This is a genomic window from Agriterribacter sp., from assembly GCF_035445465.1.
In the GTDB taxonomy this organism is placed as follows: Bacteria; Bacteroidota; Bacteroidia; order Chitinophagales; family Chitinophagaceae; genus Agriterribacter.
The window spans coordinates 1-57,671 of sequence record NZ_DAOMQT010000015.1; the positions used below are offsets into that span (position 1 = coordinate 1).

Sequence of the window (57,671 nt, forward strand, 5' to 3'; positions counted from 1 at the left end):
ACCAGGAAATGATGTCGCAGCAGTTAACGGGTATTCAACAGCCTTCTTATATTGCTGCTTCCGCCAAATTGGGAACAGATGTTTTTGTTGGCGCTTTTGCCTATATAGGCGAAAATGCGGAAATTGGGAACGGTGTTAAGCTTTATCCCCACAGCTTTGTTGGTGATAAGGTTAGCATTGGCGATCATTCCGTTATTCATTCTTCGGTGAGCATATATCATCACTGCCGGGTAGGAAAGCATGTTACCGTTCATGCCGGTGCGGTTATAGGGGGCGATGGCTTTGGCTTTGCCCCCCAGGCAGACGGGAGCTTTACCAAAGTACCGCAAATTGGAAACGTGGTAATAGAAGACAACGTTGAAATTGGCGCCAATGCCACTATAGACCGCGCAACCATAGGTTCAACCATAGTAAGGTCGGGCGCCAAGTTAGACAATCTCATACAGGTTGCGCATAACGTAGAAGTAGGACACAATACGGTAATCGCGGCACAGGCGGGCGTAAGCGGCAGCACCAAGATAGGTAACAATGTTATGATAGGCGGGCAGGCAGGTATCGTAGGCCATATTACTATTGCGGATGGCGCCCGCATAAACGCTCAAAGCGGGGTAAGCAAATCTATAAAGCAACCTAAAGCGGCGGTAACCGGGTCGCCGGCATATGATTATACCAGCACATTGCGCAGCCAGGCCATATCCCGTAAACTACCGGATTTTGAGAAAAGGATCCAGGAACTGGAGTCGCTCGTAAAACAACTAATTGCGGAAAAAGTATAATATCTTCCCATATACACATGACAGATAACTTACTATACGCCGTTCATCCCTATCTTTGCCCGGTAACAAAAAGCGAATAATGAACGCGAACTTTAATCCAGATAAACAGCATACACTTAAATCGGCAGTCAGTATTTCGGGAACAGGTTTACACACAGGCATTAAAGTTGATATGATATTAAACCCCGCCAATGCGGGCTTTGGAATCCAGTTTCAACGTATTGACCTGGCCGGACAGCCCATTATTAAAGCGGATTGCGACCTGGTTACTGATACTTCACGCGGAACAACGCTGGAAGACAAAGGTATTAAAGTAAGCACGGTAGAGCATATACTGGCAGCCCTGGTAGGCATGGGCATAGATAATTGTCTTGTGGAACTCAACGGACCGGAAATACCGATCATAGACGGAAGCTCGGCCCCCTTTGTTGAAATTATTGAAGAAGCAGGAATACTGGAGCAGGAAGCTACCAAATTGTGGTATACCATTGACAGCAATATTACCTATTATGATGAGGAGAAACGGGTAGAAATGGTAGCGATGCCGGCTATCGGATATCAAATTACAACCCTTATTGATTTTAACAGTTCCGTTTTGGGAACGCAGCATGCCGGTCTGAAGCACCTTAAAGACTTTAAAACAGAAATTGCTCCCTGCCGCACTTTCAGCTTCCTGCATGAACTGGAAATGTTGCTGGATAATAACCTCATAAAAGGCGGCGATATTAACAACGCGATCGTGATCGTAGACAGGCCGGTAAGTGAAGCAGAAATGGAACGCCTGGGCAAGGCTTTTGGCAGAAAGAAAATGGAGGTAAAAAGCGGCGGATACCTCAATAACCTTGAGCTCCGTTTTCCCAATGAACCCGCACGCCATAAACTGCTGGATATCATTGGCGACCTGGCGCTTATAGGCACACCTATAAAAGCGCATATTATTGCCAACCGTCCGGGACATTCGTCTAACGTAAATTTTGCCAAAAAAATAAAGCAGCACATCAAAATAAACAAGCAAATGCTGGATGTGCCTATATATGATCCCAACCAAACCCCCGTATATACCACTCAGCAAATTGAAAAAACACTCCCGCACCGTTACCCTTTCTTATTAGTAGACAAGATCATTGAACTGACCGATACCAGAATCGTGGGAATAAAAAATGTGACATTCAACGAGCCCTTTTTTGTAGGGCATTTTCCGGGTAACCCCATAATGCCCGGTGTGCTGCAGATAGAAGCTCTGGCGCAAACCGGCGGTATCCTGGCTATTAATGCATTGCCTCCCGGAGAATATGATACTTATTTTGTTAAAATGGATAATGCCCGCTTTCGTCTCAAAGTAGTTCCGGGGGATACGATGATCCTCAAAATGGAGCTTAACGCCCCTATCCGCAGGGGAATGTGCGAAATGCAGGGAACCGTTTACATCGGAAATAAAATTGCTACCGAGGCCACCTTAATGGCACAATTAGTGAAGCGTTAATGATGAATATTATCTTTTCCTTACTTTTGCTTTCGTCAGGAAAACTACCTGACGTTTTTTGTATATATATGAAATGCTGCCTCAGAGAACACCAAATAAGAAATAATCATCAATGATTCATCCCCACACATATATTCATCCCAACGCCAAACTGGCCACGAATGTAAAAGTTGACCCCTTTACGGTAATTCACCATAATGTAGAAGTTGGAGAAGGTACCTGGATTGGCAGCAATGTAACCATTATGGAAGGTGCAAGAATTGGCAAAAACTGCCGCATCTTTCCCGGAGCGGTTATTTCCGCTATCCCTCAGGATCTGAAATTTGAAGGAGAATATTCTATTGTTGAAGTGGGCGACAATACTACCATCCGCGAATTTGTTACCATTAACCGCGGTACCAAGGAAAGAGGTAAAACTACAGTGGGCGATAACTGCCTGATACAGGCTTACAGCCATATAGCCCACGACTGTTCTGTGGGCAATAACTGTATTATAACCAATAATACGCAAATGGCGGGGCATGTGGTAATGGGCGACTGGTCTATACTCGGCGGCATGTGCGCCGTGCACCAGTTCGTAAAAATCGGCGCTCATTCCTATATAGGCGGCGGATCACTGGTAGGCAAGGATGTGCCGCCCTATATTAAAGCGGGTCGTCAGCCCCTTAGCTATGCCGGCGTAAATTCTATCGGGCTTAAACGCAGAGGCTTTACTATAGATAAGATCAATCATATATTAGATATTTACAGAACGATTTATAATAAAGGCTTAAATACCTCTCAGGCAGTAGAAATCCTGGAAGAAGAGTTTCAGGCCACGGATGAAAGAGATGAGATCGTAACTTTTATCCGCGAAAGCGGAAGGGGCATCATTAAACGCTACACTAAAAACAGCGTGGATGACGATATCGTTGACTAATACAGGCAAAAGATTTAACAGGGACTGGATATTCCGGCATCTTAATTTTCAATTCTTCGCGGGCATGGCTTACGCTGTTACCGGACCAAACGGGTCGGGCAAATCCACGCTCCTGCAGGTAATAGCAGGTGCGCTCTCTCCCAGCGAAGGGAAGATGGAATACCATGCAAAAAGTAATGAACAGCATAGTGGCAACCCCATTGATGCCGATAATATTTACCTGCACTTCTCTTTCGCTGCGCCTTACATAGAGCTTATAGAGGAGATGACCCTGCTGGAGTTCCTGCATTTCCATCAGCAGTTCAAGCGGCTGCTGGCATCGCCGGCCATCCCGGATATCATTAGTTTAATTGGTTTGGAAAAAGCCACCCATAAGCAAATCCGGTATTTTAGCAGTGGTATGAAGCAAAGGGTAAAGCTGGCTCAAGCTGTTTTTTCGGATGCGCCTGTTTTACTGTTAGATGAGCCCTGCACCAACTTAGATGCAGAAGGCGTTGCGCTTTACCAGCAGCTGATAACAACATATTGTAAAAACCGGCTCATTATTGTAAGCAGCAATGATGAAATGGAGTATACTTTCTGCAGTGAACAATTGAATATTAATAATTACAAATAAAGGTTTTACGCAACGAACGCAAAGAAAACAATAAGGGATACATCGCCGCGCCGCTGCTTCACCGCTATCGCCGCGAGAAAAGTTTTGTCTGATTTGAAATATCTCCCCTGTACATTCCGGCAGTATTGAAATGTGATTTTTTTTAAATTTGCCTAACTTTTAAATCAATACCGGTTGGAACTTTACTACTCGTTTTCTATTTTAATTGTATTAGCTTCATTTTTTGCTTACCTGAACCTGAGGATATTAAAACTGCCTTCCACCATTGGCATTATGCTCATCGCCATTTTCGTTTCCCTCCTGATCAGGATAGTAGGCGCCAATGTTTTTCCTAATACCACACTTAGTTTTTTTAATCTTATATCTGAGTTTGATTTTACAGAAGTGCTTATGGGCGCCATGCTTAATTTCCTGCTTTTTGCCGGGGCTATTCACGTAAACTTTGCCGATCTCCGGGAGCAGCGATGGCCCATATTCATTTTTTCCACGGTAAGTGTTATCATTTCCACTTTTGTGGTAGCCTTCCTCTTATATAATATAGCACCGCTTTTTCATGAAAATGTTCCTTTCATTTATTGCTTATTGTTTGGGGCTTTAATATCGCCTACCGATCCTATCGCGGTGCTGGGTATTCTTAAGCAGGCAAAGGTTCCTAAAACCCTGGAAACGAAGATTGCGGGTGAATCGCTTTTTAATGACGGGGTAGCCGTTGTATTGTTTGCTGTTATTTTGCAGCTTACCAAAACCGATGCTATAGATATTTCTATTGGTTCCATTTCCTGGCTGCTGGCAAAAGAGGCGCTGGGTGGATTGCTATTAGGCGCACTGCTTGGCTTTGGAACCTCGGGCGCCATGAAAAGGATAGACGACTATAAAGTGTCGGTACTAATGACGCTTTCGGTAGTAATGGGTGGATACCTTATTGCACATGCCCTCCATATTTCAGGACCGCTTACCATGGTTGCCGCAGGACTTATTATCGGGAATTACGGAAAGAAAGCAGCCATGTCGTCAGAAACGAAAGATTACCTGAATAAGTTCTGGGAGCTGATAGATGAGATACTGAACGCTATATTATTCCTCTTTATCGGGTTTGAATTATTATTGATTCCCGATCTGGTTAGCCACCTCGCACTTGGCGTTATTGCTATCATTATTGTTCTGCTGGCCCGGCTGCTTTCCATTTGGATCCCTTACACTATAGTACCATTTAAGAACAAGTTTCTTAAGGGCGCCCTCACTGTAATGGTATGGGGCGGGCTGCGTGGCGGCGTATCCATAGCGCTTGTTCTGTCGGTGGATAACGGGGAACACAAAAACTTATTACTGGAGATCACTTATTTCGTGGTCGTATTCTCCATTGTTGTACAGGGACTTACAGTGGGCAAAGTGGCTAAAAAAGCGCTGGCGGGTAACTGAAACTAAAGGGGTTAAAACCCCGCACTTACCACTTACTACTTATCACTTACCACTTCTTCTCTTTATCTCCTGCTGGCTATCAGTAAATTCAGATCGGTGTATTTTAAATTGAAGCGCTGGCTGAGGTAGATATTGGTTAGCGCGCCTTTAAACAGGTAGATGCCGCTGCGGATATTGAACTTATGCCATACTAATTTCTCCAGTCCGCCCTCATCGCCTATTTCAAGCAATAATGGCATCAGCACATTGCTGATGGCCTGCGATGCGGTACGGGCAAAACCCGAAGGGATATTGGGTACACAATAATGAATAACACCGTGCTTAATAAATACCGGACTTTCATGTGAAGTGATCTCGGAAGTTTCAAAGCAGCCGCCGCGGTCAATACATACATCCATGATCACGCTGCCCGGCCGCATAATAGATACCATTTCTTCCGTAGCTACAATAGGGGTACGCCCGCCAAAAGAAGATAAGGCGCCTACCGCCACATCGCATGTTTTTAGCTGCTTGGCTAAAATTTTGGGCTCTATAACGGAGGTCCACATTCTTACCCCTATATTGCCCTGCATGCGCTTGAGCTTATAAATATTATTATCAAACACTTTTACGCTGCTACCCATAGCCAGGGCAGTTCTTGCAGCATACTCTCCCACAATACCGGCGCCTATAATAACCACCTTGGTAGGAGGAATGCCCGAAATGCCACCCAGCAGCATTCCTTTGCCATTGTTGGCATTGCTTAAATAATTACCCGCCAGCAGCATTACAGCGCTGCCGGCAATTTCACTCATGCTTCGTACAATAGGATTATGCCCGGAATCGTCTTTAAAATTCTCAAACGATAAGGCGGTGATCCGCTTTTCCATCATACGCTGTAATATTTCCGTTTTCATTACAGGCAGGTGGATAGGGGATATGATCGTTTGATTATGCTTCAGCAGATCTACTTCTTCTTCATTCACCGGCGCCGACTTCATGATCAGGTCGCATTGAAACACCTCCCGCTTGTCGTATGCAATTTTAGCACCCGCATCGCTGTAATCCTTTTCAGAAAAATGTGCGCCTTCACCCGCACGATGCTCTACCACCACCCGGTGACCGTTGTTCGTAAGTACGCTGATAGCATCAGGCGTTAATGCGATCCTGTTCTCCTGGAAAGAATTTTCCTTTGGAATCCCGATCAGCAACTGCGCTTCACGCGGCTTAATATCTAATGTTTCTTCTAAAGTTTCGTAATTAAACGAGGTACCTACAAATGGCTTTTCTGCCGGCATAAGCTGGATAGGTTTGAGCGACAATTTACTAAATATTTACCTGTGAAAATCAACTTTCAGCAAACGGGTAGTGGTATTTACAGGATGCAGGTAAACATCAACCCTGTTTTCGGGTAAAAGAGAAGGTATTTTCTCCGGCCACTCCACAAAACAGATATCACCCGAAAACAAACAATCTTCTATGCCGGCATTTATCGCTTCTTCTTCATCTTTTAGCCGGTACAGATCAATATGGAAGATGCGTTTGGGCATGCCGTCTTCCTTATAGGTATATTCATTGATCAGCGAAAAAGTAGGGCTGCTTACATGCCCTTCTACGCCTTTAGCGGCACATAATGCGGCAATAAAAGTAGTTTTCCCCGCTCCCATTTCACCATGAAAGGCAAATACCCTGTCATGCTCCTGCACCCGCTCCCAGAAGCAGTGGGCGCATGGCTGTATATTTTCTAATGTAACTGTTATCTCCATAAACGATATCTGAAACAGGGTTGCAGGTCGCAGGTTGCAGGAGCGAAGGCTCAACCTGAAACTTGTAACCTGAAACCTCCCCTTGCCTCATTGTTGCAAAGATAATGGCCGTTTTGAGGCTTTACTGATACGGCGTTGCAAAGATATTTGCAATTGTAGTTATTCATCATTATACTGGTTGGTAATTTTGCAGCATGGAAAAGATAAGATGGAAAGTTGAAGGCATGGACTGCTCCAATTGCGCGCTCACTATTCGCAGGTATCTGGAAAAAGAAGGCGTTCAGAACATCAGGGTAAATTTTGTTGATGGTGATGTGGCATTTGATGTAAACGGCAACAGTTCGGCGCAACAGATACAGAAAGGCATTGACGCCCTGGGTTATAAGGTAACCGGCACATTAGAAGCAGATAAAGCAGGTCTTCCTGTACAAAAAATGAATATTCATTTAAAGTATACCCTCATTTGTTTGCCTTTTACAATAGTGTTGCTGTTGCACATGATACACGATTGGATAGGCTGGCACTGGCTGATGAATCCCTGGCTGCAGTTTGCGCTTTGCCTTCCCGTATATATTATCGGGATGTCTTATTTTGGTAAAAGCGCTGTTAAAAGCCTGCGCAATGGCATCCCTAATATGAACGTATTAATTGCCCTGGGCGCCACGGCGGCTTTTGCTTACAGCCTTACAGGAACATTCATGAATCTGGGAGAAGATTATCTTTTTTATGAAACTGCCGCCACTATCATTACACTTGTATTTTTTGGCAATTATTTAGAAAGCGCATCCATTCAATCTACGCAAAAAGCATTGCAGAGTTTGGCAAAATCGCAAAAAACGGTGGCTAACATGATCGCGTTTGATGAGCATCACCAGGAAGTGATTATGCCTGTTGACAATAAAGATCTTCGCTCCGGCGACCTGATACTGATCAAAAGCGGCGAACTGGTGCCGGCCGACTGCAAAATCCTGTGGGGCAATGCCAGCGTAAATGAATCCATTATCACCGGCGAAAGCCTGCCACTTGAGAAACATGCAAAGGATTTGCTTATCGGAGGCAGCATACTGGCAGACGGCACAGTGAAAGCCCAGGTTACCGCAGCGGCCGATGATTCAGCACTCGCTAACATTGTAAACCTGGTAAAACAGGCACAGGGTGAAAAACCTCCGGTACAACAAATGGCAGACAGGATCAGCGCCATATTTGTACCTGCAGTAATTGGGATTGCACTGCTTACTTTTATTATCAACTATTTTGTGCTGCAGGATTTCACAGCTTCCTTAATGCGCAGCATTGCTGTGCTGGTTATCTCATGTCCCTGCGCATTAGGGCTGGCAACCCCCGCCGCTATTGCCGTAGGATTGGGTCGCGCCGCACGTAATGGGGTACTTTTCCGGAATGCTAAAAGTCTTGAACTTTTTAAAGATATCCGGCAGGTGGTATTTGATAAAACCGGAACGCTCACTACAGGTGAATTAACAATTGATCGGTTCCAAACAACAAATAATACCATCTCTGAAGAAGAACTAAAAAGAATTACATACTCACTCGAAAAATATTCCAATCACCCTATTGCAAAAAGCATTGCCACCGCCTGGAAAATCAAAAATGAGATACGATGGGCTAAAATAGAAGAAATAAAAGGTATGGGAATAAAAGCAACCAGCAAAGAGGGCGATGAATATTGGGCCGGTTCTTACAAAATGGCCGCAGCACTTACTACTAACAATACACATAACGTATACATCATAAAAAATAATGCGTTGATCGGATGGATAGATGTAAAAGATGATATACGTCCGGAAGCCAGAAGTGTTGTAACCTACCTGCACAAAAAAGGAATCACCACTTATCTTTTAAGCGGCGACAGTAAAGTTAAATGCGAGCAACTGGCCCGGGAGCTTGGTATTGATAAAGTAATGGCAGAACAAACACCCGAACAAAAATTAGCGATAGTGGAATCACTTTCCCGGCGGGCGCCTACCGCCATGGTGGGCGATGGTATTAATGATGCGCCGGCACTTGCAAAAGCAACCATCGGCATTTCGTTAAGCGATGCATCGCAAATTGCCATTCAAACAGCCGATGTGGTACTCATGAATCAGGGATTGAAGAACCTGCCCTTATCATTGGGCTTAGGTAAGCATACTTTCATTACTATAAGGCAAAATTTGTTCTGGGCATTTTGCTATAACGTGGTGGCCATACCGGTAGCAGCAGTAGGTTTGCTTAATCCTATGTTCGGCGCGCTGGCAATGGGGCTCAGCGATGTGGTGCTCGGTATTAATTCGGGAAGATTGTTTGTGAAGAAAGTGACATGAGCGTGTGGCGATCAGGTGTTAGGTGTCAGCGATGAAGCGATAACTACTAATGATAGGATGAATACTTCTTCTTTGTACTGCCCATAGTTCATAGCTCATTGTCTCCACTGGTAATACAAACCCACCCGTTTACACCGTGTTTTTGCTTTACACGTGATACCTCTTTCCCCCGGAAATCTATTCTTTTAGTACATTTATCTCCGGTTAGTAAACATATATACGTTCGTTTTATGGAATTCATAGACTATTATAAGATACTGGGACTGGATAAAACCGCCAGCACAGAACAAATAAAAAAAGCATACCGGAAATTAGCGCGTCAATATCACCCTGATCTTAATCCTAACGATAAGGATGCGAATAAAAAATTTCAACAGATCAATGAAGCCAATGAAGTGCTGAGCGATCCTGAAAAAAGAAAAAAATACGATCAGTACGGTCAAAACTGGCAGCACGCAGAAGCTTATGAAAAAGCCAAACAGTCGCAACAAACCGCAGGAGGTACCGCCTACAGTACCTATGGAGGGAGTGAAGCATTTGGCGATGATTTTTCATCAGGTGATTTTTCCGATTTTTTTACTTCCATGTTTGGAGGAAGTTCCCGCGGCGGCCAGAGCCAGGTAAAATTCAGAGGACAGGATTATAACGCTGAGCTGCAAATCAGTTTAAGAGAAGCCTATACAACGCACCAGCGCATTTTTACGATCAACGAAAAAAATATCCGCATTACCATCCCTGCCGGCATTGCCAACGGACAAACCATTAAGCTGAAGGGGCATGGAGGTGCCGGCGTAAACGGGGGACCGGCCGGCGATCTGTACATAACACTCACTATAGCGGAAGACCCTGTTTTTAAAAGGCTTGGCGATGACCTGTACACCACCGTGGAGCTTGATCTGTATACCGCTGTGCTGGGTGGCGAAAAAACAATAGATACCCTTGATGGCAAAGTAAAAGTGAAAGTGCCCCCTGAAACACAAAATGGCGCCAAAACAAGGTTAAAAGGAAAAGGCTTCCCGGTATACAAGAAAGAAGGCATATACGGCGATCTCATAATAACATGGCTTATCAAACTGCCCGTTAACCTTACGGAAAAACAAAAAGCCCTGTTCAGGGAACTGTCTCAATCTTAATTAATTAAATTCATCAACGATGCCCAATACGGAAGAACTGATCACTCCTGAAGCATGTTGCGCACATTACCATATAGAGCTCACCTTTATACAATCGCTGAGTGAGTATGGTCTCATAGAAATCATCTCTGTTGAGGAAAAACAGTTCATACACAACGAGCAGTTGCGCGGGCTGGAAAAATTCATACGGCTGCATTATGAGCTGGGTATAAATATGGAAGGTATTGACGCGATTGCGCACCTGCTGCGTAAAATGGAAAACATGCAGGAAGAGATCACCCTGCTGAAAAATAAACTCCAGCTATGAAAAAAACGGTTTCTCTTTTCGTCCTGACCCTTTTTGTCCGTTTTGTTTTTTCGCAGTCGCCGGTAATGGAAGCGGCGCTCATCTTTCCTCTGCAGGAAAAACATGTTCATGGCAGCACACTGGTAGCATTGTCCAATGGCGATTTTCTTACCGCATGGTTTTACGGAAGCGGCGAAAGAAGCGCGGATGATGTAAAGATCATGGGCGCACGGCTGAAGAAAGGACAAAAGAAATGGAGCGATCCTTTTTTACTCGCCGATACGCCCGGGCTTCCGGATTGCAATCCCGTATTGTTTTTAAACAAAAAAGGTACATTGTTTTTAGTATGGATTGCCGTGCAGGCCAACCGCTGGGAGTATTCGATACTGCGGTATAAAACATCTGCCGATTACCTTAAGCCCGGGGCGCCGGTATGGAGCTGGCAGGATAATATTTTACTTAAACCCGGCGATGCTTTTGCCAAAGAAACGGAAGCTAAATTCAAACAAATGCCTCGTTTACGGCATGGCTGGGCCGAATATGCGCCCAAATATGATGACATGATCATTGAGGCGAGCAAAGATCCCCGCAAACGCAGCATAGGATGGATGACCCGCATTAAACCATTGATTACCGGCAATGGAAGGATATTGCTTCCATTGTATTCAGACGGATTTAATATGTCGCTGGCAGCCATTTCCGATGATGATGGTGAAACCTGGCGCCCCGGTCTGCCCATCGTAGGCAGGGGACCTATTCAACCCGCGCTGGCACAAAAAAAAGACGGTACTATTGTAGCGTTTATGCGTGACAGTGGTGATTCACCCACGCGCGTACATACCAGCCGGTCGGCTGATGAAGGCGAAAGCTGGACGCCAAGTATAAAAACGGAAATACCCAATACCGCCAGCGTGGAAATTTGTGTGCTGGCAGATGGTAAATGGGCCTTTTTGGGAAATGATGTTGATGATGGCAGATATATACTCAGTCTTTATATATCAAGCGATGAAGGCGAAACCTGGAAATGGAAAACGAAAATCGAGGATCATCCAAAAGAAAATGGCAGGTATTCTTATCCGTCACTTATACAGGCAGAGGACGGGTTATTGCATATGACCTATTCTTTTCACAAAAACAATAAGGAAAAGTCTATTAAGTATGTTGTGGTTGATCCTCAAAAAATAACGAAATAAGATACGCATATGGGTATGTTAGAAAAATTAAAAAACGGGCAAAATGTTTACGGCACCTGTTTCACTTCAACAGCGCCGGGCTGGCCGCTGGTTTTTAAAAAGGCGGGGCTTGATTTCGCCTTTATAGATACGGAGCATACCGCGCTGAACCGCGCCGACATGGCAAAGATGTGCCAGATCATACAGGCATACGGCATAACGCCCATCGTACGCATTCCCTCTCCCGATCCCTACTTAGCCTGCCAGTGTATTGATGGCGGCGCCAAAGGCGTTATTGCTCCTTACTTGGAATCGGTAGAACAGATCAGGGAATTAGCGGGAGCCACAAAGCTTCGCCCGCTGAAGGGAGAAGTATTACAAAAGGTATTAAAAGGAGAGCAGGTATTATCTGCTGAAATGAAAGCTTATTTAGACAATTACAATAAGGGAAATATATGCATCGCTAATATTGAAAGCGTGCCGGCAATGAATAAGCTGGATGATTTATTAAGCGTGCCCGGATTAGATGGCGTATTTATCGGGCCGCACGACCTGTCTATCAGCCTCGGCATACCCGAGCAATACGATCATCCTGAATTTGAAAAAGCAGTTAAACATATCATTCATACCACAAGAAGCAAAGGACTGTCTATCGCTATTCATTTTTCCCTTGAGCCCGAACGCCAGGCAAAATGGGTAAAGGAAGGCGTAAACATTGTGGTGCACAGTACCGACATTGCGTTGTTCAGTCAAAAGCTCAATGCCGATATAAGCGCGATAAAAAAAGCGGTTGGCGACGTAACAGAGGGTAATACCCCGGCACAGGAAGAAGTACCTGTAGTGTAAGATGGAAGAAAAACAGGTTACAGGTTGCAGGTTACAGGGAGGAAACGGTATGGTTCTTTCCCTTTTCACTTTATTTTATATCTCTAACACATACATATGCAGGAAATACAATGGGGGATGATAGGTTGCGGAAATGTAACCGAAAAAAAGAGCGGCGCGCCGGCCATCAATAAAGTACCACATTCAAAATTAGTAGCCGTAATGGCGCGGAAAATAGAAAAGGCTGAGGATTACGCACAACGGCATGGTGTAGCCAAATGGTACGATAACGTAGATGACCTGATTAACGACCCTGATGTGAATGCCGTATATATTGCCACTCCGCCCGATGTGCATCCTGAATATGCTGCAAAAGCTATGCGGGCGGGTAAGCCGGTATATGTTGAAAAGCCTATGGCGCGGAACTTCGCCGAATGTGAAGCCATGAACCAGGTGAGCCGCGAAACAGGCGTACCGCTTTATGTTGCTTACTACCGGCGTACCCTACCCTATTTTGTGCAGTTAAAAGAGCTGATTGACGCAAAAGTGATAGGTGATATCCGGTGCATTATTATTGCATTGCACTGGCAGCCTTACAGTGAGGAAGTGGGAGAAAATGCACAGCCCCGCTGGCGTGTTTTCCCGGATACCTCCGGCGGCGGCCATTTTCACGACCTCGCTTCGCACCAGTTCGATTTCCTGGAATATGCGTTTGGCCCAGTGAAATATGCAAAAGGTATAGCGCGCAACCAGGCCGGCTTATACAAAGCCGATGATATAGTAATGGCCAATTTTGAATTTGAATCAGGGATATTAGGAACCGGTAGCTGGTGTTATACGGTTAACAAAGAACAACGTATTGATCAGTCGCAGCTCATTGGCTCAAAAGGAAAGATCAGCTTTTCGTTTTTTGAAAGCAGTAAAATAGTGGTAGAAACGCCGGAAGGAGCAGTGGAATATGATGTTCCTTATCCGCCCCATGTGCAGCAACCCCTGCTGGAAACGATTGTAAAGGAGCTGAGAGGTGAAGGCAAATGCCCCAGTACCGGCGAAACCGGCGCAAGAGCCAATTTAATTATGGATTGGGTTACTGCTAAATGATAAAGTAATTCACTGCGTGGCTATATTTAAACACATAGCCAGATAGGCGCACATAGGTTTAATCTTCTATTACTCTTTAGCATGTGATTTTTCTCTCTATTGTGTTCCTATATTTCTATTGTGCCATGTGTTTTGGTATTTTTTCAACGCAGAATTATTGTCGCCCTTTGCGAAGCCCGGGCTATTTCCTCATCAGCCAAACCTCCGTTACCTGCGATCCCCGCTGTCCCTCGCCGCATGTCCAGGTAAAGGTTACCTGCCCGCCGGCTGTAACTGCTTTTGGAATATCAAATTCGTATACAGGCTTTTCACCCGTTTGTATAAAATCATGAATAACGATATTGCCGTTAGCTACCAGCTTTTGCTTCGACCGGAACCTACCGGTATAGGTCATGCGCATTTTATAAGCGGCTGTTGTATCTAAGTTATCATACCTGATCTTCAGCGGCGTATCGTATAAAGTATTGATCTGGCTCATCCATGCCCCTGGTGTGGTTTGCCCCGAAAAGCCCTGCGACCGTACTTCATGCACCCATTCTTCTCCTATAATTCCTACGCCAAAACTTATTCTCGGCGATTGCAGGCTGCCGGGGTCTTGTTCCCGGGTCTTATCTGCCACTATCCTGTATTTGCTTTGCACCGATCCAAAATGATCATAAAATCCGCCGGGTCCGGGGTCGGTCCGGCGCAGCATTTCGCTTATCTTGTTCAGCCGCTCCGTATCATCTTCTATCTTCTCCAGTACGGCAAGCTGATCCAGCAGCCAGGGTGCATCGTTGAGGGGTATATCTATATTGTCTATAAAATTTCCCCTGCCGGGCATTGCGCCGTGCTTTTCAATGGTAAGCTGCGCACCAATACTACTGAACAATGAATCGGCAAGTACCATACATCTTTCTTTCCATGCCTTTGCCACAGGCTCTTCCACGGCCTTTTCCAGTATCATCCTGGCCTGCAAAATAGCTAACGATGAGGTTTCGGCAGTTGCGCTTTCCAGGGTTTCCTTTGCCTGTTCCTCCAATGCCTTTTCATATATTAAACGGCGTTGTATATAAGCATCATAATATGCTCTTAACAGGCACATCTGGAACCGGAAGTTCTTTACCAGTTCCGGTGTGGCCTTGCTTTCTATTTGCTGCCATTGCCGCAGGGTTTGCTCTACTTTTTCATTGGTAAGCAATGCGCCTCTCAGGTTTGTCTCAAGATTCATAATACCCTGTGCCGCCGCTTCCGTAATATCAGCATCCATAAACAAACGGCTGTAATCGCGCAATGTTTCTATTACCGGCTTTTGCGGATCCCAGTCCTGGTCGCTCCATATAAATTTATTCACATCATCATTCGTTCCTTCCGAATAGCTGATGCTGCCTGAAGCATAGGATGCAAGCAGGTTATGAATATGCTTTTCGTCTTCCGGCCGGGGGTTCACACATTCTCTCCCTAACGTCATCGCATAGGCTACGTCCCAGTCGAGTACCGGGTACTGGCAGCTCAGGCTATGGGTGATATCGGGATATCGCCTGATGGGAATGTTGTCATTGACCAGTTGCCTGAGCTCAGGAAGCGGTATTTTAACCCAGGGTCCGAAAACAACGCCTCCCAGCCAGGGGTAGCCGCTGTTTACATGCCTGAAAAAGTCATCGAACCATTTTTGGCTGGGGCGAAATACCTGCGGCGAAACCCATATTTTAGCATTGGGATGAAACTGCTGTAACGCCACGGCTACCTTCCCCAGCCAGTTAAAAAGCACCTCCGGCTCCAGGTCGCCCGGATCACCGCCAGGAACAAATACGTGATCTAATTTCGGCAATGCGGCAAACACTTCTATCCGCTCCTGCATTTCTTTTTTGAGGGAATCGCGATTGGTATAATCAGGCCCCATATTGGGATACCACATCCACACATCTAAGTTGTACGACCGGGCAATCTTTGATTGCTCTACCATCATTTTTGCCGATGGAAGCTGCATATGCACACTGCTGTCATCATCATCTGTGCGGGGTGGCATAATTTCAATGCTGTTGGCGCCAAACAGGACCAGGTCGCGGATATACTGATCGAATTGCTTTACAGAAAAAGCATCATACGAATTGGTTTTGGGCCGGTAGCCCAACTGGTGGCCGCGGATGGGATACCTGGGAGCGGTTGACAGCACAAGGTTTTCCGGTATCAGCAACGTTCCGGGGCGCATATCGGCTTTTCTCAACAATCGTCCCACGCCGTACAACACACTTCGGGCGTCCTTAGCCGTTATGATTACTGCATTTTGTTCCTTCATTACTGCCAGCCGAAAGCCTTCATTGCCCGGTGCCGCTATGGTTCCCAGCACAGCCCTTACTGTTTTTGGCAGCTTAGCGTCACGGTCATCGGTAAGAACGTAAATAACCGGCTGTCCTTCATCCGGCTGCTTTGTCACAACAGGAAGCAATAACTGCGTTCTTTTTTCAATTTCTTCCCGCAATACCTGAACGGGCTTATCGAGCGGTATTTTTTTATCACTGCTCACCCATATAACAGCTTTAGAAAGATCAATATGCTGCGCATAAGCGGATACTACGGCCAGCATAAAAATAAAACAGGCAATTGGCTTTACATATTTCATAACAGCGTTCGGGGTTTAAGGAGATCAGAACTATTTACAAGTATATTTAAAATATCATTATTATGCTTACAGAGCAGTCAAAACTTATTCTATACTCTTTTACCGTTTTCTTTATGATCCTTTGTCAACACTGTATAATTTGTTTCAGCATATGCCTTTCACTGCTTTTTTGCCAAATACAGGTTTCAGAGAATAAAACAAATATTTCCGGCTTTCATTGCCCAACAAAAAACATAATAGTACGTTAATTACTCAGTATCAACATCCTTTTTAAATAAATTTGCGGGACTTACAGCCACAAAAGCATGAAGACCTTTTTTTTAGCTTGTATATTTCTTTTGGCCGCAATGCGCGGCTTTACCCAAAACGGCTACCAGATAAAGGTAACCCTTAAACCATTTACCAATGGTTATCTCTATCTCGGGCACCACTTTGGAAGTAAGCAATATATTATTGATTCCGTTGCCATCAACAGCAATAGTGAAGTTGTTTTTTCGGGAAAAGAAAAGCTGTTCGGCGGCGTCTATATGGTCATCTATCCCCAAAAAAATGGCTGGTTTGAAATACTGGTAGATAAACAACAACATTTTTCGGTAACGGCAGATACGACCGACATTATTGGAAAAATGCAGTTTACCAATTCATCCGACAACCAGTTATTCCAGTCGTATCAGAAAATAGCGCAGGAAAAAGGCAAAGCCATTGCTTTATTGCAAAAGCAGTTAAAGGAAGATCCTGCCGGTTCCGATTCCGTTAAAACAAGGTCGGCAATTACTGCACTGAATGCGGAGATGCAGCAATACCGTGAACAATTCATACAAGCGCACCCCGCGCATTTGCTCACTGCTATTTTTCATATTTTGCAGGAACCTAAAGTACCCGATGCGGCTCAGCATCCCGGTGGTAAATACGATTCGGCTTTTGCCTATCAGTACTACAAACAGCATTACTGGGATGGCGTGTCGTTTGCTGATGAACGCCTGGTACGCACGCCGGTTTTTGAGCCTAAGTTGCAACGATATTTCAGCAATGTGCTGCTGCAGCAGCCGGATACGCTCAGCAAAGCAGCCAACAAAATCTTAGACGCTTCCATTAGCAATAAAGAGATGTTCAAATTTATACTGTCTGCCCTTACAGAAAAATATATCAATCCTACCTACATGGGACAGGATGCAGTATTCGTTAATCTTTTTGAAAGGTACTATGCCCCGGGCAAAGCAGACTACTGGCTTAACGACAAGTATAGAAAAGCAGTTTTTGACCGTGCGTATAGTGTAATGGCTAACCTTATTGGTGAAAAAGCTGCTGATATGAATATGGTAGACAGCTCCGGTAAAGCTGCACCGTTGTATGGTATTAAGGCGCCGTATATTGTTATTTGCTTCTGGGATCCTACCTGCGGGCATTGCCAGACGGAAGTGCCGCAGTTAGATTCGCTCTTTCAACATAAATGGAAAAAGCAGGGTGTTCAAATGTACGGGGTAATGACAGACGGCGGAAAGGAAGCCTGGCTGAAATTCATTAGGGAACACCAGCTCAGAGGCTGGACGCACGTATACCAGTTGCCCGCCGTAAAAGAAGCGGAATACGCGGCAAATAAACCAGGGTATAAACAATTGTATGATGTGTACCAAACACCGGTATTATACCTGTTAGATAAGGATAAAAACATCATTGCCAAAAAATTAAATCACGATCAATTAGATGAGCTGCTGCAGGTAAAGCTGAAGTAGGAAGCATGTGCTAATTTGAAAATTTTAAAATGAAGCAGAACGGTAAGATTGTTGCAAGTTGCAGGGTACAAGGAGAAGCATTTAGCACCAAATAAATTTTAACTCCGAAGCCAAATGCAACTATAAACAGTAAACCACAAACAATAAACTTCTTACTTTTTTCATGAAACCAATTATACTTTTTCTATTCATCCTGGCGCCTTTTTTTATTGCGGCCCAAACCAATACGGGCAGCAGGTTTACCTTATCAGGAAAGCTTAAAAAGATGAAGAATACCGCTGCGTGGGTATACCTGTATTACGTGGCGGATAATAACAGGATTGCCGATAGCGCACAGGTAGAAAAAAACAGGTACCGGTTCACAGGCAATATCAGTGAGCCTGTGTTATCACGCTTAAGCGTAAAATACAAACAAGGGATAACCGGTGAAGCGGCAACCGTAAATATAGAAAAGAATCTGGCAACGCTTTTTTTATCCTCCGGCAGGCTTAAGGTAACAAGCGTAGATTCTTTTTCCAATATCCGGGTAAAAGGATCTGCTGCGCATACAGACTATAAAAAACTGGAGTTGCTGACCCGGCCGTTTAACGACACGATGCAGGCCTTGTCTGCTGCTTATAACCAATACCGTAATGATGGCAATGCCACCCGGATGAAACAGATTGAAGACCAGGCGGCCATCCTCGAAAAGGGTATTAAAAATGATTTTCAGTCATTTATCAGTACACACCCGGCATCGCCGGTATCGCTGCTCCTGTTGCAGCAATATGCCGGCAATGATATCAATTTTAGTGAGATTGAACCCTTATTTAACCAACTTTCCGCGGCAGTAAAAGCATATCCTTCCGCAATACAGTTTAAAGAAAGGCTGGATATGGCCAAAAGAACCAGCATCGGGCAAATGGCAACCGACTTTACACAGAACGACACCCTGGGCAACCCGGTAAGCCTTTCCTCCCTGAGGGGAAAATACCTGCTGGTTGATTTCTGGGCAAGCTGGTGCGGTCCCTGCCGGATGGAAAACCCTAACGTGGTAAACGCCTTTAATGCTTATAAGAATAAAGGTTTTTTTGTATTAGGCGTTTCGCTCGACAAGCCGGGGGCTAAAGCTGCCTGGCTGAAAGCCATTCATGATGATAACCTTACCTGGACGCACGTAAGCGACCTGCAGTTCTGGAATAATGCCGCGGCCCAATTATATGGCATCCAGTCTATACCTCAAAACCTGCTGCTCGACCCCACAGGTAAGATCATTGGCAAAAATTTAAGGGGGCAGGACCTGCACAATAAGCTGGAGGAAGTGCTGGGAGGGAAATGAGTTGGGGAATGTGAAAATGAGGAAACTTCAAACCTGCCAAGCCGGCCTACAGGTTTGGTTCTTGTTATTTGTCTCTTAGCGCACTTTTTAGATACTGGTCTTTGGCGCTATATGCTTCTGATAATACTTACAAACCGGCCGCAGTCCGCATATATCGCATTTCGGATTGCGGGCAACACAAATATACCGGCCATGCAGTATTAACCAGTGGTGCGCTTTATGGATCATTTCGGTTGGAATATTTTTGATGAGCTGCCTTTCTGCAGCCAGGGGTGTTTTTGCATTATGGGTTAACCCGATCCGTGCGGCAACCCTGAAAACATGCGTATCAACAGCCATATTGGGCTGCTGATCTATAACAGAAGTAATTACATTGGCCGTTTTTCTTCCAACACCGGGTAATTGTATGAGTTCCTCAACGGTTAATGGCACTTCGCCGGCAAATTTTTCCATTAGCATATTGGCCATGCCAATGAGGTGCCTGGTTTTATTGTTGGGATAAGAAATACTTTTAATGTAAGGAAAAAGTTCATCAAAACCTGCTTTTGCAAGCTGCCCGGGACCGGGGTATTTTTCGAAGAGGGCAGGGGTGGTAAGGTTAACTCTTTTGTCGGTACATTGGGCAGATAAGATTACCGCTACCAAAAGCTGGTAAGGATTATCATATATCAATTCTGTTTCTGCATTGGGTGCATGCTGGCGGAACCAGTTCAGCGTATAGGCATACCTTTCTTTTTGTGTCATTGGAAATTTTCCTGATAACCCAAAAATAAGCTAAGTGGCTGAAAAACAAATTAATGTTGTTCAACTTCTTTACTAATGCCGGCATAGCGGAGCAGTGACTGTATTACAGAAGGACGTGGAGACTGGTGGATCGTATTGAGCCCTTCTATAGCCCTTTTAAGCACCTCGAACTTCTCACGTAAGGTCCAGTCTGTCTCCAAAGCAAGCTGTATAGCAGCAGTTTCTTCGGCTGAGGTTTCTTTGTAAAGGAATCGTATCATGTTTTCAGGTGTATAAATATCCATGCGCCATTCATTTTTGAATTCACAATAATCTCAATTATACGGTTCTTAGGATATTCAGATATCAATACGGATTAATGGTGTTCTCTGGGTGTTTGTCAACGGGTGGGAATAAAGTTGCTTCTTATTAAACGGGGCGGGGGAAGAGATATTGTGAAAAAGCACAAAAGTTTAGTAAAATTATTTTTCGTCTATAATAAATACGTCTTCATTATCTCTTTTCATCAAATATTTTTCTCTTGCCGCTTTTTCTAAAGAGGCGGGGTCATTATCCAGCTCAGAAAGCTCCTTTCGCATGGCTTCAATCTGCTCCGTATAATAAGCCTTTCCCTTTTCCAACTGTTTCAGTTCGCCTGTTCTTTCCATCTGCACAAACAGGTCATTATGATCGAAGAAAACCAGCCATACCGTAAATACCAGCAGGGTAAGTCCGTACTTGTTTTTTAACCACGCGGGTATGTGCTTGATGTACTTCATGATCTGTAAGCGATATCAGGTGTCAGGTATGAGGTGTCGGGCATACCAACCTTATTTTCCAAAAATAATCTTTCCGTTTGGATAAACTGCATTCTCTCCCAGAGCCTCTTCAATCCGGATCAGTTGGTTGTATTTAGCCAGCCGGTCGGTTCTGGAAGCGCTGCCGGTTTTAATCTGACCGCAATTTAAAGCAACAGCCAGGTCGGCAATGGTGGTATCTTCCGTTTCACCGCTCCTGTGGCTCATGATAGTAGTATACCCGCTTGCCTGGGCCAGTTGCACGGCATTTATCGTTTCCGTGATCGTACCTATCTGGTTAACTTTAATCAATATGCTGTTGGCAATACCCTTATCAATACCTTCCTGCAAGCGCTTAACATTGGTTACAAACAAGTCATCACCCACCAACTGGCATTTGCTGCCAATTTCGTTTGTTAGCTTTTTCCATCCATCCCAGTCATCTTCCGCCATGCCATCTTCAATAGATACAATAGGATATTTGCTAACCCAATTGCTCCAGTAGGCTACCATTTCATCGCTGCTGATGGTTTTGCCGCTGCTTTTGTAAAATTTATAGGACTGGCTGCCTTCGTCAAACATTTCGGTACTGGCCGCATCCATAGCAATGGCTATCTGATCGCCTGCCTTATAACCGGAAGCCTCAATGGCCTGCAATACGGTTTCAATAGCTTCATCATTACTTTGAATATCGGGTGCAAAACCGCCTTCATCTCCCACATTGGTGCTGTATCCTTTTTTCTTCAGTACCGATTTAAGGTTGTGAAACACTTCCACTCCCCAGCGTAATCCCTCACTAAAGGAAGGCGCTCCTACCGGAACGATCATAAATTCCTGGAAGTCTATTTTATTATCGGCGTGCACACCGCCATTCAGAATATTCATTAAAGGCATGGGCAGTACCGTAGCATTTACACCTCCCAAATAGCGGTATAAAGGTAAATTACATTCCTGCGCTGCTGCTTTGGCAATAGCCATTGAAACGGCAAGGGTAGCGTTAGCGCCTAATCTCGCTTTATTGTCCGTACCGTCAATTTTTATTAAAAGGTTGTCAATATGCGCTTGTTTGGTTACATCAACGCCAATTAACTGATCCGCTATAATATCATTTACATTTTTTACCGCTTTCAAAACCCCTTTGCCCTGGTATATGCTTTTATCGCCATCTCTCAGCTCTACGGCTTCATGTTTGCCCGTGGAAGCGCCTGAAGGAACGGCAGCCCTTCCTACCAAACCATTTTCAGTAATTACATCTACTTCAACAGTAGGATTTCCGCGGCTATCTAAAATTTGTCGGGCATGAATATCTGATATGAAAGACATAGAAAATGATTTACGTGTAGTTGTTTTTTTGCAAAGAAACGGTTTTCAATTTTGGTTGCAAAACAAAGTGCGGTTATTGTTCATTTTTGCCTGTTAATTCCTTAAATACCGTTTCTAAGCTTTGGCTTTCGCTTTGCATAGCAATGATATCGAGGTCGTGCTGCAGGGCCAATTCCCTTAATTGCCTGCGAAGGAGTTCAGGATTGTTTGCCGAGAACTGGTATTTTGTATCCGACAGCATTTGCACCTGTGCCGGCTCAAAGGTGGGAATAAATATCCCGGGTGGTACATTATGGGCAAACTCAACCCGTATGCGCTGCATGTTTCCTTTGCCGGCCTGCAGGCCGGCCACCGTATCGTCTGCCACCAGCTCTCCTTTATTGATAATGATAACCCTGCTGCATACGGCTTCTACTTCCTGTAATATATGTGAAGAAAAAAGAACGGTTTTATTTTCACCCTGCTGCCTTATTACTTCTCTTATTTCCACAATCTGGTTCGGGTCGAGGCCGGTGGTAGGCTCATCGAGGATAAGCACTTCAGGATCATAGATCAGGGCAGCGGCTAATCCTACCCTTTGCTTATACCCTTTTGAAAGCTGCCCTACTTTTTTTTGCTGCTCGGGGCCTAATCCTACCATTTCAATGGCATGATTAATGGCCGCTCTTTTATTAGTAAGCCCGTGCACCCCGGCAATGAATCCGAGGTATTCTCTTATATACATATCATAATATAAGGGATTGGATTCGGGCAGGTACCCGATCTTCTTTTTTATTGCTAAAGGATAGCTGGCAACGTTGAGATCGCAAACTATAGCTTCACCGGAGGTTGGCTTAAGATAGCCGGTCAGCATCTTCATGGTGGTAGATTTACCCGCACCATTGGGTCCTAAAAAACCAACGATCTCTCCCTTGTTTACAGAAAACGAGATATCGTTCACCGCCTTTTGCTCACCGTAAACTTTATGCAGATTTTTTACCCGGATTGACATGCAACAAAAATAAGCACTCCTTTTTACATTTGTCTTTTATACTCTTCTTTCCAGGCATACCACCCAAATATGCATAAACCGATAGCAATAGGTATAAATACAATAACAAATACGCCCCATTGTACTTTAGTATCTGTTACAGGATGCAGTGCAATTTGATGCAGGGCCGTTTTAATAAGATAAAACATAGACAACGGAGCCATCAGCATCCATATAAGCCCCATCCATTTCCGTAACCGGTTCATCATCATGTTAGTTGCTTAAGCTGTGAAGGTATTTTATATATAATGGTTTTGTTTGTTTAGTCACTTACATCAGGATCCGCTTTATTACTGATATACACCATCCCGATAATAAGGCACACAAAAGAAATGATGATGGGATACATCAATCCTACCAGCTTATCTCCCGTGTTTATTGTAGTTAATAATAAAGCAATGAAAGGTGTTAGCCCGCCAAACACGCCATTACCGATATGATAAGGCAGCGACATGGAGGTATAGCGGATACGCGTGGGAAACATCTCCACTAAAAAGGCGGCTATGGGTCCGTATACCATCGTAACAAAAATGACCTGCACAAATATGAGGAACACAAATTTCCAGTAAACCGTTGTTGACAGTTTCTTCTCTGTATAAACAGGCGCAGCATCCGCCACGGGTTTTGATGCCCCCACAAAAACCGTATCCCTGCTTTTTTGCGTATAGGCGAAACCATCGGCAAAGGTTTTTACCATGCTGGTAGTAGTGATGGTTTGTTCGTTGATCTCATCCGTATGAATAACAGGTTCGCTTACGCTTACAGGCGTTTGCGTTTGATACGTGGTAATATCGGAAAGATCAAGGAATTGCTGGTAAATGGGCCTGTAAAAGATAATGGCCAGGAACATACCCGCCATCATGATCCATTTTCTTCCCACCTTATCGCTCCATGATCCAAACACCACAAAAAACGGAGTAGCGAAAAGGATAGCCCATATCAGCATCGTTCGTGATTGCTCAAAATCTACTTTACAAACGGTTTCAATAAAGCTTTGCGCGTAAAACTGGCCGGTATACCACACCACACCCTGTCCCATGGTGGCGCCAAACAAAGCCAGTAAAACCATTTTAAGATTGGTTTTGTGTCCAAAACTTTCCTTAAGCGGGTTAACCGACACCTTCCCTTCCGATTTGAGCCGGGAGAACAGGGGCGATTCATTCATCTTTAAACGGATATAAATAGAAACCCCCACGAGAACAATGGAAACCAAAAATGGTATACGCCAGCCCCAGTCATTAAATTTTTGAATAGAAACATTGATATCACTGTCTAACCCGTGCCGCACCAGCAGTATTACACCCAGCGAAACAAAGAGCCCTAATGTAGCCGTGGTTTGTATCCATGATGTATAATAGCCCCGTTTACCGGGCGGCGCATGTTCGGCAACGTAAGTAGCCGCGCCGCCATATTCGCCGCCTAAGGCCAGCCCCTGCAGCAGGCGGAGCAACAGCACAATAACCGGAGCTGCAAAGCCAATGCTTTCATAAGAGGGTACCAGCCCTATGGCAAAAGTAGAGCCGCCCATAATGATAAGCGTAAGCAGAAAGGTGTATTTGCGCCCAACCAGGTCGCCCAGCCGCCCAAATACCAAAGCGCCGAAAGGCCGTACAATAAAGCCCGCCGCAAAAGTAGCCAGGGTAGATAGTAACGCGGCCGTTGGATTGGTTTGAGGAAAAAACTGCGTGGCAATTACCGTAGCCAGGCTGCCAAAAATATAAAAATCGTACCATTCAATGAGCGTTCCAACCGAAGAAGCGCCGATAACTTTCCAGATACCTTTGGGGGATGTTGACATTATACGCAGGCAAATTAGGGGATGAATATACTAAACCTGAAGTTGCGGGCAAAAGGAAAATTGAGCATATGCCTTTTAATAACCATTGTTAGTTGCAACGGCACTACCGGTAACGGATGCCCTATAATGTGCTGATTGTATGGGGAAACCTGCTGCTATAACTCCGGAGAACGGTAGTGAAAGAGAAAATTTATTGCAGGTCATGTATATTCAACTGAATGTGGTTAATTTAGCCCTTCCGAATATGAACTAAAATTGCATCGCTATATGTCTTACCCCTATCAGTTAAAAAGCATTGAAGCTTACAGGGCAGCTTACAAAAAAAGTGTTGAAGATCCCGAATCCTTTTGGACGGGAATTGCTGAAAATTTTACATGGAGAAAAAAGTGGGATAAAGTACTGAACTGGAATTTTAAAGATCCCAAAATAGAATGGTTTGCAGGTGGTAAATTAAATATCACTGAAAATTGTTTAGACCGCCACCTGGAAACCCTCGGCGACAAGCCCGCCATTATCTGGGAATCTAACGATCCGGAAGAAAGAACCAGGGTGGTTACATATGAAAGGCTCCACAAAAGGGTATGCCAGTTTGCCCAGGTGCTCAAAAACAATGGCATAAAAAAAGGCGACCGGGTTTGTATTTATATGGGCATGATACCCGAGCTGGCTTACGCGGTATTGGCCTGCGCAAGGATCGGCGCTATCCATAGCGTGATCTTCGGCGGCTTTTCTGCCCGCAGCATTGCCGACAGGCTGGAGGATACCAGATCGGAATGTATCGTTACCTGCGATGGCGCTTACCGGGGCGGAAAAGATATACCTTTAAAAAGCGTGATTGATGACGCGCTGGTAGGAAATAACCTCGTAAAAAAAGTAATTGTATATACCCGTACCAGGATCCCCGTTAGCATGATAAAAGGCCGCGATGTGTGGTGGGAAGATGAAATGCTGAAAGTAACAGATACCCTGCCTGTAGAAAGTTTTGGCGATGCGGAAGTGATGGATGCCGAAGATCCCCTGTTTATTTTGTATACCTCCGGCAGCACCGGCAAGCCCAAAGGCGTGGTGCATACTACCGCCGGTTATATGGTATGGACCAACTACACTTTTGTAAATACTTTCCAGTACCAGCCCGGACAGGTGCATTTTTGTACAGCGGATATCGGCTGGATTACCGGGCATAGCTATATTCTTTACGGGCCGTTAAGCGCCGGCGCCACCAGTTTGATGTTTGAAGGTATCCCCACCTGGCCCGATGCCGGCAGGTTTTGGGATATTGTTGATAAATACAAGGTAGATATTTTATATACTGCGCCTACGGCTATCCGCAGTTTAATGGGCTTTGGGCTAGACCCGTTAAAAGACAAAGACCTTTCTTCATTAAAAGTACTGGGGTCGGTTGGCGAACCCATTAATGAAGAGGCCTGGAACTGGTATAATGAGCATGTAGGAAAAAAACGCTGCCCTATTGTAGATACCTGGTGGCAAACCGAAAATGGCGGCATATTAATTTCCAATCTCGCCGGAGTAACGCCCGCCCGGCCTTCCTGGGCTACGCTGCCATTGCCGGGTGTACAGCCAGTGCTGGTTGATGAGAATGGAAAAGAAGTAACCCAAAAAGATGAAGAAGGTTTTTATAAAGGCAATTTATGCATGAAAGCCCCCTGGCCGGGAATGCTGAGAACAACCTATGGCGACCATGAACGCTGCCGCACCACCTATTTTGCGGCTTATCCCAACTTATATTTCACCGGTGATGGCGCCTTAAAAGATGAAGAAGGCAATTATCGTATAACCGGCAGGGTAGATGATGTACTGAATGTTAGCGGCCACCGTATTGGAACCGCTGAAGTGGAAAACGCTATTAATATGCATGCCAGTGTGGTAGAAAGCGCGGTGGTGGGTTACCCGCATCCCATCAAAGGGCTCGGCATTTACGCCTACGTAATCGTAACCGGTTTTCACGGAGACGAGGAAAGAACCCGGCAGGATATCATTCAAACCGTTTCGCGGCTTATTGGCCCTATTGCCAAACCCGATAAAATACAATTTGTAACCGGCCTGCCCAAAACGCGCAGCGGCAAGATCATGCGGCGTATTTTACGGAAAATAGCAGAAGGTGAGCTGGATAAAGTAGGCGATACTTCCACCCTGCTTGACCCTGCGGTGGTGGATGGTATTAAAGCAGGAAAATTATAAGCAGCAAATGATGCAGTACCGTTTAATGCTTTGAAGGGTCGGGTATCCATGCTTCGTCAATGGGGGCAGGCGTTATTACCCGCGGTACAAATTTGCGATCTATCAGCTCATCCATCGGGATGTTTTTTGTGAGCAGCTTTAACTTTATTCCCTGGTCCTGTATTTGCTGCAGGTCTTCATCTGTAGGCGTAAGTTCCAGGTAGCTTACCCGCCTGGGGTCGGAGGTTAATACATAGTTCAATACCTTTTCATCCTGCCTGAAATAGGGAGACGCAAGTTTGGCGGCTTCTGCCCGGTGTGTTTCGGCCCATGCGCCCGATTCCGCTATACCTCTTACCAGATCTTCTACCACACCCGGGTTTTGCCGTATCAGGTCTTCGTGCACTACCAGCGCACAGGAAATGAAGTTGGGCCAAATGTCGCGGGCATAGTATAAAACCCTTCCTATTCCATCTAATTCGGCTTTGGCACAAAACGGCTCGCCTACAATAAAGGCGTCAATGGCACCCGAAGCAAGTGAAGTAGGCATATCGGGCGGCGGCAATATTATAAATTCAATATCGTTGGGCTGCATACCAAAATCCTCCATCAGCTTGTGTATTACAAAATGCTGGTTACTGTAGAGGCTTGGTATTGCCATTTTCTTTCCTCTCAAATCTTTCAGGCTTCTTGCTTTGCTGTTTTTCGCTACAATCAGCTCTGTGCCATCTCTATGTCCGAGGTAGCAAATCTTCACCGGCACACCCTGCTCCCTAAGTTTCATGGCCAGCGGAACGATCATAAAAGTAGCCTGTACCTGTTTGGCTTCCAGCGCGCTTACTACTGTGGGAAAATCAGAAAAAACTCTTGAATTAAAATTGGTGTTGGTTTGCGTGGTTTTAGAAGCAAAATCTGTAACCGGGCAGGTAAGATGACAGGTAACCGGCAGGTAACCCACTGTTAGCTCGCGGGTAGCTTTTTTGTTAATTCCTTCATGTATAACATCTCTTGCAGAAGCTGCGCCGTTTTTTTTCCAGGGTTTATAACGCAGCAAGGCCAGGGTTGTTAAAACAACCACTACACCCAGTATCAATTTGCTAAAAGTAAATTTATTCGCCATCCGGTTTTCTGTGAACTCAAATTTAGTTTAATTATTTTTGTGGCCAATGGCAATTTGATGCTCTGTACCGGGATGGGTACCTTACAGCAGTTTTTATTTTCTATTCAGCAACGCCGTTCACAATGCAAAGCAGGCGTGTTGTATTGCTACAGCCCCAATATGTGTAATATTTCCTTCATGGCTTCAATAACTGAGTTGTCCGTAAGGGCTCTCGGGCGTGCTGTATGGATCAGCAATTCCCTGCAAATGGTTGCCGGGCGGCTGGACAATACCAGAACTCTGTCTGCCAATTGTGCGGCTTCTTCAATGTCGTGGGTTACAAAAACAACGGTACGCGGGCGCTGCTTTAAAATTCTTACCAGCTCCGAGCGCATCCGCAGCCTTGTTTGATAATCCAGGGCAGAAAAAGGTTCATCCATTAATAAAATATCCGACTGACCGGCCAGGGCTCTCGCCAGTTCCACGCGCTGGCGCATTCCTCCCGATAGTTCATGCGGGTAATGACCTTCAAAACCCTCCAGGTGAATCAATTCCACCAGTTCTTTCTTTTCCTTTTTGCGCTGTGAAATATCATCAATCGTTTGTAAACCCATCTCTATATTTTCCTCCACGGTGAGCCAGGGAAAAAGCCCGTCTTGCTGGTATACCGTTCGTATAATACCTGTTCTGTGCACCGTGCCGGAAACAGGTTGTATATAACCGGAGAGCAGGTTCAATATTGTTGTTTTGCCACAACCGGAAGGACCCACCAGCATAACCACCTCACCGGCATTCACCTGTAAGCTCAGTTGGTTCAATACCCCGGTAGCGCCATATCTGTGCGACACGTTTTGTAATACCAGGCTTACATTGTTTTTACCGCTCATATCCCCATCTTACGTTTGGAAGTTTAGTTAATTGGTACAGCAACCTGTCTATACCCATGCCCAGTACGCCAATCACTATCATATAACATACCGCCGAGTCAAGCCGTAATCCGTTCCTGGCTTCCCAGATACCATAGCCCAGGCCATCCTGGCAGCCTACCATTTCCGCTGCTACAATTACTATCCACGAAATTCCGTAGCTCACGCGCAGTGCGGTTATTACCTGTGGCAGAACAGAAGGAAAGATAACTTTTGTGAGCAAATTACGGCCGGTATAATTATAATCTTTCGCTACCCTGAAATAAATACTTGGTATAGTGGCTACGGCAGACATGGTAGCCAGTGCCAACGGGAAAAACGTGGCCATAAATATCAGGAATACTGCCGGTTTATCGCCAATATGGAACCAGAGTATGGCAAAGGGTATCCATGCCAGGGGAGATAAGAAACGGAAGAAATTCAGCATGGGTACAAAAGCCTTCCTGGCATACAAATGTTGACCCAGCCATAACCCCAATGGGAGACCCAATGCTGCCGATAGTACAAAACCAATTGCCACCCGCCACAGGGAAGCAATGATATCATTTATTAAACGCCCGGCCAGGAACTCTTCCTTAAAGCTTTTTATTACGGCTGCGGGCGATGGCATTGCATATGCCGGAAAGAGATCAATATAAGAGGCAAGAGCCCATAATAATATTACAGTTGCCAGTACGATAACTGGTAATAAAATGTGGATTGCTTTTTTTTTACGGATTGCCTTTTCCGCGTTTATCATAAATATCCTGATTTAGGTGCAATGGTCAATTTCCTAAAGCTGAAAATAAGCAGAATATACGAATATGCACCAGGAATGCCCTGAGCAAACAATGGGTTGCAACAAAAGCTGTCTGAAAATGACAGGTACACCCTTAAGTAATAGAATAGAAGCATAGAGATTGCAAAAGCGCATTCTCTTCTCCACTGCAATATTTATTGGTTAATTGCTCAGGACAAAGCGTATTTATTATCTGCAATCAGCTTATCCGCTATACGTCTCCTGGCATCTTTGCTGTTAAAAGGTTCCGCTTTGGTAAAGCGTTTTACGCCCAGCAGCATCATGCGCTGCTCATCTCCTTCGGCAAATGCGTTTATGGCATCGCGACCGCTTTTGTTTACCCTGTCGGCAGTATCGTACAGGTATGTTTTAGCGATATCCATGTATAGTGCAGCAGCCGGCTCACCCTGCTTACCCGCTATTTTGACGGCTCTTAACAATGCGCTCTCGGCATGAAAAACGTTAATCGCCATATCAGCAATGTTCATCAGGATCTCCTGTTCGCTTTCAATTTTCATCATCAGCTTTTGCACGGCAGCGCCGGCTACCATCAAAATCGCTTTTTTCATACTGGCAATCAGCTTCAGCTCTTTTGCAAAATCGCCATCATCACTACTGCCAAAATCAGGAATGCTCATCAGCTCTTTTTGTACCGCTGTAGCGGGGCCCATCAGATCCAGCCTTCCCTTCATTGCCCGCTTCAATACCATATCTACCGTGAGTAAACGGTTTATTTCATTTGTTCCTTCAAAAATGCGGTTGATGCGGCTGTCGCGGTAAGCCCTTGATATAATATATTCAGCGCTGAACCCGTTACCGCCGTGTATCTGAACGCCTTCATCCACTACAAAATCCAGCGCTTCACTGCCAAACACCTTAAGCATCGCGCATTCTATGGCATATTCTTCCGCGCCTGCCAGCAGGGCTTCGCTGAAAGGTTTTCCTTCCTGCACTAATTCCTGTTCTTTGTCGTCAATCCATTTTGCCGTTCTGTACAATGCGCTTTCGGCTACCCATATGCGTATAGCCATTTCCGCCATCTTGTGCTTCATAGCGCCAAACTGCGCTATAGGCTGCTTAAATTGTTCGCGGGTATTAGCATATTGTATGGCGGTAGTTGCGGCTCCCTTTGCTCCACCCAGCGCTGCGGCGCATAATTTTAAGCGGCCGATATTCAGGATATTAAAAGCAATGATATGCCCTTTGCCAATTTCGCCCAGTACATTTTCTGCCGGCACTTTTGCATCCTGGAAATAAAGCTGAACAGTGGAAGAACCTTTGATGCCCATTTTATGCTCCTCAGGTCCCTGTGTAAATCCTTCGGTATCACGGTTTACTATAAACGCCGTAAATCCTGCCTTGCCGCCTGCCTGTCCGGTAGGCAGGGCAGGCAGGTTATCGCCATCCACTTTAGCGAATACGGTATACACATCGGCAAAGCCGCCGTTGGTGATCCAGCATTTTTGCCCGTTTAGTAAATAATATTTACCATCACTGCTCAATTTGGCCGAAGTTTTGGCGCTAAGCGCGTCGCTGCCGCTATTAGGTTCCGTTAGTCCGTAAGATCCCTTCCATTCGCCGCTTGTTAGCTTAGGGATGTATTTTTCTTTTTGCGCGGGTGTTCCAAAATATAGTATAGGTAAAGTGCCGATACCCGTATGCGCGGCTATGGCCACAGAAAATGAAAAGCCGCTGCCCAGCCCCTCATTTACCAGGGTGGAGGTAACAAAATCTTTCCCTAATCCACCGTACTCCTCGGGTATGGACACACCCAGCAAGCCCTGTTCCCCTGCTTTGTCTAACAGGGAAGGCATTAAGCCCGGTTCCAGTTCATCAATACGCTCAATAATGGGAAGCACTTCGGTGGAAACAAAAGAGGTGCACATTTCCATGATCATCTTTTGTTCCTCGCTGAAATCTTCAGGTGTAAAAATGTCTCCCGGCTGGCTTTCCCTGATGATCCATTCACCACCTTTGAATACAGCAGGGGCTGGTGCTACAGTGCTCATACGTTAAATTTTTTATGTTAAGCAATAATGAATATTTTCTTATTTCAGATTATCGTACACTCTTTGTAAAACAGACTTGCATATTTCTATCTCTTCGGCAGATACAGCAATGAGCGCTTCATTAAGCGTTTGATTGGCCATATCCATCGTTTGATCCCTGAGTACGGCAGCGGTTTCACTTAAATAGATACGATTGATGCGCCGGTCTTCCAGCGAAGCCACCCGTTTTACCAATTGCTGTTTTTCCAGATTATCTACCAGCCGTGTAATGCTGGGCTTATCCCTGAACGTGGCGCTGCATAATTCCTGCTGGCTGAGCCCGTCCTGCTTCCATAAATGATATAGAACGCTCCATTGCTCAATAGTAATATCTATGCCGTGCTGTTTAAAATTTTTTTGCAGCCGCCTTGCAATAGCCGTGGAAGCCACGCCTGTTATAAAACTGTATAATTCGCCTCTTTTAAATTGGTTGCCGGACATATAGTTAGTTATGCAACTAATTCAAAGCTATGTATTCTTACTGAATTATCTTCTCGTTTTTTGACATTATTGATCTAAGGTTTGATTTAAAATATAATATGTGTTAAAGCATTAACAGATTTTTTTCAAATTATTTAACATTATTTTATGGATCACTAAATATTTCCAATAACTTTATATGATCTACAACACACTATTATTTTATTACTAAAACTACTGTTTTATGGGAGTATCCTGTTTATTGGGATGGCAAATGGCCATACTCAGAAGCTCTTGCCAGGCTATCAAAAGAAGTTTTTTTACACTTTTATTCATTTGTTTTATTTCACCTCAATTATTTTCACAAAGCCGGGTAGTTACCGGGAAAGTTACCGATGATGTTGGCGCTCCTGTTGCTAATGTAACCGTGGCTGAAAAAGGAACCAACCAGGTTGTGCTAACCAATGAAGAAGGAAATTTTTCCATTACGGTTACCAGATCCAATGCTATTTTGGTATTTAGCTCGGTGGGCTATGAAACAGTTGAGCAATCAGCAGGCAATGGCGCTGTTGTAAATATCAGACTAAAGCAATCTGTTGGCGGATTGGAAGAAGTAGTAGTAACAGCATTGGGCATCAGGCGGGAGAAAAAAGCACTGACCTATGCGGCCCAAACCGTTAATGGTGATGAATTGCGAAAGGCAGCCAACACAAACTTTGTGGACGCCCTTAGCGGCAAAGCAGCGGGTCTTGATATCAAGATCAATGCTTCAGGACCCGGTGGTTCTACCAAAGCCGTGCTAAGAGGAAACAAATCCCTACTCGGCTTTAGCGAAGCGCTTTATGTAATTGACGGTATCCCAATGGTCAATAATAAGACTGGTCAGCCCGGATCTTACGGCGGCACTGATGGTGGTGATGGTCTTTCTACTATCAATCCTGCAGACATTGAAAGTGTCAGTATACTGCGTGGCGCTAATGCTTCTATCCTCTATGGCAGCCAGGGTGCCAATGGCGTGATCCTGATTACCACAAAAAAAGGAAGGTCAGGAAAGGTTTCGATAGACTTTAACTCCAGCACTATTTTCGATAAAGTAGCAAACCTTCCCAACTTTCAGTATCGTTACGGGTCAACAGGCGGAGACTACAGTTGGGTGTATCCAAAAATGAAAACTGCTACCGAACCCGGATTTGTGAATACAGATCTGATCAATATGTCAAAATCGCCGGTTCAAAATATTACATCAGACAATTATCAAAAGGATTATATAGATGATTTCTTCCGGGTGGGCGGTACCTACACCAATTCGGTAGCTATACACGGAGGCACTGATAAAACAACAGTGTATTTTTCATATGCCAATACCGCAGCAACCGGTGTAATGCCAACAAATACTTATATGAAGAATAATTTTGCGTTTAATCAAAGCACAAAATTACTGAACGACAAAATGGTCATAAGTTCAAATGTAATGCTCTCCTCAGAAAAATCAAAAAACCGGCCGGGTGCAGGTTATTATAACAACCCGCTTACCGGTCTGTTCTTATTTGGAAGAGACAGGGATTTCAACTACTACAAAAACAACTACCAGGTATTTGACAGTACCAGAAACCTGTATAAAATGAACTGGTATTCTACCGAAGAAAAACAAAACAACCCCTTTTGGGAGCTTAATAATGACCCCAAAGTTGCGACTTCCAAACGCGTTATTGCAAGCGTGAAACTATCCTATCAACTCGCTGACGATCTTAAGTTTGAAGTCAGGGGAAATATTGACTACAATGCTATTCAAAGAGACTATCGCTATGCTGCAGCCGGCAACTCGGTAAGTGTGAGTCCCAATGGCACCTGGTCTTATACCAAATATACAGACCAGTCTATTTATACCGATGGTATCCTGACCTATAATAAAAATTTCGGCAACTTTAGCCTTGCCGCATTAGCCGGACTGGCTTACCAGAAGAATACATTCAATGATGGTATGAATGTGGGTAATGGTACAAACCCATTACAATATCCTAACTTTTTTACGTTTGCCAATATTCCCAATAACGTAATGTTTAATAAAACGATTAACAAGACAACCAAACAGGGCGCATTCGCAAACGCAACCATAGGATTTAAAGACTTTGTATTTCTTGACCTTGCCGCTCGTAATGACTGGGCTTCTACGCTGGCGCTTACCGGTAATGAGTCCTACCTGTATCCTTCTATAGGAGCAAGCGCTATAATCAGCCAGATGGTTAATCTGCCTAAAGCAATTTCGTTCTTTAAATTACGGGCTTCCCTTAGCCAGACAGCAAATGAAGTACCTTTCAACGTGGTAAATCCCTGGAATTCAATTGGCGGAACAGGCAACCTGTCAACCGGCGTTGGAAGTATCAACAGGAATACGCAGGTACCTTTTACTAACCTGAAACCTGAAAAAATTGTAGGCAGCGAATATGGTACCGAAATACGCTTCCTGAATAACAGGCTCGGATTGGATTTTACGCTTTATAAGGATGTAAGCACCAACCAGTTTCTTACTTTAGCAGCGCCTTCAGGCTCAGGGTACACAATCTATTATATCAATGCGGGAAAGATCGTCAACAATGGATTTGAGCTTTCGGTGAACGCTGAACCCGTTCGCGGAGCCAATTTCAGTTGGAGCACTTCTGTTAACAGCTCACAAAATAAGAATAAAATCGTTGAGCTGATTGCTTCTAATCCCGATTACCAGGTAGGTGGCGATGATGAAGGTTTTGCATCTATTATCAAAGCCGGTGGTTCATTCAACGATGTATACATTTATAAATTTGCAAGAGATGATAAAGGTCAGATTATACTGACCGATAAGGAGGACGCAGCCCCTGTTCCAACAAAAGCCGCTAAACAGGAAAAAGTGGGTAATGTAAACCCTGATTTCCTGCTGGGGTGGAACAACAATTTTACATTCCATAATTTCTTTGCCGGCATATTGATCAATGGAAAATTTGGCGGGGTCGCTTTTTCTAAAACAGAAGCATTTCTCGATTCTTACGGCGTAAGCGAAAGAAGCGCCGAGGCAAGAGATCTGGGATATGTACCCATCCAGGCTGTTATGGGATCCACCGCAGTAACAAAACTTGACCCGGCAACATATTATTCGGCCATTGGCGACAGAAATAAAATTATGGAGCCTTACATATATTCAAGAACGAATGTGCGCTTAGGTCAATTGGTATTGGGCTATACCTTCCGGTCTAAAAACGCCAATCCTGTTTTCAAAGACGCTTCCATTTCCTTGATCGGAAGAAATTTGTTTTTCTTCTACAAAAAGGCTCCGTATGATCCTGAGCAGGCCATGAGCACAAACAACTCTATGCAATCAAATGATGTATTTAGTTTGCCCGCAACGAGACAGCTTGGCTTTAATGTGAAATTTACATTCTAAAATGGTTAAACTAATCAATATGAAATATTTAGTTATTGGAGTAGCATACCTGATTATATTCAGTTCTTGCACTAAAAGTTTTGAAAGCATCAATCAGAACCCGAACCAAATATCAGATGAGTTGCTGAAACAGGATTTTAACCTGGTAGGGTCTCCTTTTTCGGGGATGATCTTCAACCTGAACGGTCACCAGATTGAAGAAGACCTGTGTTATGACAATTGGATGGGGTTCATGGGCACCCCCACGGATTTTGTGGGCAATGTAAATAATACTACCTATTATATCCGATGGAACTCCTATTGGGGCCGCATATATGGCAGCATCATGTCGCCTGCAAAACAGGTTACTCAACTGGCAGAAGATAATAACCTGCCGCTTTTTGCAACCTGGGCTAAACTCATCCGTATTATAGGGATATCGAAGCTGACAGCCATTCACGGCCCGGTCATTTATACTAATTATGGCAGTACCGAGGCTTCTATTCTTTACGATAAAGAATCAGACCTGTATCCTTTATTCTTTAAGCAACTGGATACTATACAAGCCGATTTTGCAGCTAACCGCGATTACCCGGGTTTTAAAAAATTTGATCCTACTTTGTATGCAGGAAGCCTCTCCAAATGGATGAAGGTGGTTAATTCGCTTAGGTTAAGGCTGGCCATTCGCATATCAAAAGTAAGTCCTGACATGGCAAAAACAGAAGGAGAAAAGGCTTTGAGCGACCCTGCCGGTTTAATAGAGAGTAATGGAGACAATTTTACAAACTCACTTTTGGGGAACATTATGCCGGTAGCCCAGATCTGCTATCAGTGGGATGATACCCGTATGGGCGGAGTGATGGAATCGTTTATGGTTGGTTTAGGCGATGGCAGAATATCAAAATACTATGCACCTGTAACCGACCTTTCTTTGGTTGCCGACCATCCGTTGGTGCCTTATAAAGGGGTCCGCAATGGCGCTTACATTAACGCAAAAGCGGACCATGTTCCTTTCTCCAAAGTGTCTGATGATTTTAACAAGGTTCAAACCAGAAGAGACATTACGGCTGCAGAAGTGCTGTTTCTTAAGGCAGAAGCCGGTTTAAGAGGCTGGTCCGGCGCCGGCGACCCCAAGGAAAATTACGAAAATGGCATAAAGCAATCCTTTGCTGACTGGGGTGCCAGTGGTGTAGATGCTTACCTGGCAAACAGTACAGGCAAGCCAATTAATTATGTGGATCCGATTGATTCCCGCAATAGCTTTACGGCTGTCTCCACCATTACGGTAGCCTGGAACAATGCCGATAACAATGAGTTGAAGCTGGAAAAGATCCTTACGCAAAAATATCTTGCTGCCTTTACTCAAACGCTGGAAGCATGGGTAGATTTCAGGAGAACAGGGTATCCTAAAATACCACATGTTGCCAAGAACGACAGCAATGATGACTGGGGTATTATTCCTGCCAATCAGTGGATCAAAAGAATGCCATTTGTTAATGGTGAAAGAACCGGTAATGCCGCTGCTGTAGCAGACGCTGTAACAAAAATGGGACCGGGAGCTAAAGATGATATCGCTACCCGTTTATGGTGGGATACCGGTGGTCCGAACTTTTAATTTTATATTTAGTCAATTAATAAAAAAGGCTGTCTAACTTTTTGGACAGCCTTTTTTATTACGAACCTTTTAATAAATACTACCAAACATACGTTGCCACCGCACCGCCGTTTAGCATAGCAGAAGCCTGTTTGTTATTATATTTTATAGTAAATGACCGGGGCTGGTCTGTTTCATTTAAAACGATCAGCACTGTTTTTCCATCTGTATTTTTAAAAGCCACATTGGGTAATGCACTAAGCTGGCCAGACGCGATGCGAACAGCACCCGGCCGAACGAATTTTGACGCATGGGCAATAATATAATAAGCAGGATTTCGTGTAACCATATTTCCTTCTATGGTAAGTGCGCCCAAACATTGGGTGCAGCCACCGGGCGTATGGGGTTCAAGGTTAGTATTGGCAGCCAGGTTCCATTCTAAGGCCACGCGGCACCAGTTGCGCATAGCGCCGATAATTACATTTTTAATGTGCCAGTTGAGATCGCCTTTTATATTGCCCGGTGCGCCTATCCACTGCTCCGTAAAGTAAAGATGCTTATCCGGGTACGCGTTATGCAGCTGCGCTAAAGTATCAATATTGCCACCGTACAAATGAAAGGCGGCGCCATCCACATATTGCGCGGCATCGGCATCCTTATAAATCGTAGCCGGGTAATCGGGCCGGTCGGCATTGTGGTCGTACACGATAATTTTAGTGTTAATACCAGCCGCTTTAAATGCAGGACCGAGGCTTTGCTTTATGAAAGCGGCCTGCTCTTCTGCCTGCATCAGCAGGCTGGGGTTATTACCCGGGTGCAACGGCTCATTCTGCACTGTAACAGCATCAATGGCTATACCCTCGGCCTTCATTGCCTCAATATATTTCACAAAATATTTCGCGTAGGCATTATAATACGCCGGTTTCAGGCTCCCCCCAACTGTATTATTATTGGTTTTCATCCACGTGGGGGGCGACCATGGGGAGCCCAGTATTTTAATAGCAGGATTGATGGCCAGTATTTCTTTTAATACCGGGATGAGATGCACCTGGTCGGGCGCAATGCTGAATTTTTCCATTTGCTCATCTGTTTGTCCAGCAGGCAGATCATCATAGGAAAACACCCGGTCATCCAAATCGGAAGCGCCGATGCTTACGCGCAGGTAGCTAACACCAATATTATTACCATCTGTTGCAAATAGTTCCTTTAATAAGGTGGCACGGCCTGCAGCATCCATATTATGGAGATGCATGGCGCTTCCTCCCGTTAAAGTATAACCGAAGCCGTCAATGGTTTGAAAGGTTTTTGAATCATCCACATCAATAACCGCGTTTACATCCGGTATGTTATCTGCAAATAACAAGGCCGCCGGCTGTTCTTTAAACAACACACCGGCATCGGGGTCGGTAAGCCAAACGGCGGCTTCAGCTTTTAAGGTGTCTGCATCTCCGTTACGTTCACCGGGATTTGTTTTGCAGCCTGCTGCTGTTATCAATAACAGCAGGGCTGACAGAAAGTGCTTCGGCATATATGCATATCTTTAATAATCAACAATAAAACCTGTCAGGTCTGCCAGGCATGGGACCTTGCAGACCTGGCAGGTTAATAGCCCGGGTTTTGCGTAAGCCTGGGGTTACGGTCTATTTCATTCTGGGGCACAGGAAACAACAACCGGAATTCCTGTATCGGGTAATTGAGCGGTTCGTTGTTTGCTTTTTTTGCATTTTGCATTACCGCAAGCGTTCGGCCGGTTCTTTGCAGGTCAAACCAGCGGTAGCCTTCAAATGCCAGCTCTAATTGTCTTTCCTTTTCAATAGCCAGCCTGAGATCGGCCTGCGTGGCAGCAGTTGTGCTGGCTAACCCTACCCTGTTCCTGATCTTATTCAAATAAAACGGTGCACCGGAAGCATCATCCAACTGGTTAAGCTCGGTTAATGCCTCTGCTTTTAGCAAAAGTATATCGGCAAAACGGTAAATAATAAAATTACTTACATCTCCGCCGCGTACTTTATTGATCAGGGGGAGGTTATTCATCGGCCAATACGGGTCAACCCATTGTCCCGAATAATCCACCCATTGTATTGAACTGCTGAAGCGTACATCATCACCTTCTGCTTCAAAAGCCCTCACCAGGTCGTGTGAAGGCGTGTTGAACTTCGGCCAGCCGCCACCGATATACATGTCTTTTATCCATAGCCCGTAGGTTCCGCTTCCCCACCCTTCATAGGTGATTTCCCAAATAGACTCCGCTGAATTTTTATGCTGCCCGTCAAATAAATAATCGTAATCAGGGAGTAAAGCATAGCCGTCTGCAATAACAGCATCACAATACTGGTTCACTTTATCCCAGTCGTGCGGCTCAACAGTGGCATATACTTTAGCCAGCAGGGTATTCACCATTCCCTTGCCTATAATTTGTTTAAGCGGCGTTTGGCTGGTAGGGCGCACGCTGGCAAGCGCAAATTCCAGGTCAACGATAATGCTGTCGTACACAACGGCCATAGGCGACCGGGGTATGGCAACCGATTCAAAGATGGTTTTGGTATTGGTGGTTACAATAGGCTGCAATATCAGCGGCACATCTCCCCACAAACGTACCAGGTCAAAATAATTAATGGCCCTTAAAGCCCTCGCTTCTCCCAGTATCTGGTTCCTTCTTTCGGGGGTTAAAGCCGCATCGGTAGCCCTGGATACTTTATCAATGGTTTCATTCAGCTTACCAATGGAAGTATATAACCGGCTCCAGTTCCTTTCTACATTTCCATTTAAAGAATTAGTAGTAAACAGGTCTATGGCATGGTTGGCCGGGTTATCACTGCCTGCGTAGGCATTATCAGCCATGGCATCGCCGTTGGTGGTGCGGTCAAAAGCCCAGTATTCTTCACCATCCCAATACATATCGTTATACGCTCCACTTAATAGCTGTTCAGCTTCCGTTGCGGTAATGCTTCCTCCTGCATTGGGATCATCAATGGTTGAAGCGTCAATTTCGCCGATGGGTTTTTTGTCAAGCACTTTACTGCAACCGGTAATGAACAAAGCCGTTATCACCAGCAGGCAGCTACAATTTATTAATTTCTTTTTCATCGTTATTTTTTTAAATAATTGCTGCAAACAATTATTATTAAAGAATAGGATCATGCTGTTAGAATGTTACGTTCAGACCTATAATAAATGCCTTAGACTGCGGATAGGCGCCATAATCAATGCCCTGCGCAATATTCTTTACATTGCTGTTGCCGTCATTTCCATACGTGCTTACTTCCGGATCGAAGCCGGTGTACTGGGTAAAGGTTAAAACATTCTGACCCGTTACATACAACGAAGCATTGCTGATGGACATTCGCCTGAGAAAATCACTGTTGAACCGGTAGGACAGTGTAATGGCTTTCAAACGCAGGTAAGAACCATCTTCTAAGAAACGGCTTGAGATATAAGTGTTGGCCACATCGTTGCGGATAGCCCTGGGCACATCCGTGATATTGCCCGGGTTCTGCCACCTGTTTAATGTTACTGTTGTTTGATTACGCGAATCATACATACCCTCTGTTTCTATCCTTGCCCCGTTAAACAGGCTGTTGCCCTGTGAACCCTGGAAGAAAACAGACAGATCAATATTTTTAAAACTCACCGTATTGGTCATACCATAAATAAAGTCGGGCTGCGCGTTTCCGATAAAAGTACGGTCGCCGGGGTTGATCTCTCCGTTCTTATCCCTGTCTTCATACTGTACATTACCGGTTTGCGGATCAATGCCGGTTGCTACATATCCATAAAAAGATCCCAGCGGATAACCCGCTTTCACTAAGGAAGCATTACCCCGCTGGTAAATATCGCCCGAAGGGATCTGCACATTCGGATCATCGCCCAGATTCAGCACCTTATTGCGGTTGAAACCCATATTAAAATCCGTATTCCAGTTCCAGCTTTTACCTTTTATATTTTGGGTGGAGATATTAAATTCAAATCCCCTGTTCTCCATATCGCCCACGTTCAGTGAAATATAATCCAGCCCTGAAGTATTGGGGATAGGCATCCGCACCAGCACATCTTTTGTTTTCTTCCGGTACCAGTCTGCAGTAACCGCTATACGGGAATCCAAGAATGTTATATCCAGCCCTATGTTTACAGAAGTTGTTTTTTCCCAGGTTAGGCTTGGGTTAGCAAAGTTTACCAGCGTAAGGTCGCCGGTAACCGGGTTCTTATAATACCGTTTCATGTAATCATAATTGCCAATACCTTCCTGGTTGCCATTCATACCCCATCCTGCTCGCAATTTTAGCTCCTGTATATTGTTTACGTTCTCAAAAAAGCGTTCCGAAGATATGCGCCATCCTGCCGAGAATGAGGGAAATATGCCTGTTCTGTTATTTTCAGGAAATTTGGAAGAAGCATCTGCACGGAGATTACCTGTAAAAAGATAACGGTTATCGTATTCATAAGTTATACGCGCAATACCCGACACCAATCCCCATTCCGTTGCATACCCCGATGTATCGGGCTTGTTGCGTGCATGTTCCAGGATGTAATCAATGCCTTTGGCGGCGGTATCGCGGCCGAACTTGCCTGTATTGATGCTGGCAGGGTCATAGCGGGAGGTTTGGGTGGTAAAGCCGGCCATTGCCGAAAAGTTATGCAGCCCCAGCCGTTTGGTATAGGTAAGCGTTTGTTCCGTAAGCCAAACCGTTTCCTTCGATTTGGTACGCCCGGCTGTACCTTCCTGCTGGCGGCCATAGATCGTTAAAAAAGGATCGAGGATATTATAGCTATATCCATCTGTATAATCCAGCCCAAGCAATGATTTGAACGTTAGCCCGGGCATCAGCCTCACTTCCGCGCTGAAGTTTCCCAGGAACCGGTTGTCTCTGTTCCGCGACTTTGATCCCTCAATGGCGCCCAGCGGGTTTTCCCAACCCGAGTTCGGATTAATACCGATCGTGCCGTCGGGCGCATATTTGGGAACGGTGAATGGCGTTGTAAGCGCAGATAATACCACACCGCCTCTCGAGGAACTGGCATTATCGGTTACATCCCTGCTTACCGCGTTGGAAAAACTCAGGTTGGTGGAAAGTGTTAACCACGAAGTTGTTTTGTGGGTTAAATTGGCTCTTCCGGTGAACCGTTTAAAATAGGCGGGTTTGATCATCCCCGTTTGATCCATATAACCCAGCGAGAAATATTGCTTTAACTTATCGGTACCACCCGAAAGCGACAACTGGTAATTTTGTTCCACACCCGTACGAAAAACCTCATCGGGCCAATTCACATTATTGGCGGCTACCACCTCATCTGTAATGATATTGTCGTCATAGGCTTCATTGATCAGCGCCTGGTATTGCTTTCCGTTTAATACATCTAATGTATTGGTGGGTTTGGAAAAGCCTACATACGTATTTAGTCCCAGCTTCATTTTTTTGCCGCTTCCCTTTTTAGTAGTAATCAATACCACCCCGTTAGCTGCTCTTGCACCATAGATTGCTGCCGAAGAAGCGTCTTTGAGGATAGACATGGTTTCAATATCCGTTGGGTTAATGGAGCTGATGTCGGTAGTGGGTACCCCATCTACTACATATAAAGGATCATTGCCGGCACTGATCGAATTGGCGCCGCGTATGCGAACCGTCATGCCCGCACCGGGTTTGCCCGAAGGCTGCACTACCTGCACCCCCGCTGCCTTTCCCTGGATGGCCTGGGCGGCATTTATTACAGGGCGGTCGGCTATGTCTTTGGCAGATACGGTAGAAACCGCTCCCGTTATATTTTTTTTGGTCTGGCTTCCATATCCCACCACTATAATCTGGTCTAATTGCTTGTCTGAAGGCGTTAACTGCACATCAACCACATTCCTGCCTTTTATTTCAACTTCCAGGTCATTATGCCCGATATAGGAAAACACCAGCACCGCATTTTCTTCAGCCGTAACAGCATATGTACCGTTATTATCGGTAGCGGTTCCCGTTGTGGTATTTTTTACCTGAACGGTAACACCCGCCAACGCTTCTCCGCTGCCCCCGGTTACTTTTCCGGTAATACGTATGGGCTGGTTTGGCCTGTTACCCGCCAGTACCACTACAAGATTATTATCCAATAGCCTGTACGTAAGATCGGTATTTGAAAATAAAACGCCCAGTGTTTCCGCAAGGGAGGCATTCACAACCCGGATGTCAATTTTTTTCTTCAGGTCTGCCAGGTCATAATTGTATAAGAACCTGAACTGTCCTTCTTTTTCAATTTTGTGAATGGCTTTGCTGATCGCTGTTTTTTGAAGGTTAAGCGTAATGTTCCCCTGGCTGTACACTTTAGCCTGTATGTGGCTAAAGCTCAGTATGATCAGCAAAAAAGACAGCTTCATAACGATCAGGAATTTAATAAAAGAGGTAACCGTTGCACGGCTTCGCAGCAGTTTGTTTTTTTTCATACATTTATGCTTTAAGGTTAATAAATAAGAAACCTTACCACATGCCAGTGCGTATAAGCGTTTCTGTATTACCCGGGCGGGGAATGTTAGCGCATTTCCCGTTCTTTGTTTTTAAAAAAGATCAGTTCCTGTATATTTCTATTTCATTGTGATTGATTTTAAATTGAAAACTATTGGTGAGTTGCAGCGCCAGCAAGGCCTGTTGTATGGTTTCGTGCTCAAAAATGCCCTTAAACCGGTAATGGAGTAAATTTTCATCCCGGATATTGATCTTTACATCGTACCATCTTTCCATTTTATCGGCCAGTTGCCTGAAAGTGTCGCCCTCAAAAATGAGCTTGTTATAGATCCACGAAGTTTCAGCTATCAGGCTATCGGCCTTGTTTTGGGGCAATGCGGCTACAGCAATATCACGCTCCGCTGTATAAGCTTTCTTTTTATCCCTGCTATTGGCAGTGCCCGGCTGCGGCAGTGTATTTTTTACTTCTTTGCTGAACACCAGCTTTTCGTTGGGATGAAGAATGATGCCGGGAGAAGGATCATTTTTACGCATTACTTCAATCATACCCCTGATCAGGGTAGCTTCAATTATAGCATCTGCAGGGTACGATTTTACATTGAAAGCAGTGCCCAGCACCTTAACATCAATTCCGGAAGTATGTACTATAAACGGCCGGCTGCTGTCTTTTACTACGTCAAAAAAGGCTTCCCCTTCCAGCAGCACTTCACGACTGCTGCTTTTAAAGCTGCTTTTGTAAGTAAGCCTGCTATCCGCATTCAGCCATACTTTGGTTCCGTCCGGCAGGATCATGGTTTTTCTGCTGCCTTTTTTAGCCACTACTTCGCTCATCATGGCATCATGCGTGCTGGTTTTTATCTCTTCTTTCAGATAAAAAGCATAGATCCATGTTAGCCCGCCAATAATAAGCACCGCGGCAGCGGCGTATATCCATCGTTTCCATTGTTTGCGCGGAGTTTCGGCATAGTGGTATGCTTCCTGTACTACTTCCTGCTTCTCTGTACTTTCGCCCGGATGAGCGGAGGAATATAGAATACGTTTAAACATTTCCTGCGAATGTTTATCACTTATTGGAAACTCAGCGGACCCCTGTTCCCAGTATGCAGCAAGCATCTCGTATATATATACGTCATTAAAATGTTCTCCCAAAAACTCATGAAGTTCACGCAGCTCATCGTTTGTTGCCTCTCCTGCCAGTTTACGTGCTATCAATAAGTATAAGCGATCGTTTTGTTGCATGAAATAATAGCTGTGGTTAATAAAAAAGACAGTTAAATGAAGTACATCTACTAAAGGAACAAAATAAATTTTCCGGGAAGCAAAATGGCGGCCTATCCCTGCGGGATTATTCTTTAGATTTCAATCCCCCGGAGGAAGCAATGGGGAAATCAATATCTGAGCGAAGCCGGGTCATTATTTTTTTAACGGCAATTGCCATCTGCGCATCAATTGTATTGATAGAAATATTAAGGATATCGGCCACTTCCCTGTATTTCAGCTTATCTTCTCTTACCAGCTTAAAAATTATTTTACAACGGGGAGGAAGCGCTTCCACGGCACGCTGGATCTTTTTATATAGCTCAGCAGTGATCATCAATGTTTCAGGAGAGTTGATTTCCGCTACTTCAATATCAATATGATCAAAAGGCTGTGTAATGTTTTCTTTGGCCTTTTTAGCGAGGAAATTGAGCGACGTGTTTTTTGTAGCCGTATATAAATACACTTTAATATTACGTATATCAGTAAAATTTTTCCGGGTCTTCCATATTTTTATAAATACGTCTTCTACAACTTCTTCCGCAGCTTCTTTGGTTTTTACAATAGCAAAAGCAAAGTGATACAGTTTCTTATAGAAGCAGTCGTACAGTTTTTTAAATGACTGCTCATTGCCGGCAGCAATCTGGTGCATTAACTGCACAGGTACATTTGTAATATCACTACGGCTATCCATAAAAGCAATCTCCTGAATCAGGCAAACAATGATAAAGCATTATACCCAAATGACAAGATACCCGGTATATATGCTGCGTATGCGTAAGTTACAGAAAAAAGCGCTGTATGGGATAAATGGGGTGCCCATTGCTACCGGGTGTTCAGCTTATCATTTTGTTTATGCCTTTGCGCATCGCGAAGCGTTTTCTTTTCGAAATTCTTTTGCAGGGCTGCGGTTAAGTTCACCCCTGTTTGGTTGGCCAGGCAGAGCAAAACCCATAATACATCGGCCATTTCATCACCCAGGTCCTTTCCTTTATCGCTATCTTTAAACGACTGTTCTCCATATGAGCGCACCATCAATCTTGATAGTTCTCCTACCTCTTCCATTAAGATTCCCAGGTTGGTGAGCTCGCCAAAATAGCGTACCCCCGTTGTTTTTATCCAGTCGTCTACCTGTTGCTGGGCCTGCTGCAATGTTATTTCCATAAAGGATTTATTAAAGATCAAAGATATGCCTCACCCTCACCCTCTTTCCCTCTCCCCGAGCGGCGAGGGACGGTGCTTAATAATAACACCAGGCATAGGTCCTTCCATTTCAACTATTGAACAAGGCTGTAACTGATACTATAAACCACAAATCATAAACCCAACATTGAAACGGACCCTGGAACCTGTAACCTGCAACCCGGATCAATCTCAAATCTACTCATGTTACAAACTATAAACCACAAACCATAAACTTTCTAAAACACCACCCGGAAACTCCCAAATATGCCAAAACGTTCAAAGGTTTTTTCGGGCAAAGGCCGCGGCAATACTTTCCAGATAAAATCGAGCCGGAATACCTTAAAAATATTATCCACTCCTGTTCCTATTTCCATATAGGGCTTTCCGTTAAGACTTTTAAACTCATTGCCGTTGTTGCCAAAATTATAATTTTTGTTGGATTGGCTTAAATCGCCCCAAAACACTTTAGCGCCCCAAAACTGTCTGAATTTCAGCATCCGGGTTAAAGGGATAAAACGAAACAATCCATTTCCAATATTGTGCTCTACATTAATGCCCGCATACCAGTCTGTCAGATATTCGTAACGGCTCATCATGTTAAAAGCATATTTGTTATAATACCATAAATTATTTCCCGGCGGAATTTCAAGCAGGGTATAAGGCAGCGTACCAAATACTTTGCCGGCATAAGCGTTATAATAAATACTGCCGTACGGCGCTATCTTTTTATAATCCGATACGCTGCCGCCAACCTTATGATAATTATAGCTGCTCCCGAATACGCCGGATATTCCTTTAGAGTAATGCGCTTCCACAATAGGATAATCACTGCCAATGCTGATCCGGTAAAAATTGCCATCGAGGAATTTTTCAAGATAAGCGAACCGGAGTTTTATTCCCATTTCAAAGCTGTTCAACGCCTCACCCCCGTTGGTAACAGGAAAACTATCTTTTACAGGAAGATTCGACAAAGGAGTAGACCGCCTGCGCAAACCATTAAGCGTAACCGAAAAACCACTGTTCCATTCCTTAAAATATTCCAGCTTTTCCTGCTCTATTTTTATATACCTGAGCGGCACATTGGGCTTTCGTAAGGCGATCGCAAATAAATTATCACTTCCCACCTCGTCATAATACACCTGCCCGTTATCAATATCGTTAATAAAGGAGCCCATTAATGTGGAGCGGGGCGATTTATTGAACAGGTATAAACCCTGTAACCTTCCTTTCCATTTTTGATCGGAAAAGCCATAAGCCAGGTAACCGGTGAGGTATATCTTTTTATTAAACCCGGTATTGGTTCCCAGGTCAAAACGCAGCCTCAGTCCTTCATACGCGTTGGCGGTTATCCAGTTATACCAGGGACCAATTTCGTAATTGCCTACATTTTTATACCCCGTGCCAATAAAGTATACCAGGTCGGTAAACCGCTGGAAGCTGGGCATTTCCATAAGGGTATCAATCATCTTATAAATACCCTTTTCCGTTTTGGTTAGTGCTTCGTGCCGGGCATCATGCCAGTATGCATCAGAATGTTTGGATGCAGAATCGGATATTACTACTTCCTCCCGCAGCTTATTTTTCTCCAGCTCTGCAGCAACGGATGTATCATTGATGACAATATTCCGGTAGGTGCTGGTTTTTCGTCCGATAAAATTCAGGCGGTTCTTATCTAAGAAAATAAAATCTGCTATAAATTTATCTTTCGCCAGGAACCACACGGAATCGTTGATGAGCTGGTATTCCTGAACAAGATCAAGCTTTTCAACAAAATTCAGATTGGCCAGCTCCGAAACGCGGAGATTCATTTTCATTACGGCATACGATGAGTCGGCAATCCACGCGTCACCGATAAAGGTATTCTCACCTTTATGCTTTGGCATAAACACAAAATGGAAAAAGCGCCTTCCCCCTATATATTGCGTATCCGGAACGGTATAACGATAGTAAGCGGAACCATAATCGCTGATGGGGCTGACAAAGTCCTTATCAAAAACCGGTATAAAGTTTTTATATACATTTACGTTCTGGTACATACCGCCAAGCATTTTACTAATGCTCGGGTTATTAAATCCCATCGTTTTAACCGCTTTAAATACCTCCCTTGTTCTTTGCGGCTTTCTTTGATAATAATAATCCGACAGCGATTCAGTTAAATAGAGCGGCAGTATGGGCTTGCTTTCGCTTGTGGAGTCAATGTTTTTATAAATAACCGATTTAAATGGCTTCAGTAACGGGAACCTGATCAGCTTGTTATTGGCGGCATCGTTCAGGTCGGCTTCCAGTTTATTATATAGCTCATAAGAGAAATTATCAAACCGCGACCGGTCGTTAAACGGTTTATGCTGCACTATTTTACGCCACATGATCATTCCTTTGCCGATCTTGCTTTTTATGATCACTTCTGCATTGCTCTTTCCTCTTTCCATTTCAATGATCACCTGTATTTCTTCCAGCGTGGTATCTATAGGTAAAGCATAATCTTCAAAGCCAACAAAAGTAACCATAAGGGTATCGGAAGGCCAATGGGAGAGGGTAAAGGAAAAGTTGCCGGCGGAGTCGCTCAGGGCGCCGATGGTAGTGTTTTTGAATTCGAGCGATGCAAAAGGTATCCGCTCTTCACTATGCGCATCCTGGATATGCCCCGATAGCTTTTTAACCTGTGCCGCAGCACTGAATGAAAAAACAGTTGAGAATACTATGCTACTAATAATCAGCCTTTTCCAGCCCATACACGCAAAAGTAAACACACTGCAAGGTATAACGTACAATAGTTTTATAATATTGGGATTGTGTTAAGAAGCTTCTTTTTCTAAAAGCGTATTATATAAACGAATAAGCATTCAGCATTTTTAAAACAGGAGCGCTATTGCGTTGCAAACGTTGCCTGGTACCCATGCTCTGTTCCCCAAATCAAATAAGTATAAAAAAGTTTGCAGATATCAGTTTTTAATATTTACTTTGAAATTCAAAGCACTTTTATGGAGCAAGAACATCCGGCATTAGACGCATTAAAAGATATTAAACAAATGATGGAACGCAGCAGCCGTTTTATCAGCCTGAGCGGATTAAGCGGCGTGGCTGCAGGTATTTGTGCGCTCACCGGGGCCTGGTTTGCTTACCAGGTTATTTCAGGCAACAACCCCGTATATAAAGAAAGCTATGATTATGGTAGCCTTACGCTCGGTAATATCATGAAATATAAACTCCCTGCCATTGCTTTGCTAACATTAGGTTCGGCCATCTTAACGGCCTTCTTGTTTACTTACATAAAAAGTAAAAAAAGCAACACGCCGATCTGGGGCACTACCTCCAAAAGATTGATACTGAATTTTTGCATCCCTTTATTTGCCGGAGGCGTATTTTTACTGCGCATGACGGAATTGGGGTATTTTGAGATGATCGCCCCGGGATGCCTTTTGTTTTATGGCATAGCCCTGGTAAATGCCGGTAAGTATACTTTGGGTGAAGTGCGGTATTTGGGATATGGGCAAATTGTATTAGGATTGATTGGTTGCTGGTTCCCCGCGCTTGGCTTATTTTTCTGGACCCTCGGATTTGGTGCATTGCATATTCTATATGGTTCATTGATGTGGTGGAAATATGATAAAAAAAGATAAAAGATGCAGAGCTTGCTTTGTTCTGCTTCCTGTTTGTAAAAAAATGGCATGAAAAATCCGATAGGAAATTTAAATAAAATATTTGACAGCCGTATACGGTTGGGTATTATGAGCTCACTTATGGTAAATGAGGAGGTAAGCTTTAACCAGTTAAAAGAAATCATAGCTGTTACCGATGGCAACCTCGCATCACATTTAAAAACGCTGGAGGATAATGGATTCATTAAAGTGCAAAAAGGATTTATCGGGCGTAAAACCAATACTACCTATGCGGTTACCAAAGCCGGGGAACAAGCATTTAAACAACACTTAGATGCACTCGGGGAGATGATCAGGCTAATGAAGTAAATTTTTTTTCACCATATACTTTGAATTTCAAAGTACTTTTAAAAATTAAAATATGGACACAACAAGCGCACTCCATTTTTTGTCGGCCCAGCGGCTTACCATTAAAGGCATTATTGTAGCCTTCCTCATCCTGTTTATGCTTATACCGGCAATATTCATCATGAACCTGGTAAGCGAAAGAGCGGACCGGCAGCAGGCCGTTGCTAAGGAAGTAAGTTCCAGGTGGGCTACTAATCAAACCTTTACCGGCCCTTTACTGGTAATACCTTACAGGGAAAGCGTTAAAACAGACGATGGAAAAACAACCGTTTATAAAAAGTATGCTTACTTTTTACCGGATCTGCTAAAAATAAACGGGGAACTGCAACCACAAATAAGACACCGGAGCATATACGATATCGTTGTATACAGAACAGATATGCAGGTAGAAGGCCATTTTAGCCCCGTGTCAACTCAACTATTGAATATACCAGAAGAAGATTTACAGTTGCATGAAGCCTTTGTTTGCATAGGGTTAACTGATTTCAGAGGTATTGAAGATCAGCTCAGCCTTTTATGGAATGAGACCAGCGCTGTTTTTAACGCGGGCATGCCGGATGACCGTATCATTAAAAACGGGTTGCACACGCCTGTTGCAATAGGTTATGATGATCTTACAAGATCAAATACTTTTAAGCTGCAATTGCATTTACGGGGTTCCGAAAATTTGTCTTTCACACCTGTGGGCAAAACCACAAATGTTAATATTACTTCTGCATGGACCAATCCTTCTTTTGATGGCAGTTTTTTGCCTGTACATACCCCGGAAATTAACGACAACGGTTTTAGCGCCGGATGGAAGGTGCAGCATTTGAACAGGAGCTACCCACAAAGCTGGAAAGATGGCAATTACAATGTAGCGGATTCTAAGTTTGGCATTACCCTTTTACAGCCGGTTGACTCTTATGCAAAAACAATGCGTTCCGTTAAATACGCCATCCTTTTTATTGCGCTCACCTTTGGCCTGTATTTCTTTCTTGAAGTGTTGCAAAAACGAACCGTGCATCCCATACAGTATGTGCTGGTAGGACTGGCATTAAGTATTTTCTATACTTTGCTGCTTTCTATTTCCGAATACACCGCATTTAATATCGCGTATAGCATAGCGGCTTCGGCAACAGTTGCGCTCATTACACTTTATACGAAAAGCATATTTCATCAATGGAAAATTGCGGCGCTGTTTGGCGCTTTGCTTACCGTACTTTATACCTTTATTTTTGTATTGCTGCAACTCCGGGATGGCGCTTTGCTTTTTGGGAGCATAGGCTTATTTATATTACTGGCTGCAGCCATGTACTATTCGCGAAAAATAAACTGGTATGGGCAGCTAAACCAATAAGGTCTAAAAGACCTTATTGGTTTAGCTTTTTAAAAATCCAGCCCCAGAGAAAAGTACCATACCGGCCTGCCATTAAAGAACCCGCTCATGGGCCAGCCGGCATCCACGCGGAGAAAATAGCCCAGCAAAGTACTTCTCAAGCCGAAACCATAGCCCCCAACAAAGGGGCCTACACCATCACCTTTAAAAGTGACCTGTACCGTTCTATCATTATTCACATAGGATATGTAGGGACGGGTCATTTTGTTATAAGCACCGTCCCAGGCAGTACCCAGGTCAATGAACTGCACCAACTGGAAGTTTCGTAAAAAAGCATTGTTTATAGGCCGGCTCAGCAAAGTAGTAAACACCGGCAGGCGAAATTCGCTGTTGATCACAACCGCGTTATTGCCATTGGCCGCATTTTGCCTGTATCCTCGGAGATTTACCGCTAACGACTGGTATGCATAGGTTTGATTGGATGCGGGCTTGTTGGCATCATTGAACTTGGGAGCGATCCAGCTATCCGTGCCACCCAGGTAATATAATATCTTCTGGCTGCCCCATGAAATATCCACGGCGCCTCTTCCCGCCCATATAAAATTGCGGTAAATAGGATAGTAATACCGGATATCGGTGCCTACATTAAAAGTAAACTTGCCCTGCTTGTTTTTGGTAAGATCGGTATTAATGTCGGTATATATTTTATACCGCAGCCCGTTCCAGATATTCAATGCCGGGTTAATGCTGTTGTCATGCACATATTCAAAATGAGTAAGCAGCGAATTTTTAACCGTATCGCCAATGGCCAGGGCCGGGGGATAATTAACAAAGGTTTTGATAGCTACCCTGTCTGTCCGCAGCGCAACATGCGCACGCAGGCTTCTTACTTTATCCCATGGGTAAGAAACATTAACCTGGTAGATACTGGAAAATAATTTATTCGGCAAAGCGCTCAGGGGGAAGTCATCCTGCTTATAAAACGGGTAATCGGTTACAGTAGAACGATAGTACGTAAGACCCCAGTCTAACCGCCTGCGCATATTATAAAAGCTGAACAGCACATCTTTATCATCAAGGTTCAGCCCCAGCCGGAAGCCACCAATAAATTTGATGTCTTCAAAAAGATCGGAGACCCCAATCCTTACAATACCGTTTAAATTTGAGTTGCCATTCGTAAGATATATAGGCCCGCCGCCACCGCCATAAGGCTGCCAGCGGGTCATTAATACGGAATTATTGAAGCCCGAAACAGAATATTCCGTTGCAAACTTCAGCCTGTAATCGTATAATTTAGCCTGAGAAAGCGTTGTTTCTTCCACCGGCTGGTCATTGGCATCAAATACTCTTCCCTGAATGGTACTATCCGGCTCATCACTTTCAAATTCGCTTTGAAAAACATTCCCCTGTCTTTGGGTGGTATCAACCGTTACCGGCTGGTAAATGGTAGCCGCACCTTTCACTATCTTATCCTGCTCCATCACTTTTTTCATATATTCCGTAGGCCGCACATTGATGTTTCTTCTTTTGAGCGCATCATCATTTACTTTGAGCTTGTATAATAATTTCAGATCACCTTCCTGCCGTACTTCAGATACCTGTCCGCCATCACCCGCTATTCTTGTTTCCTGTAAGCCGCTTTGGTAATTGGTGATCGGAAAGGCATAAGCCGAATCGGTGGTAACTGCCATATAGCCTATTGAATCGGGCTCGTTTTTGTTCCACACCTGAAGTGTAGAGTCTAATTCAGCATTTTCGGGATTGCGTAACAGCTCATCTCCGATCCTGTATATGGTATCCACTCCGGCCTTGCGGGTAGTAAAGAATCCCGCATACCGGTTGGCAATTCCCATTTCATCATTTACAAATGTAAAATGGTTGGTATTATACTGCATCGGGTAACGTGCGTTGCCGTATTTTACATGGGTGAGCTGTGAAATTTGCCTGAATTCAGTTCTGTTCCAGTTATCAACTAAAAAAATATTGTACGGATTGTTGGATGGCAAAGCCGTATCGCTGTTAACGGCATTGCCCGACGGGCGGTTGGACGAAAAAATGATACCTGTTCTGTTGGGAAAAGCTACAAAAGAAGGATCAAGGTCGTCATACACATCATTCGTAATCTGTTCCAGTGTTTGTTCGTTAATTTTATATACGAAAATATCGGAGTAACCATTTTTTACGGCGCTGAATAAAAGGGTATTCTGATCCAGCATATATTTTACATCAATCACCTGGTCAAATTCCTGAGGTAGCTCCTGCTTAAATGTTTTGAGCCGGGTTGTAAGGTCAAAAACAAACATTCTAAGCTTATTCCTTTCACTGTATACTACTACCAGCTTCGAACCTTTGGGGTCCCAGGCCAGTTGGGGATAGTTGGGATTGATCTCATTTTGATTATCGAGCACGCCCGACTTCAGTAAAATCTTTCTTTTAAATCCAAAATCTTCCAGTTCAATGCGATAGATTCCTTTTTTAAACCGTACCACGGCATAAGTGCTGTTGCGCGGGTTGGGATTAGCCTGGAACCGGTAATAATCCAGGTTCCTGTTCACTTCTTCTATAGCCACAACGCTTCCTTTGGGAGCGTTACGCCTTCCTCTCAGATCTTTATAGTATTTGTCGGACTCTTTTTCCATGAACTCGTTCAATACTTCCTTAAATTTTTTCTTGGTTACTTTTAAGCTGGCCGAGTTCAGGCTTTTATATATTCTTGCCAGGTAAAGAAAATAAGTAACATTGTCTTTCCGGTAATTATCCGCTATAAAGCGCCAGAAAGCATGCCCGGCAAGTTCTGGCTTATCAAATGCAAACTGGTAAAAGGTTCTGTAATTACCCGAAAGCAGGGCAGATTTTAACTGGTCGTCCAGACCGGGGTTCCAGTTTTCGGCGGCGTACATGATGTATCCTTCGGTTAGCCATTTAGGTAAGTCAAGCAGGGCCTGGTTACTGGCAAACTCACCGAGGTCGTCGCCAAACAATAAGTTTTCAAGCAAAACCTTAGCTATTCCCTGCCTGATCTGGTTTTTTAAGCTTTCGTGATCGCCATTAAAATAAACGATCATTTTATTATTTACAAACTTGGTAACGCCGCCTGTATTCTGCCAGTCAATACCCAACCCGATATTAGATTGCTGCAGGTCGTTAAAATTATTATATGCAACAATATTAATACGGCGCTGGGAACCATACTCCACAAAATCCTCGAGCCCCGGCAGTTCTTTTTCTGCTAATTGTGCCGCATATTTTCCAAGTGCCAACCCGTTCTGACTAAAATATACATTAAAGTTCCTGGTTTGATAATACCGCCATTTCATTTTTTCGTATTGCACCCTGTTTTTTCCAAATTCCACCGCATTTACCTGGGCGAATGCCTTCTGCCGCATCATGAATGAAAGCGTAATCCATATTAAACATCCAATGTAATACCGTAGCCTGTTCCGTAAGATTCCCATAATTTCGTACATTCTTATATTAAAATTAGCGTTTTTAAGGTACAAAAAAACATTATGCTCGCTGTTAAAGTTTTCATATTTAGCCCGGTGCAGGAGAATACCTACCTGCTTTACAATGAACAGAAAGAATGTATGATTATTGACCCCGGATGTTATTATGACGAAGAACGGGAAGAACTGTCATCATTCATAGCGCATAAAGCTTTAACGCCTAAGTTACTGTTAAACACCCACTGTCATCTTGATCATGTTTTCGGCAACAAATGGGTTGCAGAAAAGTACGGATTAAAACTTCACCTTCATGAAAAAGAAAAGCCGGTATTAGACTATGCCCCTGCCTCCGGATTAATGTGGAACCTGCCTTTTGATAATTATAAAGGTGACGTAATATACTTACGGGAAAATGATACCGTAGCGTTGGGCGCCGATATGCTTGAAGTTTTGTTTACGCCCGGGCATTCACCGGGCAGCATTGCTTTTTATTGTAAGCAGCAACAGTTTGTTATTGGCGGTGATGTATTGTTCAGGATGAGTGTTGGGCGAACAGATTTGCCGGGCGGAAACCAGGATACCCTGCTCAACAGCATACGCACCAAGCTTTTTGTTTTGCCCGATGAAACCATTGTATATCCCGGTCATGGAGAACATACTACCATTGGGTTTGAAAAAAAGCATAACCCGTATGCGGGAATTTGAAGAACTATCAGGTTCAGGCTTAAGAATTTGAAATTTGAGATCTTAGATTTGAGATGTATGCAGGTTACATGTTTTCAAGTTGCATGTTTCAGGTTTTCCGGCTTCGGATTTAATATTTGAATTTTATTTGGTTCTTGTGATTTGCTTTTTGGTGCTTTGGATTCCCTTCGGATTTCGAAATTCCTGCTTCGGATTTGAAATTAGAAATTACATTTGTTTCTTGTTCTTTTGCATCCTCTCCCCTTCACTCTATACTTCCCATTTGCCGGGTATATGCTTTAATAAATAAAGCGCCCAGGTTTTTATAAGGCGGTATATAATTATCGAATCGCTCTTTGGCATCGCCTGTTGGGAACTGGGCGGCCAGGTCTTTCCATATAGGCAGCCATTCAATATCTTTTCCTTCTTTCAGGTCGTCGTTGATGGCTTTAAGAATGGGTTCATTAATAATTCTTGTGCCTACTTCCTTTGAAGAAATAATATGCGCGTCGGGACATGTTTTCAGCACATCGTCTAAGTTATGAAACCCGCCACAGGAGCCTAATATAACTATTTTAGAGGAAGGGGGGAGGTTACGGATCGTAGATCCTACCCAGTAACTGTGTCCGCGGTGTATGGTTATTCCGGGTTCAAGATTGTTTTTTTCCAGGTACTGCCGCAAACGCGTTTGGGCAATGGAGTCTAATCCCTTTTCATAATCTAACGGGAGATTCGCATAAATGAAAACCGGTTTTCCTTTGGTTGATTTTATTTCCACCCATTCGGCATTGCGCTTTACTTTCCATTCGGCGCCCGTAAACATCGTCATAAAATTGGCGTAGGATTCTTTACCGTCCTGGTCTCCGTAAAAGAAAACCTGTTGTACGATCCGGCCGCTGTCATCCAAAAGATCTTTATAATTCACCCGGTATACAGGCGGTATGTTCAGCTTTGCGGAAACATCTATGCTGCTGTCCTCCGATGACTGGAAAATAATTTGTAAAATATCATAGATAGCGATAGCCCTTTTTTCGTGTTTATCCCTGGCCTGCAGCAGGTTCTTTTCAATTTCCTGGTCTATCAGCTTTTTTACCAGCGGGTTTTTTATGCTCCCGTACGAATCGGCCACATCCACCGCGTCTTCAAGGGTGCCGCTTTTTTCGAGTCCTCTTACAAAAGCCATCATTAAACGCTGCGAATTACTGTCGGGCATGGTTTGCAGAAATTCATCTAACTTATTATAACCGGCGGCCAGCCTGATGAACTTCTTAAAGCGGTCGAACCTAACGCTCATCAGTAAGCTATCACCAGAAGGAACAGCCATGCGTTGCATCATGCGGTTAAATATTCCTTTATAGCTGGAAGTATACATCACATCTTCTCCCAGCACAATCAGGTAATACAACTCCTGTGGGGTGAGCGGGTCAGTAATTTTAAATCTTGCATTATCAGGCAGGTCGTGCAGGGCGTTCACCTGGTCTATAAATACATTTTTAGCCCTATCCTGCAGTTTAAACAATAATTTATCGTAAGCCAGCGGAGTATCTTTTTTGATGAGCCTTTCCGCATAACCAATCTGTGTTTTCACCAGCAACCGGTAATACAGCAGGTTATCATCCATGGCATTAAATATATCGGGCATGGTTAGGCGCCCGTGCACAATTTCGTCAAGAAAGGGATAATATTGCTGCCCGCTTTTACTGCTGGCAATAGCCACTATCGCCTTAACAAGCGAATCGTTATTTCTCCTGATCAGGCGGCCTGCCTGGGTACGCGTGGC

44 protein-coding genes (1 of these 44 running past the window's edge) are annotated in these 57,671 nt (G+C 44.3%); 20 read left to right on the forward strand and 24 right to left on the reverse strand.

Going from position 1 to position 57,671, the window contains the following annotated elements:
- The 5 genes from lpxD to PLE34_RS09780 form a co-directional block, all read left to right on the forward strand.
- Positions 1-776, forward strand: a 776-nt coding sequence (gene lpxD / locus PLE34_RS09760) for a UDP-3-O-(3-hydroxymyristoyl)glucosamine N-acyltransferase (RefSeq protein ID WP_324556307.1), incomplete at its 5' end; no start/stop codon positions are given.
- A gap of 79 nt (positions 777-855) precedes the next feature.
- Positions 856-2,259, forward strand: a complete 1,404-nt coding sequence (locus PLE34_RS09765) for a bifunctional UDP-3-O-[3-hydroxymyristoyl] N-acetylglucosamine deacetylase/3-hydroxyacyl-ACP dehydratase (RefSeq protein ID WP_324556309.1) — start codon at positions 856-858, stop codon at positions 2,257-2,259.
- A gap of 112 nt (positions 2,260-2,371) precedes the next feature.
- Positions 2,372-3,178: an acyl-ACP--UDP-N-acetylglucosamine O-acyltransferase gene (gene lpxA, locus PLE34_RS09770; protein ID WP_324556311.1), complete on the forward strand. Its 807-nt coding sequence runs from the start codon at positions 2,372-2,374 to the stop codon at positions 3,176-3,178.
- Positions 3,159-3,794 (forward strand): ABC transporter ATP-binding protein, encoded by a 636-nt coding sequence (locus PLE34_RS09775; RefSeq protein WP_324556313.1) that lies wholly within the window; start codon positions 3,159-3,161, stop codon positions 3,792-3,794. The genes lpxA and PLE34_RS09775 overlap by 20 nt, the downstream gene beginning before the upstream one ends.
- A gap of 174 nt (positions 3,795-3,968) precedes the next feature.
- Positions 3,969-5,213 carry a cation:proton antiporter gene (locus PLE34_RS09780; RefSeq protein WP_324556315.1) on the forward strand — a complete coding sequence of 415 codons (1,245 nt, stop codon included), beginning with the start codon at positions 3,969-3,971 and terminating at the stop codon, positions 5,211-5,213.
- A 62-nt stretch (positions 5,214-5,275) separates the two neighbouring features.
- Here the strand turns inward: PLE34_RS09780 and PLE34_RS09785 are convergent, their stop codons facing one another.
- On the reverse strand, positions 5,276-6,490 hold the full coding sequence (locus PLE34_RS09785; RefSeq protein WP_324556317.1) for an alanine dehydrogenase: 1,215 nt from the start codon (positions 6,488-6,490) through the stop codon (positions 5,276-5,278).
- A 36-nt stretch (positions 6,491-6,526) separates the two neighbouring features.
- Positions 6,527-6,958 carry a tRNA (adenosine(37)-N6)-threonylcarbamoyltransferase complex ATPase subunit type 1 TsaE gene (tsaE, locus tag PLE34_RS09790; protein WP_324556319.1) on the reverse strand — a complete coding sequence of 144 codons (432 nt, stop codon included), beginning with the start codon at positions 6,956-6,958 and terminating at the stop codon, positions 6,527-6,529.
- Between the two features lie 194 nt (positions 6,959-7,152).
- Between tsaE and PLE34_RS09795 the strand changes: the two genes are divergently transcribed.
- From PLE34_RS09795 to PLE34_RS09820, 6 genes are all read left to right on the forward strand, one after another.
- Positions 7,153-9,279 carry a heavy metal translocating P-type ATPase gene (locus PLE34_RS09795; protein WP_324556321.1) on the forward strand — a complete coding sequence of 709 codons (2,127 nt, stop codon included), beginning with the start codon at positions 7,153-7,155 and terminating at the stop codon, positions 9,277-9,279.
- A gap of 230 nt (positions 9,280-9,509) precedes the next feature.
- A complete protein-coding gene (locus PLE34_RS09800) occupies positions 9,510-10,412 on the forward strand; it encodes a DnaJ C-terminal domain-containing protein (RefSeq protein WP_324556323.1) in 903 nt (300 codons plus the stop codon).
- A gap of 19 nt (positions 10,413-10,431) precedes the next feature.
- Positions 10,432-10,719: a chaperone modulator CbpM gene (locus PLE34_RS09805; RefSeq protein ID WP_324556325.1), complete on the forward strand. Its 288-nt coding sequence runs from the start codon at positions 10,432-10,434 to the stop codon at positions 10,717-10,719.
- Positions 10,716-11,891, forward strand: a complete 1,176-nt coding sequence (locus PLE34_RS09810) for a sialidase family protein (RefSeq protein ID WP_324556327.1) — start codon at positions 10,716-10,718, stop codon at positions 11,889-11,891. Before PLE34_RS09805 ends, PLE34_RS09810 begins: the two co-directional genes overlap by 4 nt.
- A 9-nt stretch (positions 11,892-11,900) precedes the next feature.
- Positions 11,901-12,716 (forward strand): HpcH/HpaI aldolase family protein, encoded by an 816-nt coding sequence (locus tag PLE34_RS09815; RefSeq protein ID WP_324556329.1) that lies wholly within the window; start codon positions 11,901-11,903, stop codon positions 12,714-12,716.
- A gap of 96 nt (positions 12,717-12,812) precedes the next feature.
- Positions 12,813-13,796, forward strand: a complete 984-nt coding sequence (locus tag PLE34_RS09820; RefSeq protein ID WP_324556331.1) for a Gfo/Idh/MocA family protein — start codon at positions 12,813-12,815, stop codon at positions 13,794-13,796.
- 181 nt (positions 13,797-13,977) lie between these two features.
- Here PLE34_RS09820 and PLE34_RS09825 read toward each other — a convergent pair whose 3' ends face one another.
- The gene (locus PLE34_RS09825; RefSeq protein ID WP_324556333.1) at positions 13,978-16,398 is read right to left on the reverse strand and encodes a hypothetical protein; all 2,421 of its coding nucleotides are present in this window, start codon (positions 16,396-16,398) and stop codon (positions 13,978-13,980) included.
- Positions 16,399-16,745: 347 nt separating this feature from the next.
- On the opposite strand from PLE34_RS09825, the gene PLE34_RS09830 reads away from it, so the two are divergent.
- Both PLE34_RS09830 and PLE34_RS09835 read left to right on the forward strand, forming a co-directional pair.
- The gene (locus PLE34_RS09830) at positions 16,746-18,131 is read left to right on the forward strand and encodes a redoxin domain-containing protein (RefSeq protein WP_324556335.1); all 1,386 of its coding nucleotides are present in this window, start codon (positions 16,746-16,748) and stop codon (positions 18,129-18,131) included.
- Positions 18,132-18,294: 163 nt separating this feature from the next.
- Positions 18,295-19,449, forward strand: coding sequence for a redoxin domain-containing protein (locus PLE34_RS09835; RefSeq protein ID WP_324556337.1), 1,155 nt, complete (start codon positions 18,295-18,297; stop codon positions 19,447-19,449).
- 87 nt (positions 19,450-19,536) lie between these two features.
- Here the strand turns inward: PLE34_RS09835 and nth are convergent, their stop codons facing one another.
- The 7 genes from nth to PLE34_RS09870 form a co-directional block, all read right to left on the reverse strand.
- On the reverse strand, positions 19,537-20,193 hold the full coding sequence (gene nth, locus PLE34_RS09840) for an endonuclease III (RefSeq protein WP_324556340.1): 657 nt from the start codon (positions 20,191-20,193) through the stop codon (positions 19,537-19,539).
- A gap of 50 nt (positions 20,194-20,243) precedes the next feature.
- Positions 20,244-20,477: a hypothetical protein gene (locus PLE34_RS09845; protein WP_324556342.1), complete on the reverse strand. Its 234-nt coding sequence runs from the start codon at positions 20,475-20,477 to the stop codon at positions 20,244-20,246.
- 177 nt (positions 20,478-20,654) lie between these two features.
- On the reverse strand, positions 20,655-20,951 hold the full coding sequence (locus PLE34_RS09850) for an FtsB family cell division protein (RefSeq protein WP_324556344.1): 297 nt from the start codon (positions 20,949-20,951) through the stop codon (positions 20,655-20,657).
- A 51-nt stretch (positions 20,952-21,002) separates the two neighbouring features.
- Entirely contained in the window at positions 21,003-22,292 is a 1,290-nt protein-coding gene (eno, locus tag PLE34_RS09855) for a phosphopyruvate hydratase (protein WP_324556346.1), read from the reverse strand.
- A 73-nt stretch (positions 22,293-22,365) separates the two neighbouring features.
- Entirely contained in the window at positions 22,366-23,283 is a 918-nt protein-coding gene (locus PLE34_RS09860; protein ID WP_324556348.1) for an ATP-binding cassette domain-containing protein, read from the reverse strand.
- Positions 23,284-23,306: 23 nt separating this feature from the next.
- A complete protein-coding gene (locus PLE34_RS09865) occupies positions 23,307-23,534 on the reverse strand; it encodes a DUF6814 family protein (protein ID WP_324556350.1) in 228 nt (75 codons plus the stop codon).
- A gap of 50 nt (positions 23,535-23,584) precedes the next feature.
- Positions 23,585-25,120, reverse strand: coding sequence for an MFS transporter (locus tag PLE34_RS09870; RefSeq protein ID WP_324556352.1), 1,536 nt, complete (start codon positions 25,118-25,120; stop codon positions 23,585-23,587).
- A gap of 267 nt (positions 25,121-25,387) precedes the next feature.
- Between PLE34_RS09870 and acs the strand changes: the two genes are divergently transcribed.
- Positions 25,388-27,319 carry an acetate--CoA ligase gene (gene acs, locus PLE34_RS09875; protein ID WP_324556354.1) on the forward strand — a complete coding sequence of 644 codons (1,932 nt, stop codon included), beginning with the start codon at positions 25,388-25,390 and terminating at the stop codon, positions 27,317-27,319.
- Between the two features lie 22 nt (positions 27,320-27,341).
- Here acs and PLE34_RS09880 read toward each other — a convergent pair whose 3' ends face one another.
- The 5 genes from PLE34_RS09880 to PLE34_RS09900 form a co-directional block, all read right to left on the reverse strand.
- Entirely contained in the window at positions 27,342-28,418 is a 1,077-nt protein-coding gene (locus PLE34_RS09880; RefSeq protein WP_324556357.1) for an ABC transporter substrate-binding protein, read from the reverse strand.
- 146 nt (positions 28,419-28,564) lie between these two features.
- Entirely contained in the window at positions 28,565-29,284 is a 720-nt protein-coding gene (locus tag PLE34_RS09885) for an ABC transporter ATP-binding protein (RefSeq protein WP_324556360.1), read from the reverse strand.
- Positions 29,274-30,062 (reverse strand): ABC transporter permease, encoded by a 789-nt coding sequence (locus PLE34_RS09890; protein ID WP_324556362.1) that lies wholly within the window; start codon positions 30,060-30,062, stop codon positions 29,274-29,276. Before PLE34_RS09890 ends, PLE34_RS09885 begins: the two co-directional genes overlap by 11 nt.
- A 209-nt stretch (positions 30,063-30,271) precedes the next feature.
- A complete protein-coding gene (locus tag PLE34_RS09895) occupies positions 30,272-32,110 on the reverse strand; it encodes an acyl-CoA dehydrogenase FadE (RefSeq protein ID WP_324556364.1) in 1,839 nt (612 codons plus the stop codon).
- A 39-nt stretch (positions 32,111-32,149) separates the two neighbouring features.
- Positions 32,150-32,590 (reverse strand): MarR family winged helix-turn-helix transcriptional regulator, encoded by a 441-nt coding sequence (locus PLE34_RS09900; RefSeq protein WP_324556366.1) that lies wholly within the window; start codon positions 32,588-32,590, stop codon positions 32,150-32,152.
- A gap of 223 nt (positions 32,591-32,813) precedes the next feature.
- Between PLE34_RS09900 and PLE34_RS09905 the strand changes: the two genes are divergently transcribed.
- Together PLE34_RS09905 and PLE34_RS09910 are read left to right on the forward strand one after the other, a co-directional pair.
- On the forward strand, positions 32,814-35,984 hold the full coding sequence (locus PLE34_RS09905; RefSeq protein WP_324556369.1) for a SusC/RagA family TonB-linked outer membrane protein: 3,171 nt from the start codon (positions 32,814-32,816) through the stop codon (positions 35,982-35,984).
- Between the two features lie 19 nt (positions 35,985-36,003).
- The gene (locus PLE34_RS09910) at positions 36,004-37,578 is read left to right on the forward strand and encodes a SusD/RagB family nutrient-binding outer membrane lipoprotein (RefSeq protein WP_324556372.1); all 1,575 of its coding nucleotides are present in this window, start codon (positions 36,004-36,006) and stop codon (positions 37,576-37,578) included.
- A gap of 79 nt (positions 37,579-37,657) precedes the next feature.
- On the opposite strand, the gene PLE34_RS09915 is transcribed toward PLE34_RS09910, so the two are convergent.
- The 7 genes from PLE34_RS09915 to PLE34_RS09945 all read right to left on the reverse strand — a co-directional run bounded on the left by PLE34_RS09915 (position 37,658) and on the right by PLE34_RS09945 (position 49,168).
- A complete protein-coding gene (locus PLE34_RS09915) occupies positions 37,658-39,085 on the reverse strand; it encodes a glycoside hydrolase family 30 protein (protein WP_324556374.1) in 1,428 nt (475 codons plus the stop codon).
- Positions 39,086-39,159: 74 nt separating this feature from the next.
- Positions 39,160-40,644: a RagB/SusD family nutrient uptake outer membrane protein gene (locus tag PLE34_RS09920; protein WP_324556375.1), complete on the reverse strand. Its 1,485-nt coding sequence runs from the start codon at positions 40,642-40,644 to the stop codon at positions 39,160-39,162.
- Positions 40,645-40,702: 58 nt separating this feature from the next.
- The gene (locus PLE34_RS09925) at positions 40,703-43,975 is read right to left on the reverse strand and encodes a TonB-dependent receptor (protein WP_324556378.1); all 3,273 of its coding nucleotides are present in this window, start codon (positions 43,973-43,975) and stop codon (positions 40,703-40,705) included.
- Between the two features lie 121 nt (positions 43,976-44,096).
- Positions 44,097-45,233: a FecR family protein gene (locus PLE34_RS09930; protein WP_324556380.1), complete on the reverse strand. Its 1,137-nt coding sequence runs from the start codon at positions 45,231-45,233 to the stop codon at positions 44,097-44,099.
- Between the two features lie 106 nt (positions 45,234-45,339).
- Positions 45,340-45,945 carry an RNA polymerase sigma-70 factor gene (locus PLE34_RS09935; protein ID WP_324556383.1) on the reverse strand — a complete coding sequence of 202 codons (606 nt, stop codon included), beginning with the start codon at positions 45,943-45,945 and terminating at the stop codon, positions 45,340-45,342.
- A 131-nt stretch (positions 45,946-46,076) separates the two neighbouring features.
- Positions 46,077-46,415, reverse strand: a complete 339-nt coding sequence (locus tag PLE34_RS09940) for a nucleotide pyrophosphohydrolase (RefSeq protein WP_324556385.1) — start codon at positions 46,413-46,415, stop codon at positions 46,077-46,079.
- Positions 46,416-46,672: 257 nt separating this feature from the next.
- Positions 46,673-49,168, reverse strand: a complete 2,496-nt coding sequence (locus PLE34_RS09945; protein WP_324556386.1) for a DUF5686 family protein — start codon at positions 49,166-49,168, stop codon at positions 46,673-46,675.
- A 249-nt stretch (positions 49,169-49,417) separates the two neighbouring features.
- Here PLE34_RS09945 and PLE34_RS09950 point away from each other — a divergent pair, with 249 nt between their 5' ends.
- From PLE34_RS09950 to creD, 3 genes are read left to right on the forward strand one after another with little or no spacing between them, the layout of a single operon-like run.
- The gene (locus PLE34_RS09950; RefSeq protein ID WP_324556387.1) at positions 49,418-50,056 is read left to right on the forward strand and encodes a hypothetical protein; all 639 of its coding nucleotides are present in this window, start codon (positions 49,418-49,420) and stop codon (positions 50,054-50,056) included.
- A 48-nt stretch (positions 50,057-50,104) separates the two neighbouring features.
- A complete protein-coding gene (locus PLE34_RS09955) occupies positions 50,105-50,404 on the forward strand; it encodes a winged helix-turn-helix domain-containing protein (RefSeq protein ID WP_324556388.1) in 300 nt (99 codons plus the stop codon).
- A gap of 52 nt (positions 50,405-50,456) precedes the next feature.
- A complete protein-coding gene (creD, locus tag PLE34_RS09960) occupies positions 50,457-51,782 on the forward strand; it encodes a cell envelope integrity protein CreD (RefSeq protein ID WP_324556390.1) in 1,326 nt (441 codons plus the stop codon).
- 29 nt (positions 51,783-51,811) lie between these two features.
- On the opposite strand, the gene PLE34_RS09965 is transcribed toward creD, so the two are convergent.
- Positions 51,812-55,150 carry a hypothetical protein gene (locus PLE34_RS09965; protein ID WP_324556392.1) on the reverse strand — a complete coding sequence of 1,113 codons (3,339 nt, stop codon included), beginning with the start codon at positions 55,148-55,150 and terminating at the stop codon, positions 51,812-51,814.
- A gap of 120 nt (positions 55,151-55,270) precedes the next feature.
- Here PLE34_RS09965 and PLE34_RS09970 point away from each other — a divergent pair, with 120 nt between their 5' ends.
- Positions 55,271-55,912 carry an MBL fold metallo-hydrolase gene (locus PLE34_RS09970; protein WP_324556393.1) on the forward strand — a complete coding sequence of 214 codons (642 nt, stop codon included), beginning with the start codon at positions 55,271-55,273 and terminating at the stop codon, positions 55,910-55,912.
- 244 nt (positions 55,913-56,156) lie between these two features.
- On the opposite strand, the gene PLE34_RS09975 is transcribed toward PLE34_RS09970, so the two are convergent.
- Positions 56,157-57,671, reverse strand: the 3' portion of a protein-coding gene (locus PLE34_RS09975; protein ID WP_324556394.1) for a hypothetical protein. Its footprint extends 675 nt past the window's final position; 1,515 of the gene's 2,190 nt are visible here — the last part of the coding sequence; the start codon falls outside the window, past its right edge; it ends in the stop codon at positions 56,157-56,159.

Excerpts from the sequence above, each read along its gene's own strand:
- PLE34_RS09945 (WP_324556386.1), bottom strand. The coding sequence starts at position 49,168 with ATGGGCTGGAAAAGGCTGATTATTAGTAGCATAGTATTCTCAACTGTT.
- PLE34_RS09860 (WP_324556348.1), bottom strand. The coding sequence starts at position 23,283 with ATGTCAATCCGGGTAAAAAATCTGCATAAAGTTTACGGTGAGCAAAAG.
- PLE34_RS09865 (WP_324556350.1), bottom strand. The coding sequence starts at position 23,534 with ATGATGATGAACCGGTTACGGAAATGGATGGGGCTTATATGGATGCTG.
- PLE34_RS09915 (WP_324556374.1), bottom strand. The coding sequence starts at position 39,085 with ATGCCGAAGCACTTTCTGTCAGCCCTGCTGTTATTGATAACAGCAGCA.
- acs (WP_324556354.1), top strand. The coding sequence starts at position 25,388 with ATGTCTTACCCCTATCAGTTAAAAAGCATTGAAGCTTACAGGGCAGCT.
- PLE34_RS09845 (WP_324556342.1), bottom strand. The coding sequence starts at position 20,477 with ATGGATATTTATACACCTGAAAACATGATACGATTCCTTTACAAAGAA.
- PLE34_RS09825 (WP_324556333.1), bottom strand. The coding sequence starts at position 16,398 with ATGAAATATGTAAAGCCAATTGCCTGTTTTATTTTTATGCTGGCCGTA.
- PLE34_RS09905 (WP_324556369.1), top strand. The coding sequence starts at position 32,814 with ATGGGAGTATCCTGTTTATTGGGATGGCAAATGGCCATACTCAGAAGC.
- PLE34_RS09880 (WP_324556357.1), bottom strand. The coding sequence starts at position 28,418 with ATGGCGAATAAATTTACTTTTAGCAAATTGATACTGGGTGTAGTGGTT.
- PLE34_RS09925 (WP_324556378.1), bottom strand. The coding sequence starts at position 43,975 with ATGAAAAAAAACAAACTGCTGCGAAGCCGTGCAACGGTTACCTCTTTT.
- PLE34_RS09835 (WP_324556337.1), top strand. The coding sequence starts at position 18,295 with ATGAAACCAATTATACTTTTTCTATTCATCCTGGCGCCTTTTTTTATT.
- PLE34_RS09820 (WP_324556331.1), top strand. The coding sequence starts at position 12,813 with ATGCAGGAAATACAATGGGGGATGATAGGTTGCGGAAATGTAACCGAA.
- lpxA (WP_324556311.1), top strand. The coding sequence starts at position 2,372 with ATGATTCATCCCCACACATATATTCATCCCAACGCCAAACTGGCCACG.
- PLE34_RS09955 (WP_324556388.1), top strand. The coding sequence starts at position 50,105 with ATGAAAAATCCGATAGGAAATTTAAATAAAATATTTGACAGCCGTATA.
- PLE34_RS09910 (WP_324556372.1), top strand. The coding sequence starts at position 36,004 with ATGAAATATTTAGTTATTGGAGTAGCATACCTGATTATATTCAGTTCT.
- creD (WP_324556390.1), top strand. The coding sequence starts at position 50,457 with ATGGACACAACAAGCGCACTCCATTTTTTGTCGGCCCAGCGGCTTACC.
- PLE34_RS09800 (WP_324556323.1), top strand. The coding sequence starts at position 9,510 with ATGGAATTCATAGACTATTATAAGATACTGGGACTGGATAAAACCGCC.
- PLE34_RS09775 (WP_324556313.1), top strand. The coding sequence starts at position 3,159 with ATGACGATATCGTTGACTAATACAGGCAAAAGATTTAACAGGGACTGG.
- PLE34_RS09870 (WP_324556352.1), bottom strand. The coding sequence starts at position 25,120 with ATGTCAACATCCCCCAAAGGTATCTGGAAAGTTATCGGCGCTTCTTCG.
- PLE34_RS09970 (WP_324556393.1), top strand. The coding sequence starts at position 55,271 with ATGCTCGCTGTTAAAGTTTTCATATTTAGCCCGGTGCAGGAGAATACC.
- PLE34_RS09830 (WP_324556335.1), top strand. The coding sequence starts at position 16,746 with ATGCGCGGCTTTACCCAAAACGGCTACCAGATAAAGGTAACCCTTAAA.
- PLE34_RS09805 (WP_324556325.1), top strand. The coding sequence starts at position 10,432 with ATGCCCAATACGGAAGAACTGATCACTCCTGAAGCATGTTGCGCACAT.
- PLE34_RS09815 (WP_324556329.1), top strand. The coding sequence starts at position 11,901 with ATGGGTATGTTAGAAAAATTAAAAAACGGGCAAAATGTTTACGGCACC.
- PLE34_RS09785 (WP_324556317.1), bottom strand. The coding sequence starts at position 6,490 with ATGCCGGCAGAAAAGCCATTTGTAGGTACCTCGTTTAATTACGAAACT.
- PLE34_RS09895 (WP_324556364.1), bottom strand. The coding sequence starts at position 32,110 with ATGAGCACTGTAGCACCAGCCCCTGCTGTATTCAAAGGTGGTGAATGG.
- PLE34_RS09885 (WP_324556360.1), bottom strand. The coding sequence starts at position 29,284 with ATGAGCGGTAAAAACAATGTAAGCCTGGTATTACAAAACGTGTCGCAC.
- PLE34_RS09935 (WP_324556383.1), bottom strand. The coding sequence starts at position 45,945 with ATGGATAGCCGTAGTGATATTACAAATGTACCTGTGCAGTTAATGCAC.
- PLE34_RS09765 (WP_324556309.1), top strand. The coding sequence starts at position 856 with ATGAACGCGAACTTTAATCCAGATAAACAGCATACACTTAAATCGGCA.
- PLE34_RS09965 (WP_324556392.1), bottom strand. The coding sequence starts at position 55,150 with ATGATGCGGCAGAAGGCATTCGCCCAGGTAAATGCGGTGGAATTTGGA.
- PLE34_RS09810 (WP_324556327.1), top strand. The coding sequence starts at position 10,716 with ATGAAAAAAACGGTTTCTCTTTTCGTCCTGACCCTTTTTGTCCGTTTT.
- PLE34_RS09940 (WP_324556385.1), bottom strand. The coding sequence starts at position 46,415 with ATGGAAATAACATTGCAGCAGGCCCAGCAACAGGTAGACGACTGGATA.
- PLE34_RS09950 (WP_324556387.1), top strand. The coding sequence starts at position 49,418 with ATGGAGCAAGAACATCCGGCATTAGACGCATTAAAAGATATTAAACAA.
- PLE34_RS09930 (WP_324556380.1), bottom strand. The coding sequence starts at position 45,233 with ATGCAACAAAACGATCGCTTATACTTATTGATAGCACGTAAACTGGCA.
- PLE34_RS09795 (WP_324556321.1), top strand. The coding sequence starts at position 7,153 with ATGGAAAAGATAAGATGGAAAGTTGAAGGCATGGACTGCTCCAATTGC.
- nth (WP_324556340.1), bottom strand. The coding sequence starts at position 20,193 with ATGACACAAAAAGAAAGGTATGCCTATACGCTGAACTGGTTCCGCCAG.
- PLE34_RS09850 (WP_324556344.1), bottom strand. The coding sequence starts at position 20,951 with ATGAAGTACATCAAGCACATACCCGCGTGGTTAAAAAACAAGTACGGA.
- PLE34_RS09900 (WP_324556366.1), bottom strand. The coding sequence starts at position 32,590 with ATGTCCGGCAACCAATTTAAAAGAGGCGAATTATACAGTTTTATAACA.
- eno (WP_324556346.1), bottom strand. The coding sequence starts at position 22,292 with ATGTCTTTCATATCAGATATTCATGCCCGACAAATTTTAGATAGCCGC.
- PLE34_RS09890 (WP_324556362.1), bottom strand. The coding sequence starts at position 30,062 with ATGATAAACGCGGAAAAGGCAATCCGTAAAAAAAAAGCAATCCACATT.
- PLE34_RS09920 (WP_324556375.1), bottom strand. The coding sequence starts at position 40,644 with ATGAAAAAGAAATTAATAAATTGTAGCTGCCTGCTGGTGATAACGGCT.
- tsaE (WP_324556319.1), bottom strand. The coding sequence starts at position 6,958 with ATGGAGATAACAGTTACATTAGAAAATATACAGCCATGCGCCCACTGC.